47 protein-coding genes and 1 tRNA gene (2 of these 48 running past the window's edge) are annotated in these 57,671 nt (G+C 70.8%); 21 read left to right on the top strand and 27 right to left on the bottom strand.

Annotation, left to right across the window (positions count from 1 at the left end; translation table 11 throughout):
- From BMZ18_RS03950 to prfB, 8 genes are all read right to left on the bottom strand, one after another.
- On the bottom strand, positions 1-1,353 hold the 5' portion of the coding sequence (locus tag BMZ18_RS03950; RefSeq protein ID WP_068365627.1) for an SDR family oxidoreductase. It extends 165 nt beyond the left edge of the window; the window shows 1,353 of its 1,518 coding nt (coding positions 1-1,353); it begins with the start codon at positions 1,351-1,353; its stop codon lies off the left edge, out of view.
- Positions 1,354-1,403: 50 nt separating this feature from the next.
- Complete coding sequence (locus BMZ18_RS03945) at positions 1,404-2,273, bottom strand: EamA family transporter (protein ID WP_074921783.1); 870 nt, start codon at positions 2,271-2,273, stop codon at positions 1,404-1,406.
- Between the two features lie 25 nt (positions 2,274-2,298).
- Entirely contained in the window at positions 2,299-2,772 is a 474-nt protein-coding gene (smpB, locus tag BMZ18_RS03940) for an SsrA-binding protein SmpB (protein ID WP_068101782.1), read from the bottom strand.
- Positions 2,773-2,902: 130 nt separating this feature from the next.
- Positions 2,903-3,808 (bottom strand): permease-like cell division protein FtsX, encoded by a 906-nt coding sequence (gene ftsX / locus BMZ18_RS03935; protein WP_068365617.1) that lies wholly within the window; start codon positions 3,806-3,808, stop codon positions 2,903-2,905.
- A 51-nt stretch (positions 3,809-3,859) separates the two neighbouring features.
- The gene (gene ftsE, locus BMZ18_RS03930; protein WP_068365618.1) at positions 3,860-4,549 is read right to left on the bottom strand and encodes a cell division ATP-binding protein FtsE; all 690 of its coding nucleotides are present in this window, start codon (positions 4,547-4,549) and stop codon (positions 3,860-3,862) included.
- Between the two features lie 87 nt (positions 4,550-4,636).
- Positions 4,637-5,152 carry a hypothetical protein gene (locus tag BMZ18_RS19595; protein ID WP_068365619.1) on the bottom strand — a complete coding sequence of 172 codons (516 nt, stop codon included), beginning with the start codon at positions 5,150-5,152 and terminating at the stop codon, positions 4,637-4,639.
- On the bottom strand, positions 5,149-6,036 hold the full coding sequence (locus BMZ18_RS03920) for a mechanosensitive ion channel family protein (protein WP_068101793.1): 888 nt from the start codon (positions 6,034-6,036) through the stop codon (positions 5,149-5,151). The genes BMZ18_RS19595 and BMZ18_RS03920 overlap by 4 nt, the downstream gene beginning before the upstream one ends.
- Positions 6,037-6,039: 3 nt before the next feature.
- Positions 6,040-7,155 carry a peptide chain release factor 2 gene (prfB, locus tag BMZ18_RS03915; RefSeq protein WP_068101796.1) on the bottom strand — a complete coding sequence of 372 codons (1,116 nt, stop codon included), beginning with the start codon at positions 7,153-7,155 and terminating at the stop codon, positions 6,040-6,042.
- A gap of 39 nt (positions 7,156-7,194) precedes the next feature.
- Between prfB and BMZ18_RS03910 the strand changes: the two genes are divergently transcribed.
- From BMZ18_RS03910 to BMZ18_RS03890, 5 genes are all read left to right on the top strand, one after another.
- The gene (locus BMZ18_RS03910; protein ID WP_068365620.1) at positions 7,195-8,019 is read left to right on the top strand and encodes an inositol monophosphatase family protein; all 825 of its coding nucleotides are present in this window, start codon (positions 7,195-7,197) and stop codon (positions 8,017-8,019) included.
- Positions 8,020-8,112: 93 nt separating this feature from the next.
- The gene (locus BMZ18_RS03905) at positions 8,113-9,522 is read left to right on the top strand and encodes an acyl-CoA dehydrogenase family protein (RefSeq protein ID WP_139203822.1); all 1,410 of its coding nucleotides are present in this window, start codon (positions 8,113-8,115) and stop codon (positions 9,520-9,522) included.
- Positions 9,523-9,550: 28 nt separating this feature from the next.
- Complete coding sequence (locus BMZ18_RS03900) at positions 9,551-10,765, top strand: acyl-CoA dehydrogenase family protein (RefSeq protein WP_068101805.1); 1,215 nt, start codon at positions 9,551-9,553, stop codon at positions 10,763-10,765.
- A gap of 146 nt (positions 10,766-10,911) precedes the next feature.
- The gene (locus BMZ18_RS03895) at positions 10,912-11,142 is read left to right on the top strand and encodes a hypothetical protein (protein WP_068365622.1); all 231 of its coding nucleotides are present in this window, start codon (positions 10,912-10,914) and stop codon (positions 11,140-11,142) included.
- A gap of 166 nt (positions 11,143-11,308) precedes the next feature.
- Positions 11,309-12,226, top strand: a complete 918-nt coding sequence (locus tag BMZ18_RS03890; RefSeq protein ID WP_074921781.1) for a glycoside hydrolase family protein — start codon at positions 11,309-11,311, stop codon at positions 12,224-12,226.
- A gap of 191 nt (positions 12,227-12,417) precedes the next feature.
- On the opposite strand, the gene BMZ18_RS03885 is transcribed toward BMZ18_RS03890, so the two are convergent.
- A tRNA-Met gene (locus BMZ18_RS03885) sits at positions 12,418-12,494 on the bottom strand.
- 491 nt (positions 12,495-12,985) lie between these two features.
- On the opposite strand from BMZ18_RS03885, the gene BMZ18_RS03880 reads away from it, so the two are divergent.
- The gene (locus BMZ18_RS03880; RefSeq protein ID WP_068365624.1) at positions 12,986-13,516 is read left to right on the top strand and encodes a transglycosylase family protein; all 531 of its coding nucleotides are present in this window, start codon (positions 12,986-12,988) and stop codon (positions 13,514-13,516) included.
- A gap of 86 nt (positions 13,517-13,602) precedes the next feature.
- Here the strand turns inward: BMZ18_RS03880 and BMZ18_RS03875 are convergent, their stop codons facing one another.
- A complete protein-coding gene (locus tag BMZ18_RS03875; protein ID WP_170851438.1) occupies positions 13,603-16,614 on the bottom strand; it encodes a UPF0182 family protein in 3,012 nt (1,003 codons plus the stop codon).
- Positions 16,615-16,821: 207 nt separating this feature from the next.
- Between BMZ18_RS03875 and BMZ18_RS03870 the strand changes: the two genes are divergently transcribed.
- Positions 16,822-17,430 (top strand): PPA1309 family protein, encoded by a 609-nt coding sequence (locus BMZ18_RS03870; RefSeq protein ID WP_068101816.1) that lies wholly within the window; start codon positions 16,822-16,824, stop codon positions 17,428-17,430.
- Between the two features lie 30 nt (positions 17,431-17,460).
- Here the strand turns inward: BMZ18_RS03870 and BMZ18_RS03865 are convergent, their stop codons facing one another.
- Positions 17,461-18,495, bottom strand: a complete 1,035-nt coding sequence (locus BMZ18_RS03865; RefSeq protein ID WP_068365628.1) for a YlbL family protein — start codon at positions 18,493-18,495, stop codon at positions 17,461-17,463.
- Positions 18,496-18,593: 98 nt separating this feature from the next.
- Between BMZ18_RS03865 and BMZ18_RS03860 the strand changes: the two genes are divergently transcribed.
- The 3 genes from BMZ18_RS03860 (at position 18,594) to BMZ18_RS03850 (ending at position 22,291) form a co-directional block, all read left to right on the top strand.
- Entirely contained in the window at positions 18,594-20,012 is a 1,419-nt protein-coding gene (locus BMZ18_RS03860; RefSeq protein WP_068365626.1) for a zinc-dependent metalloprotease, read from the top strand.
- 362 nt (positions 20,013-20,374) lie between these two features.
- The gene (locus BMZ18_RS19095; RefSeq protein ID WP_139203818.1) at positions 20,375-20,962 is read left to right on the top strand and encodes a TOMM precursor leader peptide-binding protein; all 588 of its coding nucleotides are present in this window, start codon (positions 20,375-20,377) and stop codon (positions 20,960-20,962) included.
- 18 nt (positions 20,963-20,980) lie between these two features.
- A complete protein-coding gene (locus BMZ18_RS03850) occupies positions 20,981-22,291 on the top strand; it encodes an ABC1 kinase family protein (RefSeq protein ID WP_068360222.1) in 1,311 nt (436 codons plus the stop codon).
- 3 nt (positions 22,292-22,294) lie between these two features.
- Here the strand turns inward: BMZ18_RS03850 and BMZ18_RS03845 are convergent, their stop codons facing one another.
- From BMZ18_RS03845 to BMZ18_RS03835, 3 genes are all read right to left on the bottom strand, one after another.
- Positions 22,295-22,612, bottom strand: a complete 318-nt coding sequence (locus tag BMZ18_RS03845) for a WhiB family transcriptional regulator (protein ID WP_068101822.1) — start codon at positions 22,610-22,612, stop codon at positions 22,295-22,297.
- 127 nt (positions 22,613-22,739) lie between these two features.
- Positions 22,740-22,943 carry a hypothetical protein gene (locus BMZ18_RS03840; protein ID WP_139203815.1) on the bottom strand — a complete coding sequence of 68 codons (204 nt, stop codon included), beginning with the start codon at positions 22,941-22,943 and terminating at the stop codon, positions 22,740-22,742.
- 165 nt (positions 22,944-23,108) lie between these two features.
- Positions 23,109-25,208 carry an ATP-dependent DNA helicase UvrD2 gene (locus tag BMZ18_RS03835; RefSeq protein WP_068360225.1) on the bottom strand — a complete coding sequence of 700 codons (2,100 nt, stop codon included), beginning with the start codon at positions 25,206-25,208 and terminating at the stop codon, positions 23,109-23,111.
- A 165-nt stretch (positions 25,209-25,373) separates the two neighbouring features.
- On the opposite strand from BMZ18_RS03835, the gene BMZ18_RS03830 reads away from it, so the two are divergent.
- Complete coding sequence (locus tag BMZ18_RS03830) at positions 25,374-25,601, top strand: mycoredoxin (protein WP_068101829.1); 228 nt, start codon at positions 25,374-25,376, stop codon at positions 25,599-25,601.
- A gap of 34 nt (positions 25,602-25,635) precedes the next feature.
- Here the strand turns inward: BMZ18_RS03830 and nudC are convergent, their stop codons facing one another.
- Complete coding sequence (gene nudC / locus BMZ18_RS03825; protein WP_068360229.1) at positions 25,636-26,508, bottom strand: NAD(+) diphosphatase; 873 nt, start codon at positions 26,506-26,508, stop codon at positions 25,636-25,638.
- 88 nt (positions 26,509-26,596) lie between these two features.
- Positions 26,597-27,667, bottom strand: a complete 1,071-nt coding sequence (locus BMZ18_RS03820) for a potassium channel family protein (RefSeq protein WP_068101834.1) — start codon at positions 27,665-27,667, stop codon at positions 26,597-26,599.
- Positions 27,668-27,801: 134 nt separating this feature from the next.
- Between BMZ18_RS03820 and BMZ18_RS03815 the strand changes: the two genes are divergently transcribed.
- Positions 27,802-28,233 (top strand): DoxX family protein, encoded by a 432-nt coding sequence (locus BMZ18_RS03815; RefSeq protein ID WP_068360232.1) that lies wholly within the window; start codon positions 27,802-27,804, stop codon positions 28,231-28,233.
- On the opposite strand, the gene BMZ18_RS03810 is transcribed toward BMZ18_RS03815, so the two are convergent.
- Complete coding sequence (locus BMZ18_RS03810; protein ID WP_074921779.1) at positions 28,193-31,597, bottom strand: ATP-dependent helicase; 3,405 nt, start codon at positions 31,595-31,597, stop codon at positions 28,193-28,195. The genes BMZ18_RS03815 and BMZ18_RS03810 overlap by 41 nt on opposite strands.
- 49 nt (positions 31,598-31,646) lie before the next feature.
- Entirely contained in the window at positions 31,647-35,168 is a 3,522-nt protein-coding gene (locus BMZ18_RS03805) for an ATP-dependent helicase (protein WP_068360197.1), read from the bottom strand.
- Between the two features lie 51 nt (positions 35,169-35,219).
- On the opposite strand from BMZ18_RS03805, the gene BMZ18_RS03800 reads away from it, so the two are divergent.
- Entirely contained in the window at positions 35,220-36,017 is a 798-nt protein-coding gene (locus BMZ18_RS03800) for an alpha/beta fold hydrolase (RefSeq protein WP_068101843.1), read from the top strand.
- 42 nt (positions 36,018-36,059) lie between these two features.
- Here BMZ18_RS03800 and BMZ18_RS03795 read toward each other — a convergent pair whose 3' ends face one another.
- Positions 36,060-37,535, bottom strand: a complete 1,476-nt coding sequence (locus BMZ18_RS03795) for an aminotransferase-like domain-containing protein (RefSeq protein WP_068105804.1) — start codon at positions 37,533-37,535, stop codon at positions 36,060-36,062.
- Between BMZ18_RS03795 and BMZ18_RS19300 the strand changes: the two genes are divergently transcribed.
- Together BMZ18_RS19300 and BMZ18_RS03790 are read left to right on the top strand one after the other, a co-directional pair.
- On the top strand, positions 37,534-37,746 hold the full coding sequence (locus BMZ18_RS19300) for a hypothetical protein (protein ID WP_068360200.1): 213 nt from the start codon (positions 37,534-37,536) through the stop codon (positions 37,744-37,746). The two genes, BMZ18_RS03795 and BMZ18_RS19300, sit on opposite strands and share 2 nt — an antisense overlap.
- Before the next feature lie 9 nt (positions 37,747-37,755).
- Positions 37,756-39,546 carry an NTP transferase domain-containing protein gene (locus BMZ18_RS03790; RefSeq protein WP_068360202.1) on the top strand — a complete coding sequence of 597 codons (1,791 nt, stop codon included), beginning with the start codon at positions 37,756-37,758 and terminating at the stop codon, positions 39,544-39,546.
- Here BMZ18_RS03790 and BMZ18_RS03785 read toward each other — a convergent pair.
- The 8 genes from BMZ18_RS03785 to BMZ18_RS03745 all read right to left on the bottom strand — a co-directional run bounded on the left by BMZ18_RS03785 (position 39,488) and on the right by BMZ18_RS03745 (position 51,874).
- The gene (locus tag BMZ18_RS03785; protein ID WP_068360204.1) at positions 39,488-40,246 is read right to left on the bottom strand and encodes a sirohydrochlorin chelatase; all 759 of its coding nucleotides are present in this window, start codon (positions 40,244-40,246) and stop codon (positions 39,488-39,490) included. The two genes, BMZ18_RS03790 and BMZ18_RS03785, sit on opposite strands and share 59 nt — an antisense overlap.
- Positions 40,243-41,451, bottom strand: coding sequence for a uroporphyrinogen-III synthase (locus BMZ18_RS03780; protein WP_082894858.1), 1,209 nt, complete (start codon positions 41,449-41,451; stop codon positions 40,243-40,245). The genes BMZ18_RS03785 and BMZ18_RS03780 overlap by 4 nt, the downstream gene beginning before the upstream one ends.
- A complete protein-coding gene (nirD, locus tag BMZ18_RS03775) occupies positions 41,448-41,849 on the bottom strand; it encodes a nitrite reductase small subunit NirD (RefSeq protein ID WP_068360219.1) in 402 nt (133 codons plus the stop codon). The genes BMZ18_RS03780 and nirD overlap by 4 nt, the downstream gene beginning before the upstream one ends.
- 101 nt (positions 41,850-41,950) lie before the next feature.
- Positions 41,951-44,446 (bottom strand): nitrite reductase large subunit NirB, encoded by a 2,496-nt coding sequence (gene nirB / locus BMZ18_RS03770; RefSeq protein WP_068101857.1) that lies wholly within the window; start codon positions 44,444-44,446, stop codon positions 41,951-41,953.
- Positions 44,443-46,020 carry an FAD-dependent oxidoreductase gene (locus tag BMZ18_RS03765; RefSeq protein ID WP_074921777.1) on the bottom strand — a complete coding sequence of 526 codons (1,578 nt, stop codon included), beginning with the start codon at positions 46,018-46,020 and terminating at the stop codon, positions 44,443-44,445. Before BMZ18_RS03765 ends, nirB begins: the two co-directional genes overlap by 4 nt.
- Entirely contained in the window at positions 46,017-48,155 is a 2,139-nt protein-coding gene (locus BMZ18_RS03760) for a molybdopterin oxidoreductase family protein (protein WP_068362381.1), read from the bottom strand. Before BMZ18_RS03760 ends, BMZ18_RS03765 begins: the two co-directional genes overlap by 4 nt.
- Entirely contained in the window at positions 48,152-49,549 is a 1,398-nt protein-coding gene (locus BMZ18_RS03755) for a nitrate/nitrite transporter (protein ID WP_139203835.1), read from the bottom strand. Before BMZ18_RS03755 ends, BMZ18_RS03760 begins: the two co-directional genes overlap by 4 nt.
- Positions 49,550-50,605: 1,056 nt before the next feature.
- Complete coding sequence (locus BMZ18_RS03745) at positions 50,606-51,874, bottom strand: CynX/NimT family MFS transporter (protein WP_068362383.1); 1,269 nt, start codon at positions 51,872-51,874, stop codon at positions 50,606-50,608.
- Positions 51,875-51,964: 90 nt separating this feature from the next.
- On the opposite strand from BMZ18_RS03745, the gene BMZ18_RS03740 reads away from it, so the two are divergent.
- The 6 genes from BMZ18_RS03740 to urtE form a co-directional block, all read left to right on the top strand.
- Complete coding sequence (locus BMZ18_RS03740) at positions 51,965-52,627, top strand: FadR/GntR family transcriptional regulator (protein ID WP_068362387.1); 663 nt, start codon at positions 51,965-51,967, stop codon at positions 52,625-52,627.
- Positions 52,628-52,989: 362 nt separating this feature from the next.
- On the top strand, positions 52,990-54,264 hold the full coding sequence (gene urtA / locus BMZ18_RS03735) for an urea ABC transporter substrate-binding protein (RefSeq protein WP_068101865.1): 1,275 nt from the start codon (positions 52,990-52,992) through the stop codon (positions 54,262-54,264).
- 47 nt (positions 54,265-54,311) lie between these two features.
- The gene (gene urtB / locus BMZ18_RS03730) at positions 54,312-55,196 is read left to right on the top strand and encodes an urea ABC transporter permease subunit UrtB (RefSeq protein ID WP_068101867.1); all 885 of its coding nucleotides are present in this window, start codon (positions 54,312-54,314) and stop codon (positions 55,194-55,196) included.
- Complete coding sequence (urtC, locus tag BMZ18_RS03725; RefSeq protein ID WP_082894982.1) at positions 55,193-56,362, top strand: urea ABC transporter permease subunit UrtC; 1,170 nt, start codon at positions 55,193-55,195, stop codon at positions 56,360-56,362. The genes urtB and urtC overlap by 4 nt, the downstream gene beginning before the upstream one ends.
- On the top strand, positions 56,359-57,294 hold the full coding sequence (gene urtD, locus BMZ18_RS03720) for an urea ABC transporter ATP-binding protein UrtD (RefSeq protein ID WP_083400148.1): 936 nt from the start codon (positions 56,359-56,361) through the stop codon (positions 57,292-57,294). Before urtC ends, urtD begins: the two co-directional genes overlap by 4 nt.
- Positions 57,278-57,671 carry the 5' portion of an urea ABC transporter ATP-binding subunit UrtE gene (gene urtE / locus BMZ18_RS03715; RefSeq protein ID WP_068362389.1) on the top strand. Its footprint extends 299 nt past the window's final position, so 394 of the gene's 693 nt are visible here — the first part of the coding sequence; it begins with the start codon at positions 57,278-57,280; the stop codon falls past the right edge of the window. The genes urtD and urtE overlap by 17 nt, the downstream gene beginning before the upstream one ends.

Raw genomic sequence — 57,671 nt, 5'->3', positions numbered from 1 at the left:
CTCGTAGCGGGACGTACGTCCGCCGTCCCGCGGGATCACTCGCAGTTCGAGCCACGCTCCGCCCGGGGCCTTCATCTCGGCACGCAGGCGCAGGAGCGATCCCCGGTCGATCTCCTCGACCCGCCACCAGTCGAGCGCCTCCCCGGTGTGCAGTCGGCGGGGGTCGCGGCGTCCGCGCTTGAGCCCGACCCCGCCGACGATCTTGTCCATCCAGCCGCGGATGACCCACGCGACCGGGAAGGAGTACCACCCGTTCTCGCCGCCGATGCCCTCGACGACGTCCCACAGCAGTTCCGGCGGTGCCTCGCAGTCTCGCGCTCGCTCGTCCAGATAAACGACCTCACCGGCCCAGTCGGGGTCGGACGGCAGCGGATCGGAGGGCGCGCCGGCGTCCGTGGCGTTGGACCAGGTGGTCTCGACCTCGCCGTCCTCGATACGCCGCAGCGCGAGGCGCACCGACTCCGCGTACCGCGTCAGGCCACCGTCCGGCGGCGGGATCACCCGGTCGATGTCCCGCTCGTGCGCGATGGCGTCGTACTGAAGGGACTCGATGAGCGGCATGGCCAGTCCCCGCGGGATCGGCGTCACCAGGCCGATCCAGTGACCGGCCAGGCGCGGTGTCAGGACGGGCAGCACCAGCATGCGTCTCTTCCGGAGACCCGCGACGGACGCGTAGGTGTTCATCATCTCGCCGTACTGCATGACGTCGGGACCGCCGATGTCCCAGGTGCGTGACGTCTCGAACGGCGCCTTGGCCGACTCGATCAGGTAGTGCAGGACGTCGCGCACCGCGATCGGCTGGATCTGGTTGTGCACCCACTTCGGCGTCGTCATGACCGGCAGGCGGTTGGTGAGATGCCGAATCATCTCGAACGAGGCGGACCCGGACCCGATCACCACGCCCGCCTGCAGCACCACGGTGAACACCCCGGACTCGACCAGGATGCGGCCGACCTCGGCGCGCGACTTCAGGTGCGGCGAAAGGTCGCCCGTCTCGGGATGGAGCCCGCCGAGGTAGACGATGCGCCGGACCCCGGCCCCCTTCGCGGCCTCGGCGACGTTTTCCGCACTCTGCCGCTCGGCCTCGGCGAAGTGGTCGGACCCGCCCATGGAATGCACGAGGTAGTAGACGACGTCGACGTCCCGGAACGCGTCGTCGAGCGACTCGCGATCGGACAGGTCGCCCTGGACCACCTCGACGCCGTCGGCCCACGGCACGTCGCGCAGTTTCTGCGGGGACCGCGCGAGGACGCGCACGCGGTACCCCGCCTCCTGCAACCGCGGAGCGAGTCGGCCCCCGATGTAGCCGGTGGCCCCGGTGACCAGGACGCGCGTTCCCGCAGAATCGTTCATGCACTCCATTCGTAGCAGAGGTGCGCCGCCAACGAGGTCGAGCGAACCGCTCAGCCCGTTCCCGCGATCAGCGCGACGGCCCCCAGCGCGACCACCATGCCCACCTTCTGCACGGTGCCCACCCGCTCGCCGAGCATCACCATCGCCAGGAGCACCGTCGCCGCCGGGTACAGGGACGCGATGACGCTGGTCAGTGAGAGCAACCCGTCCTGGAAGGCGAAGAGCAACGCGGCGTTGGCGACGACGTCGAGCACCGCGATACCGGCCGCGAGGTGCAACACGCTGCCGCGCGGCGCCGAGAACGCGCGCGTCGACAGCGCCACGATCCAGACCAGAGCGGTCGCGGCGAGCCGGCTGGCCAGGAGAGGCCAGAGTCCGGTGTCGTCACCTCCGGCCTGATCGAGGCAGACGAAGGTCGCCGCGAACGCCACCCCGGATGCCACCGTGAGCAGAGCGATGCGCGGCGTGAACCGCAGGACCCGACCGCCCGCGACCTCGCCGGCCGCCTCGTCCGGTGACTCCCGACTGACCAGCACCACCGCGACGAGAGCGGCGACGATGCCGACGTAGGCGAGTGCGCTCGGTCGCTCGCCCACCGCGAGACCGATCACCACGGGAACCCCGGCCACGAGCACGGCGGTGACGGGTGAGACGACGGCCATCGGCCCGCCCGCCAGCGCCAGGTAGAACCACCAGACCGCGACGCCGCCGGCGACACCCGACAATGCGCCCCACACCAGGGACGACGGCGTCGGCGATCCCCCGACGAGCGGCACGGCCACGGCGACGACGACAACCGAGACGGGATACGACACGATCACCACGCGCAGTGCGGCGACCCGGCGCGAGGCGACTCCGCCCACGAAATCGCTGACGCCGTAACCGACGGCCGCGACCAGGGCGAGGAGAACGGCGGTCAGCGCATTCCCCCGACGACGGAGGTCGTCATCTCATACCCTTGATTCTGCGACCGAGTTCGCGGGTCACCTCGCGCTCGGCGGTACGTCGGGCGAGGTCCTGCCGCTTGTCGTAGTCCTGCTTGCCCTTCGCGAGGGCGAGTTCGACCTTGACCTTGCCCTCGTTGAAGTACATCGACAGGGGCACCAGGGTGATGTTGCCTTCGCGCGTCTTCCCCACGAGGTGCTCGATCTCGCGCTTGTGCAGCAGCAGCTTGCGGTTCCGCCGCGGGGCGTGGTTGGTCCAGCTTCCCTGCGTGTACTCGGGGATGTGCAGTCCGCGCAGCCAGACCTCGCCGTCGTCGACGGTGGCGAACGCGTCCGCCAGCGACGCCTTGCCGTCGCGCAGGCTCTTCACCTCGGTACCGACGAGCGCGACGCCGGCCTCGTAGACGTCCAGGATGGTGTAGTTGTGGCGGGCCTTGCGATTGGTCGCAATGGCCTTGCGACCCTTCTCCTTCACAGCGTGCATCCCCTTCGTCGGGTCGAGAGTGATCGGGCGGAACCGCGGTGATCGAACACGGAACCGCCCGAACCAAGAATAAGGACGGCGTCCAGCCGTTTGTTCCCCGGCGAGCGCCTCGTGCGGTTCTCTAGTGCCGCACGTAGAGACGCAACGTCACGTAGGACGTCACGGTCGCCATCCCGACGCCGACCACCAGGAGGACCGGCGAGACCAGCAGCACGTCGCTCGTGGTGATCCGCGCGAGGATGTTCGCCTGGTAGAGGTCACCGAGGACGGAGTCGACGAAGCCGACCTTCGCGGTGAACAACCCGGCGATCGCCAACGCCGCGCCGATCAAGGACGCCACCACCGCCTCGAGCAGGAACGGCAGCTGGGTGTACCAGCGGGTGGCACCGACGAGGCGCATGATCCCCACCTCCGTGCGGCGGGTGAACGCGGCGATCTGCACCATGTTGGCGATGAGCAGCACGGCCGCGATCGCCTGCACCACGGCCACGGCGAAGGCCGCGTTGCGCACTCCCGCCAGCACACTGAACAGGCGGTCGACCAGGTCCCGCTGGTTGAGCACGCTCTGCACGCCCGGCCGCAGCCCGAACTGGTCCTCGATCACCCCGAACCGCTCCGGATCGCTCAACTTCACCTTGAACGACGCCGGGAAGCTGTCGGGTGAGACCAACGACGCGACCTCCGGCTGATCGCGGAACACCCGCTCCGTCGCGTCCGCGACGGCGTCGTCCCGGTTGAGGTACTGCACCGACACGACCGAGGGAGCGGACTCGAGGTCGGACCGCAGGCTCGCGCAAATGTCCGAGGTGCACTGCGGGTCCGACGTGGAGATGTCGTCGGTCAGGAAGATCTGCACCTCGACACGATCGAGGAAGATCTGCTGGGTCTTGTTGGCCATCTGCACGACCAGAAGGCCGCCGCCGAACAGGCCGAGCGAGATCGCCGTCGTCAGGATCATCGCGATGGTCATGGTGATGTTCCGGCGAAGGCCGGTGAGGACCTCGCCGAACAGGAAGCTTGCGCGCACTGGTCGTCTTTCGTCTGCGGTCTGTGGTGTCTGCCGGTGTGCGGGGCGGGGTCAGCGGCCGACGCCGTAGACGCCGCGCGCCTCGTCGCGCACCACGCGTCCGTTGTCGAGTTCGACCACGCGGCGGCGCATCGAGTCGACGATGTGGTTGTCGTGCGTGGCCATCAGCACCGTCGTCCCGGTGCGGTTGATGCGCTCGAGCAGCAGCATGATGTCCTGGCTCGTGTCGGGATCGAGGTTGCCGGTGGGCTCGTCGGCGAGCAGGACCAGCGGCCGGTTGACGAACGCGCGGGCCACCGCGACCCGCTGCTGCTCACCGCCGGAGAGTTCGCTGGGCAACCGGTCGGCCTTGCCGGACAAACCGACGAGGTCCAGGACCTCGGGCACCGTGCGCTCGATCATCGCGCGCTGCTTGCCGATCACCTCGAGGGCGAACGCGACGTTCTCGGACACCGTCTTGTTCTGCAGGAGGCGGAAATCCTGGAACACGCAGCCGATGGACTGACGCAGCTTCGGCACGCGCCGACCGGCCAACTTGGTGACGTGGAAGTCCGCGACGCGGATGTCGCCCGAGGTGGGCACCTCCTCGCGGAGGAGCAGCCGCATGAACGTGGACTTCCCCGATCCCGACGGACCGATGAGGAAGACGAACTCCCCCTTGTCGATGGTCACGGAGACCTTGTCCAACGCGGGGCGTGTCGACGACTTGTAGGACTTCGAGACGATCTCCACGCTGATCACGGGTCGCCAGTGTAGCCACCGCGCCCCGGAGTCACGGCGCTGCGACGCGCGGGGACGGCGGCGGTCGCGACGGCCGCGGGGCGGACGTCAGGGCGCCGTGGTGGTCGTCGCCGGTGGGCCGAAGCCCGGAATGATCGGCAACTGCAGCCCCGGTGCCCGGGTGGTGGTGGTCGGCGCCGTGGTCCCGGTGACCGAGGTACCGGGATTCGCGCCGTCGGCGTCCGGGTCCTGCGTCGGCGTGACGGCGGTGGTGGTCGGCGTGGCCGAGGTGACCGTCGGCGCGACCGTCGAGCTCGGCACAGGGGCCGGTGACGTCGTCTCGACGGGCGTCGGTGGGACGTAGACCGGCGAGTTCTCGTTCAGCGTCGGGTCGAAGCGCACCGCGTTCCACAACAGCAGCACCAGGAGGAACGCGACGACCATCGCGACGGTCGTCGTCCGGAACCCGCCGGGAAGGTGGCTGGGGACGCGGGAGAGCCAACCCATGCCGGGTCGCGTCGGAGTCCGTTCCCCGTGTCCGACGGGCACCTGCTCGGGGCGGTCGCGATCGGGGTCCGGCCGTTCGGGGGTCGGCCCGTCGGGGGTCTGCTGGTCGGGTGTCACTGCGCACTCCCCACCGGACGGTCGGCCGACAGCTCCGGCGAGACGGTGATGCCGTTGCGCCGCAAGGTGATGGCGATACGTGCGCGCAGTTCACGTCCGACCTCGAACTGCTTGCCGGGCAGGGTGCGCGCGACCAGCCGGAGATTCACCTGGTCGACCTCGATGCTCTCGACACCCATCACGGTCGGCTCGTCGAGCAGGAGTTCGGCGAGTCGGCGGTCCCGGTGCGCCTCCTGACCGACGGTGCGTAGCAGCTCGGTGACCGCGGAGAGGTCGGCCGTCGGCGGCACCGGGACGTCGATGACGGCGCGGGCCCAGTCCTTGGACAGGTTCACTGCCTTGACGATCTGGCCGTTCGGGACGGTGATCACCTCGCCCTCGGCCGACCGGACCCGGGTCACGCGGAGCGTGACGTCCTCGACGGTGCCGACGGCGTCACCGGCCGTGCCGGTGATGGCGAGCTGAACGACGTCGCCGTAGCCGTACTGCCGCTCGGTGATGATGAAGAAGCCCGACAGAATGTCCTGCACGATGCGCTGAGCGCCGAAGCCCAGCGCGGCACCGAGCACCGTCGCGGGCGCGACGAGGCTGGTGATGGGAAATCCGAGACGCTGCAGCACCCGGATGGCGACCAGGACGTAGATCAGCGCGATGACGACCCAGGTCACCACCTGGGCCACCGAGTGCCGATGCTTGGCGGTCTCGGTGCGGATCAGCGCATCGGTCTGCTGGTACGTGCGGTCGATGCGCCCCGTGATCTTCGCTCCGGCCCAGTTCACCGCGCGCGCGGCCAACATGCCGCCGAGAATCCACAGGACGATCTCGAGGAAGTTGTTCTGGAGCCAGAAGACGAAGTCCGGAGGAAGGGGCCAGACAGCGCTCACCGCTTACTCCCCGTCGGCACGCATCCGCCACCGGATGCCGGACTCGATGAACCCGTCGATGTCACCGTCCAGCACCGCCGACGGATTGTTGACCTCGTGCTCCGTCCGCAGGTCCTTGACCATCTGGTACGGATGCAGCACGTACGACCGCATCTGATTTCCCCACGAGCTACCCCCGTCGCCCTTGAGCGCGTCCATCTCGGCGCGTTCTTCCTTGCGTTTGACCTCGAGCAGCTTGGCCTGGAGCACGCGCATGGCGGACACCTTGTTCTGCAGCTGCGACTTCTCGTTCTGACAGGTCACCACGATGCCCGTCGGGATGTGCGTCAGACGCACCGCCGAGTCCGTGGTGTTGACCGACTGGCCGCCGGGTCCCGACGACCGGTAGACGTCCACGCGGACGTCGTTCTCCGGGATGTCGATGTGGTCGGTGGTCTCCACCACGGGAAGGACCTCGACCTCGGCGAACGACGTCTGCCGTCGGCCCTGGTTGTCGAACGGGCTGATCCGTACCAGCCGGTGCGTGCCCTGCTCGATGGACAGCGTGCCGTAGCTGTAGGGCGCCTTGACCGCGAACGTCGCGCTCTTGATCCCCGCCTCCTCGGCGTAGGAGGTGTCGTAGACCTCGACGCCGTACCCGTGCTTCTCCGCCCAGCGGATGTACATCCGCATGAGCATCTCGGCCCAGTCCGCCGCGTCGATGCCGCCCGCCCCCGAGCGGATGTTGACCAGGGCGTCGCGCTTGTCGTACTCGCCCGAGAGCAGGGTCCGCACCTCGAGCTGCTCGATGTCCCCGTGGAGGGACAGCCGCTCCGCGTCCGCGTCCGCCGTCGCCTCGGCGGCGGCCGCACCCTCCTCGGCCTCGGCGAGTTCGTAGAGCACGGGCAGATCGTCGAGCCGCTGCCGCAGCTCCTCCACGCGGCGCAGTTCCGCCTGGGCGTGGCTGAGCGTGCTGGTGACCTGCTGCGCGTGCTCCTGGTCGTTCCAGAGCTCCGGGTCCGCCGCCTGGTGCTCGAGCTCGTCGATCCGGCGGCGCAGTTCCTCGACGTCGAGGACCGATTCCACCGTCTTGAGGGTCGTGTCGAGTTCGGCGATGTCAGCGGCTACGTCGGGATGCACGCAGACGAGGTTACCGCCAGCGCAGTAGCGTCCTGACCCGTGACTCCGTCCTCCCCCGAGACCACGCCCGACGATCTCCTCCTGGCACGGCAGCTCGCCGACGTCGCCGACGCCATCACCGCCGAGCGCTTCCTGGCCGTGGATCTGCGGGTCGACGACAAGCCCGATCTCACGCCCGTGTCGGACGCCGACCTCGCCGCCGAAACCGCCCTGCGCGAGGTGCTGTCGACCGAGCGGCCCGGCGACGACGTACTCGGCGAGGAGTTCGGCGGGCGCGCGTCGTTCTCCGGGCGACAGTGGGTGCTCGACCCGATCGACGGAACCAAGAGCTTCGTGCGCGGCGTGCCGATCTGGGCGTCCCTGATCGCGCTGTTGGTCGACGGCGTCCCGGTGGTCGGCGTGGTGAGTGCGCCGGCACTACGGCGGCGATGGTGGGCCGCGAGCGGCCTCGGCGCCTTCGCCTCGGTGGACGGCGGCGAGCCGCGCCGGCTGTCCGTCTCGACGGTCCGGTCGCCCGGGTCGGCCAGCCTGGGCTTCTCGTCGCTGTCCGGATGGAAGGACGCCGGACTACGGGAGTCCTTCCTCGATCTCACCGACGAGGTCTGGCGCGTGCGGGGGTACGGCGACTTCCTCTCCTATTGCTTCGTGGCGGAGGGCGCCGTCGACATCGCCGTCGAACCCGAGGTGTCGCTGTGGGACCTGGCCCCGCTCGACATCCTGGTGCGGGAGGCCGGGGGCCGCTTCGGCGGGCTCGACGGCACGCCGGGTCCGCACGCGGGCAGCGCGGTCGCCACCAACGGGCTACTGCACGATCACGTGCTGGGCGCGCTGCGACCGGCTCGGGGCACACAACGCCCGTTGTGACTCGCGGTAACTTACCGCGTGGTAGACAACCCAACTTACCGCCGAGTAAGATCGGGGCGTCCCCGACCGAACACCGAGAAACAGCTGGTGATCATGACGAAGAACGGCACCGCCCCTACCGCCGGCACGGGAGCCAAGCGCCCGGTGCGCGACACGTCCGCCCCCGGCCTGAATCCGATCAAGCGTGATGCCATCGGCACCGCGATGCGGGTCCTCACCAAGCTGACCGGGTCCGAGCTGGCCGAGAAGTACAACCTGCGCCAGACCGTCGACCGCGTGACGTACGAGAGCACCAAGACCGGATTCAAGACCCTCGGCGCCGCCACGCGCGCCTTCGGCAAGGTCTCCGGCGGCAGCGATCCCGCGCGACTGAGCGACTCGAGCACCAAGGGCTCGGACTACTTCGACCTCACGCCGGACGACGAGCAGAAGATGATCGTCGAGACCGTCCTCGAGTTCGCCGAGGAGATCATGCGCCCCGCCGCGCACGACGCGGACGAGGCCGCCGCATCGCCCGATGATCTGGTGGCCCGCGCCGCCGAGCTCGGCGTCACCATGATCAACGTTCCCGAGTCGCTCGACGGTGTGGCCACCGAGCGCAGCGCCGTCACCAATGCGCTGGTCGCGGAGGCCCTCGGGTACGGCGACATGGGCCTGGCCCTGCCGATCCTCGCGCCCAGCGGTGTCGCGGTCGCGCTCACCCAGTACGGGTCGGACGCGCAGCAGAAGACCTACCTGCCCGCGTTCAGCGGCGAGAAGGTTCCGGGCGCCGCCCTCGTGGTGACCGAGCCGCGCGCGCTGTTCGATCCGTTCGCGTTGCAGACCAAGGCCGTGCGCTCCCCCAGCGGCTACAAGCTCACGGGCATCAAGAGCCTCGTGCCTGCGGCCGCCTCGGCCGAGTTGTTCGTCGTGGCGGCCGAGCTCGACGGCAAGCCCGCCCTGTTCATCGTCGAGTCCGACAGCCAGGGCCTCGTGGTCGAGGCCGATCCGAGCATGGGTCTGCGCGCCGCCGGCCTCGGTCGGTTGCACCTCGACGACGTCGCCGTGCCGGAGGGCAACCTCCTCGGCGAGGCCGACGCCGCCACCCGCGTCGCCGACTACACCGACGCGATCCGGCTGTCCCGCCTCGGGTGGGCCGCACTCGCCGCCGGCACCTCGAAGGCCGTGCTGGACTACGTGGTGCCCTACGTCAACGACCGCACCGCGTTCGGCGAGCCGATCAGCCACCGCCAGGCGGTCGCCTTCATGGTCGCCAACATCGCGATCGAGCTCGACGGGCTGCGCCTGATCGTTCAGCGCGGTGCCTCTCGCGCCGAGCAGGGCCTCTCCTTCGCCCGCGAGGCCGCCCTCGCCCGCCGCTTCGCCACCGAGAAGGGCATGCAGATCGGTCTCGACGGTGTCCAGCTCCTCGGCGGCCACGGTTTCACCAAGGAGCACCCGGTCGAGCGGTGGTACCGCGACCTGCGTGCCGTCGGTGTCGCCGAGGGCGTCGTCCTGATCTGATTCCCCACCCACTTCCGAAGGAACTCTCATGATCAATCTCGAACTCCCTCGCAAGCTCCGGGCGGGGGCCAACCAGGCTCACCAGGTCGCGGCCGAGATCATGCGTCCGGTCTCGCGCAAGTACGACCTCGCCGAGCACGCCTACCCGGTCGAACTCGACACCATGGCCGCGATGATCGAGGGCATGTCCGACGCCGGCAACGAGGTCGGCGGCGCCAAGGGCGGCCGTGAATCCGGCGAGCCCAAGCCCAGCAAGACCGCCAACGCCAACGGCGGCAACATGGCCGCGCTGGTCAACGTCATCGAAACCTGCTGGGGCGACGTCGGTCTCACGCTGTCGGTGCCCTACCAGGGCCTCGGCAACTCGGCCATCGCCGCGGTCGCCACCGACGAGCAGCTCGAGCGCTTCGGCAAGGTGTGGGCCTCGATGGCCATCACCGAGCCCAGCTTCGGGTCCGACTCCGCGGCCGTCAGCACCACCGCCGTTCTCGACGGCGACGAGTGGGTGCTCAACGGCGAGAAGATTTACGTCACCGCCGGTGAGCGCTCCACCCACATCGTCGTGTGGGCCACCGTGGACAAGAGCAAGGGCCGCGCGGCCATCAAGTCGTTCGTCGTCCCGCGGGACGCACCGGGCCTCTCGGTCGCCCGTCTCGAGCACAAGCTCGGCATCAAGGCGTCCGACACCGCTGCGCTCCTGCTCGACAATTGCCGCATCCCCAAGGACAACCTGCTGGGATCGCCGGACGTCGACACCGACAAGGGTTTCGCGGGCGTCATGCAGACGTTCGACAACACTCGCCCCCTGGTGGCCGGCATGGCCATCGGCGTCGCCCGCGCCGCGCTCGAGGAGCTGCGCAGCATCCTCACCGAGGCCGGTGTCGAAATCGACTACGACGCACCGACGTACAGCCTGTCGGCTCCGGCGGCCGAGTACATCCGCCTCGAATCCGATTGGGAGGCGGCGTATCTGCTCGCCCTGCGCGCAGCGTGGATGGCGGACAACAAGGAGCCCAACAGTCTTCAGGCCTCCATGTCCAAGGCCAAGGCCGGACGCAGCGCCTCCGACATCACGCTCAAGGCCGTCGAGCTCGCCGGTACCCTCGGCTACTCGCAGCATCTCCTGCTCGAGAAGTGGGCGCGTGACTCCAAGATTCTCGACATCTTCGAGGGCACCCAGCAGATCCAGCAGCTGATCGTGGCGCGCCGCGTCCTGGGATTGAGTTCCGCACAGCTCAAGTGACGTCTCGCTGACACAGCACCGAACGGGCCCGACACTCCGGTGTCGGGCCCGTTCGGCGTGCGAGGGTGATTCGCATCGGTAGCGACGGCGCGGTTCGGGGTACTCACGGCTCGACAGAGCGACGAACACGCGCGAGGAGGCACCCGATGGCCGAGTGGGCGAAGAAGATCGAAGAGAAGACGAAGGAGTTCGTCGCCGAGGCCGAGGTCAACCTGGCGCACCTCGAAGGAGCGGACGCGGTCGATCTGGACGAGGCCGAGGACGGCGACTCGGCGGATCGAACTGCAGCCGCTCGGACCGCGACAGGTGGCGAGGTGACCGAGAACGACGCTCCCACCACCGGGTCGGTCTCCGAGGACCCCGATCTGCGGGACTGACCACACTGCTCCCGCCGGGTGCGTCGGGTGAGGGCCGGTCGACACACCCCACTCCTGTCACAACCCGGTATCGGTACCGCCGGTGACCGCCGACGAGGTTCCGCGGTCTGTCAGAGTTCGAGTTGTGACTCCCCGCCCGCGTCGTCGCGCTGCCGCCGCTGCCCTGATGGTCGCCGCGTGCACGATCGCCTCGCCCACGACGGCCTCGGCGCAGCCGGAAACCTGGCGGTACACCATGGTGGCGTTCAGCAACGCCAGTGACCGCGACCTGGACGTCTACGAGTCGTCGGACGGAACGTCGTTCACCGCTGCGCGCACATCGGCCTACCGTCCGCCGTCCGGCGTGGTGCGAGACCCGAGCATCATCCGACACACCGACGGCCTCTACCACCTCACCTACACGACGGTCGACGGCGCGACCATCGGGTTCGCCACCAGTCCGGACCGACTGACGTGGACATTCGGTGGGAATCACGCTCTGCCGTTGTGCTGCGCCTTCCTGCCCGGTACCGGTGATGGGCGTGGAGTCGTCGACCTCCCGTTGTTCGGATCGGCGGGCTCCTCCGACGGGCCGTCGCTGTCCCCGTACACCACCAAGGCCTGGGCGCCCGAATGGTTCGTCGACGGTGATGCGGTCCACGTCATCGTGTCGTTGTCCACCGGTGGAGGATTCGTCCCGCATCTGCTGACAGCGCAGAACGAGTCCCTGACGTCCTGGAGCGCCCCGCTGCCGATGGCGGGTCTGGGCGCCGATCGGATCGACACCACCGTCGTGAAGGTAGGTTCCGAGTACCACGCGTTCACCAAGAACGAGACGAAGAAAACCATCGAGCATCTGGCCTCACCCACCTTGGTCGGCCCGTATCGTCCACTGCCGCCGGGTGATTGGGGCGCCCTGCGCGAGGGGCCCGCCGTCGTCCAGCTGCCCGACGGCGCGTGGCGACTCTATCTGGACGCCTACACCGAGGGGCGCTACCTGTACTCGGACAGCGGCGACGGGCTGCGGACGTGGACCGAACCCCGGGAGCTCCCCGGGGTGTCCGGCACCGTCCGTCACATCGGCGTTCTGCGCGAGCCGGCCTGAGACCGGCTCCCGCCGGCGGGTCGGTAGACCGTTCCCGCTGACGCTGCACGCGTTCACGGACAGTGCACCGTCCGCGAACGCGTGGAGTAGCAGCGGGAATAGGTTCACAGAGTCCGCTGAAAGAAGAGCCCGCCACACCGACCCCGGGAACGACGAAAGCCGGCACCCTTTCGGATGCCGGCTTTCGCACGTGGTAGCGGGGACAGGATTTGAACCTGCGACCTCTGGGTTATGAGCCCAGCGAGCTACCGAGCTGCTCCACCCCGCGTCGACGTCGGGAACCTCTCGGCTCCGTCTGCGGCTGCAAGCGGTACTGCGTTCTTGCTGAACACGAAGTTACCGGACGGCATCGCCGGATTGCAAATCGCCTGCCCGACCGCCGAAAGTGCCTGGCCGGCGGCCGAAATCGTTGCTCCCCGAGGGTGATCCACGTCTCGCCGAGGCGGTGATCCCGCTCACGGAACGCCGTGCCCGTTCCGGCGGCGCAGACCCGGCGATCGCCCCGATCACCTGCACGGACGTCGCATCGACGCCGATCGGACCTCGGCGCGGGGTGCCACCCGGATGGGTCACGCCGACGTGACGACCCCGTGATCACTCCGTTACCGTCGCTCGCGGCCCACAACGAGGGCCAGGCCGACCCGCCGCTGGATTTCCCACTGCCCCGCGGGTCGGAGACCCGATATGCCACGGGGGCAGGGACCCGAGACACCGTCACGGTTCTCGCGTGTCCGACAGCGCCGAGAGGATTCACCCCGTATGACCACTGCACGAAACTTCACCACCCGCGCCCTCGGATACGCCGCAGTCGCCGGCGCCACCGTCGCGATCCCGCTCGGACTCGCCACCGGAACCGCAGGCGCCGCACCGACCCACAACTGGGACGGCGTCGCACAGTGCGAGAGCGGTGGCAACTGGGCGATCAACACCGGCAACGGCTACTACGGCGGCCTGCAGTTCTCCCAGAGCACCTGGGAGGCCAACGGTGGCTCGGGCATCGCGTCCAACGCGTCGAAGGCCGAGCAGATCCGCGTCGCCGAGAACGTGCTGGCCACCCAGGGCGTCGGCGCCTGGCCGGTCTGCGGTCAGTACCTGACCCAGGGCTCGTCCGCGCCGTCCGAGGTGCCCGCCGAGGCGCCCGCTCCGGCTCCGGCTCCCGCCGCCGCACCCGCGCCGGCTCAGCAGTACATCGACCAGGGCGCTGCCGTGGCCGACCAGTACGGCGTCGGCCAGCAGTACCGCGACTTCGTCGCCGCCAACGCCGAGGTGCTCGCCGGACTGGGTCGCTGACACCCGGTTCACGACGCTCGCAACAGCAGAACGGCCGTACCCCCTCGGGGTGCGGCCGTTCTGTTGCGTGGACACGAGGGCCGGTGTCAGCCGCCCACGCGGTTGTACTCGTCGATCGCTCGCTGGAGGTTGTCGAACGCCTGACCCAACTGGGCAAAGTCACCCGACTGCTGCGCCGTCCGCACGGCCGCGAGCGCCGAGTTCAGATTGCTCACCGCCGCGTTCCGGTCGGCCGGTGCCGGTGTGGACGGCGCCGGCGTGGACGGAGCCGGGGTGGCCTCACCCTCGGCCGGCGTGGCCGTACCCGGCGTTCCCGTGCTCGGCGTGTTCGCTTCCTCCTCGGCCTGCGGGGTGGCGGCGTCGCCGCCCGGTGCCGTGGCCACGTTGCCGGTTCCGGCCCCGAAGACCTGGTCCAGCGCCTCGGCCAACGTCGCGGCATACCCGACGCGCACGCCTCCCCCCGCACCCGGCTCGCGGTAGCTCACCAGCACACGCGACAGCTGCGGGAAGGTGGCCGCGTTCGCCGTGTTGCGTTCGGTGTAGAGCGGCTCGACGTAGAGAATGCCGCCCTGCGCGATCGGCAGCGTCAACAGGTTGCCGTACTGGATACGGTTGGACTGCTGGAGCAGTGTCCGGTCCGACGCCACACGGGTGTCCGACGTCATGGAGTTCTGCGCCTGCTGCGGACCCTGGGTCTGCGTGTCCGTCGGCAACTGCAACACCGTGAACTTGCCGTAGTTCTCCGGGTCCGACCGCACCGAGATGTACGCGGACAGCAACTCACGGTTGAAGCCCACCATCGCACTCGTCAGGCGGAACGACGGCTGCCCGGTGTCCGGGTCGCCGATCAGGACGTAGTACGGCGGCTGGTTCAGGTTGGTGCCGCCCTCGACCGTCGGGTCGCTCGGCACCGACCAGAAGGCGTTGTTGGTGAAGAACTCGCCGGGATCGTTCACGTGGTACTTCGCGAGCATCTCGCGCTGCACCTTGAACAGGTCCTCCGGGTACCGGAAGTGCTGGCGCAGTTCGTCGGTGATGTTCTCCTCCGGCTGCACCGCTCCCGGGAACGCGGCCATCCAGGCCTTCAACACCGGATCGTTCTGGTCGACCTGGTACAGGTTCACCGACCCGTCGTAGGCGTCGACGGTGGCCTTGACCGAGTTGCGGATGTAGGACACCTCCTCGCGCGGCAGCAGGCGACCGGTGTTGGCGTCGATGCTGTCCTGCACCAGACCCTCGAGCGAGCTGCGCTGCGCGTAGGGGTACTGGTCCAGCGTGGTGTACGCGTCGACGATCCAGACGATCTTGCCGCCGACCACGGCCGGGTAGGAGTTGCCGTCGGCAGTCAGCCACGGGGCGACCTTCTGCACGCGCTCACGCGGGTCGCGGTTGAAGATGATCTTCGACTCGTCGCCGATGGCGCTGGAGAACAAGATGTTGCGCTCGGTGTACTTGGCGGCGAACGCCAACCGATTGAACCAGTTGCCGATGTCGACGCCGCCCGACCCGGTGTAGGTGTAGCGCGAGGTGTCGGTGTCGTACTCGCGAGCCTCGCCCTCGTTCGCCCCGACGATGGCGTAGTCGGGGTTCGACGACGCGATGACCTCGCCGTAGTAGATGCGCGGCTGCTCGACCGGGATGACCTGATCGCCCGCGGCCTGCGACGCGAGGTCGCTGACCGTGTAGATCGGGTAACCCGAGTTGGAATTGGACTCGGCGTTGGTCGCGTCCTGCACCGCCGCGTTGACGCGGTTGGCCGGGGCCGCGACGAAGCCGTTGCCGTGGGTGTAGACCGTGTGCCGGTTGATCCAGTCGGTCTGGTTGCCGGTGAGGCTGCTCGGGGAGAGCTCACGGGCGGCCACGATGTAGTCCTGCAGCTGACCGTCGATCTCGTACCGGTCGACGTCCAGCGTGGACGGGAACCCGTAGAAGTTCTTGAGCTGCTGCTGCTGGGTGAAGGTGCGGGAGAGCACGTTCGGGTCCAGCAGGCGGGTGTTGGCGATGGTGGTCTGATCCGCCGGGACGTCACGCGGGGACGCGGTGCCGACGCCCGGGTAGTCCTCGTAGGTCACCGTGTCGTCGGTGATGCCGTAGGCGTCTCGTGTGGCGGTGATGTTCCGCTCGATGTACGAGCGCTCCTTGTCCGCGGCGTTGGGTCGCACGGAGAACTGCTCGACGACCAGGGGCCACACGGCGCCGACCAGGATCGAGGACAGCACGAGCAGCGCGGTGGCGAGCGCGGGGATCCGCAGGTCGCGCAGGAAGATGGCCGCGAAGAACGCCCCCGCACAGATGACGGCGATCGCCAGCAGGATCAGCTTGGCCGGCAGCACGGCGTTGATGTCGGTGAAGCCCGGACCGGTGAACGTCGGTTCCTTGCGGCTGCTCGACAGCAGCGCGTAGCGGTCGAACCAGTACGCCACGGCCTTCAGCACGACGAACGTGCCGGCCAGCACGGCCAGCTGCACGCGTGCGGACGAGGTGAGCGCACCCTCGCGGCCGCTGAGGCGCAGGCCGCCGAAGATGTAGTGCGTGACCAGTGCCGCGAAGAACGCCAGCACGACGGCGACGAAGAGCCAGTTGAGAATCGAGCGATAGAACGGAAGATCGAAGGCGTAGAAGCCGACGTCCAGATCGAACTGCGGATCGCGAACCCCGAAGGAACCGCCGTGCAGGAACATCTGCACCGTGATCCAGTTGCCCTGCGCCACCAGGCCGCTCAGCACACCGATGATCACCGGAACGCCGACACCGAACAGGCGAAGTCGCCCCATGACGGTCGTGCGATAGCGGGCGATCGGGTCGTTCGGACCCGCGGTGGGAACGAACACCGGACGGGACCGGTACGCGAAAGCCAACGCGCCGAACACGATTCCGCCGACGAGGACCGCGACCACGAGGAACGTGATCAGGCGGGTCAGCAACACCGTCGTGAAGACGTTGCGGAAGCCCACCTCGCCGAACCACAGCCAGTCCGTGTACGTGTCCACCAACCGGGGACCGACGAGCAACAGCACGGCCACCACGACCGCGACGACGAGCAGGGTACGACCGCGTCTCGACAGAGACGGCATGCCGGTTGGGGGCCTCATGCCCACGTGTCACACTCCAAGGTCTTTCGCGAGCACAGGTCGTGACACCACCGAGCGTGACACCACCGAGCGACACCGCATGTCCGTTTCGGACCACTGTACGGACAGCGTGCCTTCGCCGGGTGGGGGGCTCGGCCGACACCCGGTCGGTGCGAGAATGACGGCCGTGACGCGCAGGACGACCGGCAGAGCGACCAGCGAGAGGCAGACATCGTGACCGACTTCGGGGACGTGACCGGTGAGGCCGCGCTCGCACGCGCCGTGCGCGAGATGGTGGCGTTCGTCGAGGCCTCCGGCTGGGACCAGGGGCCGCAACTCTTCGCGTTGGTCCCCACGGAGGATCTGGTGGCCGCCGAACCGGGCCTGCTCGCCGAACTCGAGGACGGCGCGGTGCTGACCCCGATCGCGCAGGACCGACTGCCGGCGGACGTCGCGGGTGGGTCACGTGCTCTCGACGAGTTCCTGGGCACCACCAGCTGGCCGTCGTCGGTCGCCGGCTGCGCGCTGGTGGAGGAGATCGTCGTCCTGCCGCCCGACGCGGAGGCCGACCTCGACAGCGCCCTCGCTCCCCTGCTGTCGGATCGCGACGCCGCCGACCACGCGGCCCGCGTCGCGGCCGAGGAACATCCCGGCCGACGCGACGCGCGGCTGATCGTCGGGGTCCTGCGCGACGGTCCGTCGCTGGCGCTGCTGCAGCTTCGCCCCGAGGACGAGGACGACGACGGCTTCGGATCCGACGGTGACCTGTTGACGTACGACGACCTCGCGCCGAACGTCGTGGCGGCCCTCTACGCCACCCTCGACGCCGAACCCGAGGACTGACCCGAAGACCGACCAGACCAGCGCAGGCGACTAGCAGCTCGGTGCGTCGCCGCCCGCGGCGAGACTGTCGAGCGCGTCGACCGCGCCGCCCACGTCCGTCACCCGCACGAGGCGCAGTCCGTCCGGCGCGTTCGCGGCGGCCTCGGCACAGTTGTCCGTCGGCACCAGGAACGTCGTGGCGCCCGCCTCGCGGGCGGCGACCAGCTTGTACGGGATGCCGCCGATGGGTCCGACGGTGCCGTCCGGGTCGATGGTCCCGGTGCCGGCGACGAACGCCCCGCCGCTCAGGTCACCCGGAGACAGTTTGTCGATCACCGCGAGGGTGAACATCAGACCGGCCGACGGTCCCCCGACGTCGGCCAGGTTGAACCGAACCTCGAACGGCACGTCGGGCTCCTCGGCGAGCGTCACGCCGAGATAGCCGCGCTCTCCGTCGTCCGGCCGCGGACCGACGGTGACCGTGCGTGTGAACGGAGCGTCTTCACGGACCCCGTCGATGGTCACCTCGTCGCCCGGCGCGAGGGCACCGACGGCGTTGCGCACGTCCTCGGGGGTCTCGACGGCCGTGCCGTTCACCGCGGTCACGAGGTCCCCGTCGCGCAACACGCTCGCCGCCGGCACGTCCTCGCCGACCTCGGCGATCGTCAACTCGGTCGGTAAATCGAGGTAGCGCAGCGCGGCCAGTTCGGCGCTGTTCTCGGACTGCGCGAAGTCCGCCTGATTGGCCTGCTCGACCTCCTCGCGGCTGCGGTCCGGCGGGTAGACCTGATCGCGCGGAACCAACCCCTGCCGTCCGGTGAGCCACAGGCCGAGGGCGTCGAAGACGGTGAGGCCGTCGCGCACCGCCACGGTGGTCATGTTGAGGTGCCCGCTCGGCCGGTCGATCTCCGTCGCACCCGTGGGATCCTCGACGTCGACCACCGGTGTGCCGTCGACGTCCCCGAGGGTGTCGAACGTCGGACCGGGACCCAGCGCGGCGAACGGGACGACGACCGTCGACCCGAGCACTCCGAGCACCACCACGGGCAGCAGTGCGACCAGCAGCGTCGCGATCCGTCGATTCACGGGAACCACCCTAGAGAACTCGACGGACGAGGCGGTGTTCGCGCTCGGCGCACGCCGAGGCCGGGTCCGCAGCGAGGTCGAGCCAGTACCGTTGGGGCATGGCGAACACTCCCTTCGGATTCTCGAACTCCGACGACGACGGCGACGACGCCGCCCGCCGCGACCCCTCGCGCGGCTCGGGAGGTGGGGAGAATCCGTTCGCGGCGTTCGGCGGGGGCGCGCAGGGCTTCGACCCCGCCGCTCTCGGGCAGATGTTCACGCAGATGGGTCAGATGCTCAGCGGGATGGGCCAGGGCGGGTCGCAGAGCGGACCGGTGAACTACGACCTCGCCGCCAAGCTCGCGCGTCAGCAGATGGGCACGACGGCGCCGGTGCGCGAAGGCTCGCGCACGGCGATCCGCGATTCCGCCCATCTCGCCGAACAATGGCTGAACGAGGCCACGATCCTCCCGGCCGGTGCCGCGCGGACCGAGGCGTGGACGCCGCAGGAGTGGCTCGATCGCACCCTGGACACCTGGAAGCGCCTGTGCGACCCGGTGGCGGAGCAGATCTCGGGGATGTGGACGTCGGCACTGCCGCCCGAGGCCCAGCAGATGATGGGCCCGATGATCGGAATGCTGGGCTCGATGGGCGGCATGGCCTTCGGTTCGCAGCTGGGCCAGGCTCTCGGTCAGCTCTCGAAGGAGGTGCTCACCAGCACCGACATCGGACTTCCGCTCGGACCGGCGGACACCGCCGCCCTTCTGCCCGAGGCGGTGGCCGCGTTCGCCGAGGGCACCGAGCTGCCCGAGCGCGAGGTCCTCGTCTTCCTCGCCGCCCGCGAGGCGGCACACCATCGCCTCTACTCGCACGTGCCGTGGTTGCGTCAGCGAGTACTCGCCACCGTGGAGGAGTACGCCCGCGGTATCCGCATGGACTTCGGTGCCATCGAGGAGGCTGCTCGCGGTATCGACCCCTCCGCCCTGACCGACCCCTCCCAGCTCGAGAAGATCCTGCAGCAGGGCACGTTCGAACCGCAGACGACGCCGGAACAGAAGGCAGCCCTCGAACGCCTCGAGGTGCTCCTGGCCCTCGTCGAGGGGTGGGTGGACACGGTGGTGGCGGCCGCGCTGGGCGAACGTATCCCCGGTGCGATGGCCCTCGCCGAGACCATGCGTCGTCGTCGTGCGTCGGGCGGCCCGGCCGAGCAGACCTTCGCCACCCTCGTCGGGCTCGAGCTGCGACCGCGCAAGGTGCGCGAAGCGGCCGAGCTCTGGCGGCGCCTGACCGATGGCGCCGGCATCGAGGGACGGGACGGCGTGTGGGCCCACCCGGATCTGCTTCCGTCCGCCGCCGATCTGGACGACGACGCTGCCTTCGTCGACCGCATCGTCGGCGGGGACACCGGCACGTTCGACGATCCCATCGCCCAGCTCGAGGAGTTCGAGCGTCGGCGCGCGAAAGAGACTGCGCCGGAGCAGGATTCGGACGACGACGATCGTCGCGACGGTCCGGAGAGCGGCCCCGCGCCGGTGTGAGGTCGCCTGTGGACAACCGGCCGCCGACGACGGCACGGCCGGCTGTCCGTGTGCAACAGTGCCCGCCATGGTCGAGACGATCGTCGCGGGGCATCCGCGCCTGACACCGCATCTGGTTCTGCTCGCGCGGCGCGACGAGCGCGTGCAGATCGGGTGGTCGCCCGACACCCGAATGATCCTCGCCCCGCCGCCGGGACTGGACGCGGCCACGATGATCGGCGCACTGAGGCTGCTCGACGGGCAGCGGTCTCTGCCCGAGGTGCTGTGGCGGGCCGCCGAACGCGGAGTCGACTCGGCGGCCATGTCCGCCGTGGTGCGAGTGCTGGACGAGGCCGGGTTCCTGCACCGGCAGCCCCCACCGGGTGCCGACCCCCCCGCCCCCCGCAGTGCTGGTGGTCGGTCGCGGCCCCCTCGCCGACGCCGTGTGCGCGAGCCTGCGCCGCGGCGCCGCCGTCGATCACCGGATTGCTTACCCCCGTCCGCTGCCGACGGACCTCGCCGCCGTCGTGCTCACCGACTCGGTGGTGACACCGCCCGACGTGGTCCGGCACCTGATGCACGACGGCATCCCTCATCTCCCGGTGCGCTGCCGCGACGGCGTCGGCGTGGTGGGACCGTTCGTCGTCCCCGGCCGTACCGCGTGCCTGCACTGCGTGGAACTGACCCGGTGCGACCTCGACCGCGAGTGGCCGTTCCTCGCAGCCCAACTGGGCGGCCACGCCGCCTCCGCCTCGCCGACGACGCTCACGGCGACGGCCGCGTTCGCCGTGGGGCGAGTTCACGATTTTCTCGGCGACCGCCTGCCGTTCTCGCAGCGGACGACGCACACCCGACCCTCGCCGCTCGAGATGGGTCACAGTCAGGAGATCGACACCGCCGCCGGTACGGTGCGTCGACGACGCTGGCGGCGGCACCCGGTCTGCCCCTGCTCCGGGCACGCCCCCGCCTGATCCGGAATGATGGATCGTATGCCCGACATTCCGCGCAGCAGCTCCGCCCGAACCGCCAAGCTCGCCAGCATTCCGCTCGGCATGGCCGGCCGCGCCGCCCTCGGCTTCGGACGCAAGCTCGCCGGAGGCAACCGTGCGGAGATCGATGCCGAGTTGACGGCCAAGGCCGCCGAGCAGATGTTCGCCGTGCTCGGCGAACTCAAGGGCGGCGCCATGAAACTGGGCCAGGCGCTCAGCGTCATGGAGGCGGCGGTTCCGGAGGAGATGGCCGGTCCGTACCGGGAAGCGCTGACCAAGCTGCAGGCGGAAGCCCCGCCCATGCCGGCCAAGACGGTGCATCGCGTGCTGGATCAGCAGTTGGGCACCGCGTGGCGATCCCGCGTCACCGAGTTCGACGACGAGCCGGTGGCGTCGGCCAGTATCGGTCAGGTGCACCGGGCCACCTGGTCGGACGGCCGGGCAGTCGCGGTGAAGATTCAGTATCCCGGTGCCGACGACGCCCTGCGCGCCGACCTCAAGACCCTGTCGCGTTTCGTCGGCCTGCTCGGCACGCTCGCCCCCGGAACCGACGTGCGGGCGGTGCTCGACGAGATGTCGGCCCGTACCGAGGAGGAACTCGACTACCGCATCGAAGGCGAGAATCAGCGCGCCTTCGCCGCCACCTACGACGGCGATCCTCGCTTCGCCGTTCCTCGGGTCGTCGCCAGTGCTCCCAAAGCCGTGATCACCGAGTGGATGGACGGCACCGCTCTGTCCAGGGTCGTCGCCTCCGGAACCACCGAACAGCGCAACACCGCCGGGGAGAACCTGGCGCGCTTTCACTTCGAATCGGCGCAGCGGGTGCGTCGGCTGCACGGCGATCCCCACCCCGGCAACTTCAAGCTCCTCGACGACGGCCGTCTCGGCATCATCGACTTCGGCGCCTGCCTGTCCCTGCCGAACGGCCTCCCGCCCGAACTCGGACGGATGGTGCGACTGTCCCGTGACGAGGAGTTCGACGAGTTGAACGCGCTCATGCGCGACACCGGATTCGTCCTGCCCGGCCACACCGTGACCGACCAGGAGATCGCTGACTACCTCCGTCCGTTCACCGATCCGATCAAGACCGACTCCTTCCACTTCACCCGGAAGTGGATGCAGGAGACGGCGGGCCGCGCGGCGGACTTCAACGGTCCTCAGTTCCGCACGGCCCGCTCTCTGAACCTTCCTCCGCAGTACGCGGTGATCTTCCGCGTCCTGATGGGCTCGGTGGGCATCTGCGCCCAGCTCGATGCCTCCGCCCCGTACATGGCCATCCTCACCGAGTGGATGCCCGGGTTCGCGGACTGACGCTCACGCGCCGGTTGCCACCGGGTTCTTGCGGGGCCGGCCCCGACCGCGCTTCCGTGCGATGACGGCGCCCTGCTCGAAGATTTCACCGCCCCAGACGCCCCACGGCTCGGCGCGCTCGAGAGCGGCCTCGAGACACCAGGCGCGCACCGGGCAGTCGGCGCACAAGGCCTTGGCGCGCTCGAGCGCCGCCGGAGATTCGGCGAACCACAGGTCGGGATCGCCGCGATGGCACGGTAAAGCGCGGCCGCCGGTGGCCGCGGGCCCGGCATCGACCTCGTACGCATGGTCGGCGCGGGTCGTGTCGAGTGCGAGAGTCACGTCGTTCTCCTGTTCGGACGTCCGTCACGAGATGAGGGATGATCCGCGACGGCGCCGAGACAGGCTCGAACGACGAAGGCCACGGATCGTGGGTACGAATCCGTGGCCGGCAGGCAGGGCGGGTGTCCTAGGCGGACGACTCCCGCAGGGGTCCTGTCATCACGGATTCCGGAGCTACCCGGCGCTCACGAGCGCCACGCGGCAGCAGTGCCACGGGTGCGACGCGAGACACCACGGGTGCGACGGCGGTGTTCCCGCCGCGGTAGGCAGCGGCAGCGGTGTTCCCGCCGCGACGCGTCGCGGTGATGGCGAATGCGGTGCGAATCTCCACCGGGAACACCTCCCTCGAGGACGACTGAACGACCGGCCGGAGCCGAGTCACGACCGGATGCGATCGGGACGAGAACGACAGTAAACGGGCCGGCGGAACCGCACAACTCTTTTTCGACCTGCGCAAACGACGGTCAGCGGGTCGCCCGCTCCCCGACCGCACCGATCAGCGGGTCGCCCGCTCCCCGACGATCGCGAGGACGTCGGCCCCGAACCGCTCCAACTTCTTCGCGCCGATGCCCGGGATGGCCACGAGGGATCGGTCGTCGCGCGGACGCTGCTCGGCGATGGCCGTCAGGGTGTTGTCACTGAACACGACGTACGCGGGCACCTTCAACGTCTTCGACGTGGCCGACCGCCACTCCCGTAGCGCTTCGAGCAGGGGAACGTCCACGTCCGACGGACACTTCTCGCACCGACCCAGCATGGTGGCCACGGTCCCGATCACCGGCGAGCCGCAGACCCGACAGACCGGCCGCTTACGGGTGGGCGCCGGCGCGGCGATGCGGGAGGCCGGCGACGACTCGGGCACCAGGTCGACCAGGAAGCGCGACCGGCGACGGGACTTGCGCCCACCCTCGTTGCGTGCGAGAGCCCACGACAGCTCCATATGGACACGGGCCCGGGTCACCCCGACGTACAGCAGACGCCGCTCCTCCTCGACCGCGGCCTCGTCCGGCGCCGACGAGCTGTCCCCGAGAGCGTGACTGATCGGCAAGGTCCCGTCGACCAACCCCACCAGGAAGACGGCGTCCCACTCGAGCCCCTTCGCCGCGTGCAGCGACGCCAGGGTCACGCCCTCCACGGTCGGTGGGTGCCGCGCCTCGGCCCGCGTGCGCAGCTCGGCGAGCAAGCCGTCGAGGTCCAACTCCGGCACCTGCTCGAGAAGATCGGTCGTCAACGAGACGAGCGCCCGCAGCGCCGCCCACTTCTCGCGCGCCTGCGCGCCGGTGGGCTCGGTGGCCGTCAGCCCCTGCGGGGCCAGCACGGCCTCGACGAAGCGCACCATGCCCGGCCCCCGACGCGCGTCCTCCGGAAGGTCGTCACGCGCCGCCGCGGACCGAATGGCCGTCACGGCCGAGCGCACGTCCGCACGCTGGAAGAAGCTCTCACCTCCCCGCACCTGGTACGGGATCTCGAGATCGGTCAACGCCTGCTCGTGCGCCTCGGACTGGGCGTTGATGCGATAGAGCACCGCGATCTCGGACGGCCGCACACCGTCACGAATCAAGCGCTGCACGGTCCGCGCGACACCGGCGGCCTCCGACACCTCGTCGTCGTATTCGACGAACGTCGGCGCCGGCCCCGTCGGACGCTGACCCACCAGTTGCAGGCGGGTGCCGGCGATACGGCCACGCGCGGCCCCGATGACCTGATTGGCCAGTTCGACAACCTGGGGCGTGGAGCGGTAGTCCCGCTCGAGCCGGACCACGGTGGCCTCCGGGAAGCGACGGGAGAAGTCCAGGAGGTACTTCGGGGTGGCCCCGGTGAAGGAGTAGATGGTCTGGTTCGCGTCACCGACCACCGTGAGATCGTCCCGCTCGCCCACCCATGCATCGAGCACGCGCTGCTGCAGCGGCGTGACGTCCTGGTATTCGTCGACCACGAAGCAGCGGTAGCGCTCGCGGAACTCCTGTGCCACCGCCGGGCTGGTCTCGAGCGCGGCCGCGGTGTGCAGCAGGAGATCGTCGAAATCGAGCAGAACGGCGTCGGGATCCCGGTTCTTGAGCTGCTCGTACCCCTCGTACACCGCGGCCACCCGGTCCGCGTCCGTCGGCGTGTCCCGGCGCAACCGCGCCACCGTGGCGGCGTAGTCCTGCGGGGCGACCAGGGAGGCCTTGGCCCACTCGATCTCCCCGGCGAGGTCCCGGATGCTGTCCGTCGAGGTCGAGGCTCCGGCGGCCGACGCCGCCTGGCCGACCACGCCGAACTTGCGGTCGAGCAACCGCCACTCCGTGGTGCCCACGACCTGCGGCCAGAAGTACTTGAGCTGACGCATGGCCGCAGCGTGGAACGTCCGCGCCTGCACCTGGCCGCCGTCGTTCGCGATGCCCAGCAGACGCAGGCGCTCACGCATCTCCCCGGCCGCGCGGGCGGTGAACGTGACCGCCAGCACCTGGCTCGGTTTGACGTGGCCACCCGACACCAGATGGGCGATCCGGCGGGTGATGGTCCGAGTCTTGCCCGTTCCGGCGCCGGCGAGCACGCACACGGGGCCGCGGGGGGCCAGTACGGCAGCCGACTGCTCGGGGTCGAGTCCTTCCACGGCGTCGGTTGCGGTCACCCGGCCATCATGTCAGCCCCCTCCGACAGGAACCCGGGCACCGTCGGAGCTCGGGACACCGGTCACGCAGGACGGAACAATCCGGGCACGGCCGCGCGTTGACCGAACGTGACCACAGCAGACACTTCGCACGCACCGGCTCTGACCATGTACTCGACGTCGTGGTGCGGCTACTGCCGCCGGCTCAAGACCCAGCTCGACGAGAACGGCATCGCCTACACCGAGATCGACATCGAAGCCGATCCGGCATCGGCGGAGTTCGTCGGCAGTGTGAACGGCGGCAACCACGTCGTGCCGACGGTGAAGTACGCGGACGGCACGACGGCCACCAACCCGTCCCTGGCACAGGTGCGGAAGGCACTCGGCATCGCCTGAGGTCCAGGCCGCCGGCTCGCCCTGCCCGGAAGCATCAGTGGCGGGCGACCCACGATTCCAGCATCGCGCGCGCGATGGAGATCGATCCGGGCAGGAGCAAGGGCGCCGACGTCGAGGCCGCCCAGTCACCGGCGGCCAGCGCGGACTCGACCTCGCTGCGGTGGAACCACCGTGCCTCGGCGATTTCGCCGTCGGTGAAGGCGAGCGACGCGTCCGGATCCGCTCGCGCCGCGAAACCGATCATGATGGACCGCGGAAACGGCCAGGGCTGACTTCCGAGGTAGTCGATGTCGGTGACGCCCAGACCGACCTCTTCGCGCACCTCGCGCACCACGCACGTCTCGAGCGACTCCCCCGCTTCGACGAACCCGGCGAGAACGGACATCCGTCGCTCGGGCCACGTCGGCTGTCGCGCGAGCAGTACCCGATCGGCGCCGTCGTGGACCAGCACGATGATCGCGGGATCCGACCTCGGCCACTCCTCGTGCCCGGTGGCCTCCGACACTCGGGACCACCCGGCGGCCGACAGTCTCGTCGGCGAGCCGTCCCGCGCACTGAAGCGGGCGCTGCGATGCCAGTTCAGCAGGGCGACCGCCGTGACGACGACACCGGCGGAGGACTCGGTCAGCACGTCTCCGAAGGACCGCAGGTCGGTGGTCTCGCCCCCGAGCGACTCGACCGGAACCGCCCACAGATGCCGACCCTCGGCCCTGCCGAGGAACACGGCGTCGGTCGGCGGTGCGTCGGCGACGTCCGTCGCCGGGATCATGGCCACGGCCCCGTCGGCGACGGGGACCCGGCCGACCGGGTCGACGCGCAGCACCGACGCCGTCGGCCATCCCGCCGTCAACGCGTCGGAGTCCTTGCGGAGTTCTTCCGCCCGATCGAGCGGGGACCGCGACAGCATGGGCTCGGTGACGAGTGCGAAGGACACCTCACGACCCTAGCGAGCCGTCACCCGGCCGCCCGCCGCGCCGCCCCGAGCGAGGCGCCGATCAGGCGCTCACACGGCGGATGTACAGCAGGCGATCGTCGGCTTCGATGGCGTCGACCTCGGGCGCACCCACCCGGACCAGGCGACCGTCCCGCACCACGCCCAGGACGATGTCGGACAGATGGCGCGGTGATCCGCCCACCTCGTCGCGTTCGACCTCGCGCTCGGCGATCGCGAACCCGGCCTCCGGCGTCAGGAGGTCCTCCATCATCTCCACCACCGACGGAGTGGTGGTCGCGATGCCGAGCAGGCGTCCCGCCGTCTCCGACGACACGACCACCGAATCGGCACCCGACTGACGCAGCAGATGGACGTTCTCCGCCTCGCGCACCGCCGCGACGATCTTCGCCTTGGGCGCGATCTCCCGTGCGGTCAAGGTGACGAGCACGGCGGTGTCGTCGCGGTTGGTCGCGACGATGATCGACGCCGCGTACTGCGCGCCGGTCAGGCGCAGGACGTCGCTGCGGGTGGCGGAGCCGTACACCGTGACCAGACCGACGTTGGCCGCCGCGTCCAACGCCGTCTGATCGGTGTCGACGACGACGATTTCGGACGCCGAGATCCCGTCGCCCAGCATGGCGTCGACGGCGGTCCGCCCCTTCGTTCCGTAGCCCACGACCACCGTGTGGTTGCGCACGTTTCGCCTCCATCGCTGAATCTTGAACGCCTGCCGCGAACGCTCGGTGAGAACTGCCAGGGTGGTGCCGACCAGCAGGATGAGGAAGAACACGCGCAGCGGCGTGATCACGAGGATGTTGACCAGGCGCGCGGACGGGGTGATCGGGGCGATGTCGCCGTATCCCGTGGTCGAGAGCGACACCGTCGTGTAGTAGAACGCGTCGAGGAACGACAGGTCGTCGCCCTGATTGTCGGCGTATCCGTCGCGGTCGACGTAGACCACCAGGGCCGCGACGAAGAGCACGATCAGGGCGATGACGATGCGGCGATAGATCGCCCGCCACGGGCTCGACTCGAATTCCGGGATGCGTAGCACGCCGACCAGCGCGAAGTCCGGCCGATCGGTGAGCGCGGCGTTGGTGTTCTGCAGCCGCCTACGCAACCGTCCCGCCATCGTCTGGTCGTCCTCGCTCCTCGGGCGTCGTCGAGCGCGCTCGCGTCGACCGATGCGACTGTAACCGAGCGCAGGGCCGGGTGACCCGAACCGACCGGAAGCCCGTCCGCTGCGCCCGTGGCAGGCTCGTCGGCATGACCCGACGCGCCCGCCCCCGACTCCGACTCGGACTCCGACGCAGTTCCTCCCGCACCGACGCCGCCGCGACGCGCCTCGCCGTTCTCCTCGGCGGCGCCGGCGTGCTGCACTTCGTCGCTCCGGCGCCGTTCGACGCCCAGGTACCCCGGGCGCTGCCGGGATCGGCCCGGACGTACACCTACGTCTCGGGAGCGGCGGAGGTCGCGTTGGCCGCCGGGCTCGCGGCGCCGCGCACCCGTCGGGTGACCGGTGCGGCCGCCGCCGCGTTCTTCGTGGCCGTGTTCCCGGCCAACGTCAACATGGCCGTGCTCTGGCTGCGGAGCACCCGCACGTCGACAGCGCAGAAAGTCGGTGTGGTGCTGCGGCTTCCGTTGCAGATCCCACTGATCACGCAGGCGTGGTCGGTGTACTCGCGGGGTCCGCGCTAGCCGCGGAGCCCACCAGTCGGGCGAGAGCGTCCGCGTCCGGGAGATCCTGCGGCGCCACCGTGGTTCCCGACCGGACGTAGTGGAACGCCGCCCGGACGCGGTCCAGGGGCACGCCGGCCAGCTCCGACCAGGCCACCCGGTAGGCCGCGAGCTGCAGTGCCACCGCCCGTTCCTCCGCCGGCGTCGGTCGGGCGCCGGTCTTCCAGTCCACCACCGTGAATCCGCCGTCGGTGTCGGCGAACACCGCGTCCATGCGGCCCCGGAGCACCACACCCCCCACCGACGTCTCGAACGGCACCTCCACCTCGATCGGACTGCGCAGCGCCCACGGCGAGGCGTCGAAGGCACGCTGGAGGCCCTCGAGATCGGCGTCCGATCCGGTCGCCCCGTCGGCGGCGCCGGGCAACTCGTCGAGGTCGAGCAGGCGGGTGGCCCCGAACCGCCGCTCCACCCACGCGTGGAACGCGGTTCCACGGCGCGCCAACGGGTTCGGCGCGAACGGCACCGGCCGTCGCAGCGTTCCGGCCAGCCGATCGGGATCGGCCACCAGGTCCACCAGTTGGCTCACCGACAGCGTGTTCGGGACCGGCACGTCGGTGATTCCCGGGGCGACGCGCTCACGCTCGGCCAACAGCAGGTCGATGTCGCGGTGCCACCCCTCGGGATCGTCCCGTTCCGCCTCGGGGCCGGTCCCGTCGGTCGGGTCGTCCGCCCGACTCGCCATCGCCTCCCGGACCGCCGCGGCGCCCGCGTCGACGGCGGCACGCCGCACCCCGAGCGGGTCGGCCGGCCACTGCGCGGAGACCACACGGTCCTCGTACGGATTCGCGGCGCCGTCGGCCGGCGCGTCGTCCCACCGGACCACGGTGCCCGCGTCGGCCCTCGCGTCGGCGAGCGCCTTCAGCTCCGACAGGAACGGGGACGGCCCCTTGGGCCGACTCGACCCCGGCGACCAGTGATGCCCCGAGACCAGGAGAACCCGTTCGGTTCGCGTCACGGCCACGTAGAACAGCCGGCGGTCCTCGTCGAGTCGACGTCCCGCGAGCGCCTTCTTGTGACGGTCGATGGCGGTCTCGAGGTCCGCGCGGTGCGCGGCATCCGACACGTCGAGCACCGGGACACCGTCCGCCGCCTCGCCCGGCTGCGCTCGGTCTCCTCGAAGGTCGGGCGGCAGCTCGGCGACGGTGGTCATCCAGGTCGGCTGACCACGGGTGGAGGGAAACACCCCGGCGCACACGCCCGGCACGGCCACGACCTCCCACTCGAGCCCCTTGGCCGCATGCACGGTGAGGATCTGCACCCGATGCGGATCGACCTCCACCTCCCCCGGCTCCAACCCGTCCTCGACGTCGTCGGCGGCGGCGAGGTAGGCCAGGAGACCGCCCAGGGTGGCGGTGCGCTGGTCGGCGAAATCGGCGACGACGTCCGCGAACGCGTCGAGGTGCTCGCGTCCCCCGGCGATACGCGCGGCACCGCCGGCCCCGGCGTAGCGCGTCCGAGCGCCGGCCTCGATGCCGAGCCCGAGCACTCGCTCGACGTCCGCCACCAGATCCGGGAGCGGCTGCCCCAGCCGGGTGCGCAGCGTCTGCAGTTCTGCACCGAGTGCGGTGACCCGCGCGTACCCGGCGGCGGAGTACTGGGACGGATCCCCCGGGTCGGCGATGGCGTCGACGAGTCCCGATTCCTCCGAGCGCTCCCCGGGGAGGACGTCGCCCAGCGCCTGCGCGAGATCGTCGACGTCGGTGACCGCGCCCGTGCGGCCGTGGCCGGCACCGGCGGCTACGGCTCGGGCTCGTCGGGACAGCGCACGCAGGTCGGCGATACCGATCTGCCATCGCGCCCCGGTGAGGATCCGCACGGCGGCGGAACCCGCGAGGGGGTCCGAGAGCATGCGCAGTACCGCGACCAGGTCCGCCACCTCGGGTGTGCGCAGCAGTCCGCCGAGCCCGACCACCTCGACCGGGAGCCCGCGGCGGCGCAGGGCCTCTGCGATCGGTTCCGCGTCGGCGTTGCGACGAATCAGCACCGCCGCGGTGGGGGGCGGATCGTCCCGACGTCGAGCGTCCTCGTACTCCCGCGAGATGACGTCGGCCACCCAGGCGCGTTCCTCGTCCGCCGTGGTGGTGAGGGCGAGGCGTACATCGCCCGCCGACGCGCCCGGCCGGGCCGTGAGTTCCTCGACGGCGACCCCTCGCTCGCGGAGCGGCGACGCCACCGCGTTGGCCAGCACCAGTGCTTCCGGCGGGTTACGCCAGCTGGTGGAAAGGAACCGTCGATCGGCGAGTACCGCGGCACCACGCCGCCGGGCGGCGGGAAAGTCGGTCACGAACCGGGGCAGGTTGGCGGCGGAGGCTCCGCGCCAGCCGTAGATCGATTGCATCGGGTCGCCGACGGCCGTCACGGACAGCGCGGTGTCCTGCGCTCGGCCGAACAACGAGGACAGCAGAACTCGCTGCGAGTGCCCGGTGTCCTGATACTCGTCGAGCAGGACGAGCCGGAAGCGCTCGCGTTCCGCGCGTCCCGCCTCGGCGTGGTCGGCGGCCAGACGCGCCGCCAGTGACATCTGCCGCCCGAAGTCCAGCCGGCCCTCTCGCCGCAGCGCCTCGTGCAGTCGCTCGACGAGGGGCAGCATCGCGATGCGATCGTCCTGGACGGACACCACCGTGGTCAGTGCCTTGGTCGGATCCCCGTCGCGCTGCGAAGGACCCGGCGGAAGGGTGGCCACGAGTATCGCGAGCGCATCGCGGACCGCCGGAAGATCGGCCGGCTCGACGAGATGCTCGGCCAGTTGACCGGACAGCGCCAGCACCTGCTGGGTGACCGTGGAGGGGATCTTGTCGGTGTCGATGTGGCCGTCCCAGTCGGACACCACCCGGAACGCGATCTGCCAGAGCTCGGTATCGGAGACCAGCGAGGTCGCCGGTTCCAGCGGCAGCACCATGCCGTATCGGTCGAGGAGCCGCCCGGCGTACGCGTGATACGTGGAGACCTCCGGCTCACCTGACACGATGTCCCGACGGAGGTCGCCGCTCGGATCCAGACGCGTGACGAGGTCGGACCCCGCGAGCCGCGACAACCGCTGTCGGATGCGCTGCGCCAACTGCTGGGCGGCCTTGCGGGTGAACGTCAGGCCCAGTACCTCGTCCGGCCGGACGAGCCGGTTGGCCACCATCCAGACCACCCGTGCGGCCATGGTCTCCGTCTTGCCCGCCCCCGCACCGGCGACCACCAGCAAAGGCCCTCGCGGCGCGGCGATCACCGCCGCCTGCTCGTCCGTGGGCGTCGGCAGACCCAGCGCACGAGCAAGGTCCGCGGGGTCGACCGTCGCGTCCACGCGCTCCTCGGATGCGGTGCCGCGCGTCATGCGTCGCCCCCCGTCATGCCCCCGTCACCCGACCTTTCACCGTCACCGGTCATCCTTCCGTCACCTGCCGCCCTCGATCCTGCGCGGGGCAGGCCGCCACCACCGGGCAGTGGCGGCACCCGTCGTTGACCCGCGCCTCGAACGTCGGCCCCCGCGTGGCCGCAGCCGCGGCAACGACGGTGTCTCGCCACTCCTCCAGCTGCTCCGTGGTGGGGGCGGGCTGTGTGCGTTCCACGGCGCCGGTGGAGCGATGGGTCTGCGCCACGTAGACGAGCCGGCCACCGCCGGGTTCGGCCGCCGGTTCGCCCTCGACGGCGCCGGCCGCGAGCGCCACCTGGTACGTCGCCAGCTGCGGATGCTCGGCGGCGGCCGTCTTGGTCACCGCGTTCTTGCCCGTCTTGACGTCGACCACCACCGGGCGGCCGTCCGGATCGTGCTCGAGGCGGTCGATCCGGCCCCGCAGCCGCACCGTGGGCTCGTCGGGCGACCGCGGCTCGAGCACCCCGTCGACAGGCACCTCGACGCCTGCTTCGGTCAACTCGCCACGGGAACGCTGCATCCAGTCGCGGAAGGTGTCGATCATGGCCGCCGTCCGCGCGAGCTCCCGTCGCGAGTACCACTCCGAGCCGAGATCCACTGCGCTCCAGGCCCGGTCGAGCTCCCGGCGAACTTCCTCCGCAGGAACACGCCCGGCGACCGCCTGCACGATGGTGTGGACGAGGTTGCCGGTGACCGCGTGGACGGTGTCGCCGTCCCGACCGCCGTGCCGCTCGAGCGCCCAGCGCAACGGGCAGGTCGACAACACCTCCACGGTCGACGGCGACAACGCGACGGCGGCCCCGCCCTCGCCGTCCTCCCCGTCCGCAACCCACAGGGCCGCCGTGGTGCTCGCCCCCCCGGTGCCGTACCAGGTGTCCGGATGCGCACCGGGAATGCCGGCCGCAGCGAGCCGAGCCAGCGCACCGACCGCCCGGGTATGTCGCCCGGGGTCCACCCGCGCCGCCGTCTCGTCGCACACGACCGCGCGCAGTTCGGCCACGATGTCGGGCAGGGCCAGCACACGGCTGTCCGCGATCCGGTCCGCACCGTCCGGCGTCCCCGTCGCACCCTCGTCCACCCGGACGCGGCCGGAGGCGATCAGCTCGTCGACGAACCGGGAGCGCAACGTCTCCTCGCCGCCGGTCACCGAGTCGACCGCGGTGACGAGCAGTGCCTCCCGCGCCCGCGAGCAGGCGGACAGGAACAGGCGACGCTCCTCGGCCAGCAGCGGTGCCGTGCGAGACAGTCGGCGGTCGACGTCGCCCGCGGCGGTGGTGACACCCGCGTCGACGTCGAGCAGGTCCTCGACACCGAGCAGCGTTCCGCGCGGACGGAGCGCCGGCCACAGCCCGTCCTGCACCCCCGCCACGACCACGACGTCCCACTCACGTCCGGCCGCCGCGTGGGCGCTCACGATTCGGACCGCGTCGGGGACGACGGTGGCGCGGCGCCCCTCGGTGGCCGGGATCTCCTGGTCGAGCACGTGATCGACGAAGCCGCCCAGGGTGCTGCGCGGAAGCGCGTCCACGTACGACGCGGCGGTGTCGAACAACGCGACCACGCTGTCGAGGTCGCGGTCGGCCTGGGCGCCGAGCGGGCCGCCCCGCGCCGACGCCGCGACCCAGCGCCGCTCCAGCGCGGTCGCCGTCCACGCGGCCCACAGCGCGTCCTCCACCCGACGCCCGTCCGGACCGACCGCCGCGGCCGCGGCGCGCACCACCTTGCGCACTCGGCGCAAGGGCGCGGCCTCGACGTCGGTCAACGTGTCGACGAGAGAGCCGACGTCGAGCGAGGTGGTGCCGGAGCTGCCGTCGCCGAGCACGGCGGTACCGGAGCTGCCGTCGCCGAGCACGGCGGTACCGGAGCTGCCGTCGCCGAGCACGGCGGTGCGGACCAGGTCCGCCGAGTCACGATCTCCGCCCCGAGCGACCTCCGCTCGGCGCAGGCCCCGGCGCAGACGGCGAAGCGACAGCGGGTCGGCCCCGCCGATGGGGCCTTCGAGCAGTGCGAACGCATCGTCGACAGTGAAGTCCGCCGCACCGGCCGGATCCGCGCTCCGGCTCGCGGCGACGGCACGCAGCACCCCGAGCAGGGACGCCGCCCCGCGTTGCCGCGACAACGGTAGGGCGGCGGCCGAAGTCACCACGGGAACGCCGGCAGCCAGCAACGCCCGCCGCAGCGGGGCCGCCGACCGGGGCACCGATCGCACGATCACGGCCATCTGGGACCAGGCGACACCGTCGCCGAGGTGCGCCCGACGCACGGTGTCCGCCACGACAGCCGCCTCCTTGGCGGCCGAGGTGGTGACGACCACCCGCGCCGGTGCGACGGCGCGGGTCCGCCTCGACGGGTCGGCCGCACCGCCGATCACCGCGTCGTCGACCGAATCGGCGGTCGGGTCAGCGGACCGGTCGACGACGACGTCGTCGCGATACCCGGATGCGCCGCGATGGTCGTGGCGACCGGGCAGGTTCCGGGCAACCTCCGCGGCCGCCGCGCCGACCGCGGCGGTGGCACGATGATTGTGCGTCAACACGATTCGCGTCTCCGGATCCTCCAGGAGGAACGCCGGGTCCGCGCCGCGGAAGGAATACACGGTCTGGTCCGGGTCCCCCACGACGAGCACCGTCCCGGCCCCGGACGCGACGGCGCGCACGATCGTGGCGGCCTGAGGATCGAGATGCTGCGCGTCGTCCACCAGGACGTGGCGGATCCGCGCGCGTTCGCGAGCGAGCAGGTCCGGATCGGTGGCGAACGCGGTGAGGGCCGAGCCGACGAGTTCCGCTGCGTCGAGGCCTGGTGACGTCGCCTCCGGCGTCTCGACCCCGACCGACCCACGCAGGACCATCGCCTGCTCGTACTGCGCGGCGAACTGTCCGACGGCGACCCAGGCCGGCCGCGCGTGCCGGCGACCCAGCTTCACCAGATCCTCCGGGCCCAGACCGCGTTCCGCGGCCCGGAGCACCAGGTTCCGCACCTCGGAGGCGAAGCCGGACAGCCCCAGCGCCGGTCGCAGGTGCTCCGGCCACCGCGTCGCGCCGTCGGCCAGTTCCCCCTGCAGCATCTCGCGCACGATCGAGTCCTGCTCCGCGCTCGTGAGCAACCGGGGCGGCGGATTGCCGTGGGCGGATGCCTGCAACCGCAGCACGGCGAAGGCATAGGAGTGCACGGTGCGCACCAGCGGCTCCCGCGTGGCCCGCCGGACGGACGCGCTCTCCCCGCGCGCCAAGAGCCCCGCGGTGATGCGTTCCCGCATGTCGACCGCCGCACGACGGGACTGGGTCAGGACGAGCACCGATTCCGGATCGACCCCCTCGTCCCGGATACGAGCCACCGCGACGTCCGCCACCAGCGACGTCTTACCCGTCCCCGGTCCGCCGAGTACCCGCCGGAACCCGGCGTCACCGGGAGCGAACAGCGAGGCACAGTCCACCGGCCACCGACGCTCGACCCGCTCCACGGGCAGCGGGCGCACCAAGCGCGCGCCCGCGACCGGCGCCCCGGCCGAGCCACCCGACGTCCTCTCCCTCATGCCGCGATTGCATCATGGGGGTCCGACACGACCGCCGCGCGAGGAGCTTCGATGACCGACCCGTCCGTTCATCTCTTCGGCCCCACCGACGGCCCGACGGTGCTCGCCGTGCACGGCATGACCGGGCACGGTCGACGCTGGCGGGCATGGAGCGAGCACCTGCCGCACGCGCGGGTGATCGCGCCGGACCTCATCGGTCACGGACACGCCCCGTACACACCGCCGTGGTCCATCGAGGCGCAGGTGGCCCGGTTGTCCGCGGTCCTCGCGGCCCATGGCGGCGGGCCCGCCGTGGTGGTCGGCCACTCCTACGGTTGCGCCCTGGCTCTGCACCTGGCCCGGACCGAGCCCGCCGCCGTCACCGGGCTCGTACTGCTCGACCCAGCGGCCGAACTACCGCCGGACAGCCTGCTCGAGGTCGCGGAATCGACCGTACGACACGACGACTACACCGACGCGGACGAGGCCCGCTCGGACAAGGTGCACGGCGCCTGGAACGACGTCCCGACCGAGCTGCTCGACGAGGAACTCGCGGAGCATCTGATCGACGCCGAGAACGGTCGGGTGCGGTGGCGCACGAGTACCGCGGCCGTGGTGGGGTCCTGGGGCGAACTGGCGCGCCCGATGGCCGTGCCGCCCGCGTCGGTCCCGACCGTGGTGGTGCGTGCGAGCCGGGTGCACCCGCCGTACCTGTCGGACGCGTGCCGGGAGCGACTGGCCGCGGAGCTCGACCACGTCACCTTCGTCGATCTCGACTGCGACCACATGGTCCCGCAGGCGAAGGGTCCGGAATCAGCGGCCATCGTCGCCGACCTGCTCACGACCACCGCGGCGGCGCCGCGTCAGTGACACCGCGGTGCTCGCGGGCGCCGATCCGCTCGTGGACCACGGTCACACCACCGCCTCGGGAACCGCGCGCGACGGGACCCGTTCCCTCGGGCCGGCGTTCGCGCCACCCATGAGCTCGGCCAACACGGCCACGGCGTCCTCGATCTCCTCGGGAGTGCGCGTGAACGGGATGCGCTGGCAGTCGTCGAACGCGTAACCGGTGCCGAATCGGGTTCCGGGGGCGAGCATCAGGCCACGCTCCCGCGCGCGATCGACGAGCTCCGTCGACCGCTCCCCCGCGGGCAGCGTGCACCAGAGCGACAGTCCGCCCGACGGCGACCGGAACGACCAGTCCGGAAGCGACCGGGTCAGCGCGGAGGTGAGCGCGTCGCGGCTCGCCCGCAGCTGATCGCATCGATGCGCGACGACGGCCTCGTAGTCGCCGAGCAGCTCGATCGCGGCGTACTGGTCGATCAGCGACACCGTCAACTGGCGCGCGCTGTAGACGGTCGCGACGGCGGCCAGGTGCGCCGCGTCGGCCCGGACCCACCCGACCCGGAGTCCGCCCCACACGGACTTGCTGAGCGACCCCACGGTCACCGCGGCGCGATCGGGCACCGGGGCGCCGAACGGTTCGGTCGGTCCGTGTCCGTCGAGGTCGAGGTCGACGGACACCTCGTCGATCACGGTCACCACACCGCGGCGATGGAGAGTCGCGGCCAGGCGACGACGCGTGTCGGTCGGCAGTACCGTGCCGGACGGGTTGGCATGATCGGGCATGAGGTAGGCGAGTACCGGATCGTGCTGCCGCGCAGCACGATCGGCGGCATCGACGAAGGCGTCCGGATCACTCGGATCGAGGGCGACGGGGATGCAGGTCGCGCCCACGGCACGGAGCGTGTCCAGCGCACCGGGGTACGTGGGGTGCTCCACCAGGACGCGGTTACCGGGCCCGACGAGCGCGGCGACCACCGCGTGGATCGCGTCGGTGGCGCCCGCGGTGATCATGATCTGGTCAGCCGTCGTCGGCAGACCCCGAGCGGTGTAGCGCCGCGCAATCGCCTCCCGCAGGCGGAAGGCCCCACCCGGCACGTACCCGGGGTGCGCCGACGTAGTCGCGATCCCGCGGGCGGCTGCCTCGTACGCGGCGCCGAGGAAAGACGACGCGGGCGGTGCGGCGTTGACGAACTCCAGGACGTCGGGCCCGTCACCGGTGACCAGCCGGCCCCAGGGACGGGTGTCCGATCGCGGAACCACGAACGTGCCGGCCCCGTGCACCGACGTGAGCACGCCCTGCTCGCGAAGCTCCCGGTAGGCGGAGGCGACCGTGACCCGCGAGACCCCGAGGACGCGGGCCAGCACGCGCTCAGACGGCATGCGCGCGTCGGCCGCGACGGCACCGTCCTCCACGAGCCGCTGCAGATCGCGCGCCAGGCTCGCGTACATCGGCCCGACGCGTCCGAGCACAGCGGTCATGTCGAGGCTCTGCGCGAGTGTGCGGGCCGTGACGGACTCCCGGAGGCGGGACGGTTCGGTCATGAGTCCACTCTCGCACAGTGGACCGCTCGCGGACACCCTCGACCGGTCCACACTCGATTCCATGATGTTCGGTGGACTGCTCTTCCTCCTCGTACTGGCCCTTCTCGCCACGGCAGCGACGGTGCGCTCCGGTGGCCGATGCGCCCCGGCCGGCCCGCCGCGTAGCCACGTCGTCGGCGGCGACGCGGTCGACGGACGACGCCTGCACTAGGCTCGGGTGATGCCGGAACGCTCTCCTGGCGTCGACGCGATCGTTCTCGCCGGAGGTCGCGGCTCTCGGATGCCGGGCACCGACAAGGTCCTCGCGACGGTCGACGGACGCACACTCCTCGGCCACGCTCTGGCGGCCACGGCGTTCTGCGATCGGGTCGTGGTCGTCGGTCCGCGCCCTCCCGACCTCGATGCCCCCGCCGCGACCGATCTCCGATTCACCCGCGAGACACCGCATTTCGGTGGTCCCGTCCGCGCACTGCGCGCCGGACTCGCGGCGATCGAGCGGGGCGAGGAGTACGTGACTCCGTCCGACGACGACGTGGTTCTCACGGTGTCCGCCGATCTGCCGTTCGTTCACGAGAACGCGCTGCGCAGCCTGGTCGGCGCCCTTCGCTCCCGGGAGGCGGACGCCGTGTTCGCCACCGACGGCGCGGGCCGCGTCCAGTACCTGGTCGGCGCCTGGCGCCGCGGCGCGTTGCAGCGCGGTGTCGCCGCCGCGCTGGACGGCGTCGACGACACCATGGAACGCGGGCCCTCGGTGCGTGCGGCGCTGCCACAGGCCACGGCGACGCTCGCCCTCGACGACGTCGAGGACGTCGACACGCCCGAGGACCTCGCGGCGGCGCGCACCCGGGCCGAGCGGCTCCCTGATCTCGACCGCGCGCGTCGGGCGATCCGCGCCCGCCTCGCTCCCCTGCCGAGTCGACCTGGCCGACCGTCCGATCATTCGGGTGGGTGCCTGGCGGACCCGATGGTGGCCGTGCGCCCGTTCCCGCACTTCGACACCTCTGCGATGGACGGGTGGGCGGTGGCCGGACCGGGACCGTGGGTGGTCGACGACCGCGTCGTCGTCACCGCCGGAGCCGGCGGGACGACCGCCGTCGCCGACGGACGGGCGGTCCGCATCGCCACCGGTGCACCGGTTCCCGTCGGGACCACCGTGATTCGCGACGAGTTCACCGTGCGCTCGGGTGCCGACCTCCGCCGACGGCCCGACGCCCCGACGCGCGACGACGCCCGACGGGTCGGCGAGGACTGGGCCGTCGGGGCGGTACTCGCCCCGGCCGGTCACCCGATCACTCCCGCCCTGGTGTCGACGGCGCTGTCCGCGGGCGTGGAGTCGGTGTTGCTCCGCGCTGCGCCGCGCGTGGACGTGGTGCTCTCCGGTGACGAACTGTCGGACCTCGTGGACCCGCCGCCGGGGGCGATTCGCGACACCGTCGGTCCCGTTCTGCCGCAGTACCTTCGGTGGTGCGGCCTGAACCCGGCGTCGACCCGCCGCTGCCGCGACACCGACGACGACTTCGACGCGGCGCTCGCCGACGGCGACGCGGACGTGGTGGTGATCGTGGGCGCCACCGGGTTCGGCGCGGCAGACCCGCTGGCCGGTGCACTGGCCCGCGCCGGTGCCCGTCCGATCGTGCGCGGACTGGCGTGCCGCCCGGGCGGCTCGACGTCGGTGTCGGTGACACCGTCCGGTCGCCTCGTGATCGGACTCCCCGGCAACCCGTTCGCGGCGGTCGCTACCGCCTGCGCGATCCTGCCGGACGTCGCGCGAGCCCTCACGGGCGGACGCGCGCCGCGACGCCAGTACGGCCTTCCGGCACAACCGATCTCGTCGTCCCCCGTCACGCGCCTCCTGCCCGCGACGACGACGGAGGACGGACGGTGGCGCGTCGCGGACTCCGTTCGCACGGCCCACCTGGCCGCGCTGGTGGACTGCGACGCGCTGGCGGCGGTCAGTCCCGGCCGGGAGCCGACCGATGCGGTCGAGATCGTGCCGCTGCCGCCGAGATGAGGTCGACCCCGGCTCGATAGCGGGCCACCACCAGCTCGGTCACACCCGGGTGCACGCCCAGCGGTTCGGTCACTCCGGCTGCTCCCGTCGCACCGAGCCGGGTGTGGAACAGCCCCGGCGCCAACAGGTACGACGCGATGACGACACGATCGCCCTCGGCATGTGCCGTCGCCACGACGTCGGCGACGCGGGGCTCCCCGGTGGCGACGTAGGCCACCTCGACCGGACGACCGACCACGGTCTCGAGCTGATCCGCGGCGGTCCGGACGTCGGCCAGCGCTCGCACGTCCGACGAGCCGGCCGCGGCCAGCACCACCCGATCCCCGGGCCGCAGACCCGTCTCCCGGAGTCGCTCGCCCAGCACCCGTGCGAGCGCGGGGTCGGGGCCGATGGCCGGCGTGACGTGCACGTGCCGATGACCGCTCTCGGTGATCTCGCGCGGCAGATCCGCGTGCACGTGATATCCGGACGCGAGGAACGCGGGGACGGCGATCACCGGCGCGTCGGCCGGGAGGTCCCGCAGGACGTCCGCGGGCGAGGGTCCGAGAACGTCCACGAACGCCACCCGCACCGACGGGCCGGGCCGGGAATCGGAATCGGACAGGACGACCGAGACGGCATCGGCCAGCCGGGCGATCGTCTCGACGCCGGCGGGGTTGCGCGTGCCGTGGGCGACGAGCAGCAGAACAGGATCGGTCACGGCACGCGCTCCTCGTGGTCGACGGTGGGGACACCGTCGTCGGGCGACGGGTCCAGGTCCAGGCGGTACCCCCGCTTCACGACGGTCGCGATGGCGCCCGGGGCGTCGAGGGCCGACCGCAGCCGGGCGACAGCGGTCTCGACCGCATGGGTGTCGTCCCCACCGCCGGGCAGTGCCGCGAGCAGGTCCTCGCGCGACACGACGGCGCCGGGGCGACGGGCCAGCGCGTCGAGGACGGCCAACCCGGCGCGGGGCACCGCACGCGGCTCCCCGTCGACGAGCACCGTGGTCGCGAGCATGCGCAGGGCGTGGCCGCCGCAGTGCACGGTGGGAACGCGGGCCGGCAGCTCGTCCGCCACGTGCCGCACCAGCGCACCGACGCGGGCACGCGCGGGAGCCGTGGTCGGAATGCCCATCGCGTCGAACGGTCCGGCCGTGACCGGTCCCACGCAGACCGGTACCACTCGGGTCCGGAACGCGTGTTGGAGCGGAGCGACCAGGCCTGTCTCCGCCGCCCGCATCATCATCGACGCGACCGCGGGGGCGCTGGTGAAGGTGACGGCGTCGAGCTCGCGGCAGACCGCCGCCTCGATCAGCCGGTCCATCGGTGCCGGGTCGTCCGGCGGCACCCACCGGTACACGGGCACCGGGACGACGGTGGCGCCGGCGTCGCGTAGCCCGTCGCAGAAGTCCGGCAGCGGTTCCCACTCGGTGGTGGCTCCGTGCAGCTGCACCGCGACGCGCAGTCCGCGGACCCCGTCGGCGAGCAGGTGCGAGAGCACCTCCGCGGAGGATTCCGATTCCGGGGACCACTCCTCGCGCAGGCCGGCGGCGCGCAACGCCCCGGTGGCCTTGGGGCCGCGGGCGATGACCCGCCCGGCCGAGAGCGCGCCGAGCAGCTCGTCCGCCATGCCCCATCCCTCCGCCGCCTCGACCCAGCCGCGGAACCCGATTCCCGTGGTGGCGACCGTCAGATCCGGCGGCGCGGCGACGATCTCGCGGGTCCGAGCCTCGAGTTCGACGTCGTCGGCCAGCGGCACGAGGCGGATGGCCGGCGCATGCAGCACCTCCGCGCCCCGCCGCGTGAGCAGCGTCGCCAGCTCGTCGGCCCGGCGCGCTGCCGTGATTCCGATCCGGAACCCGGTCAGCGGGCGGTCGGGGTCGGCCACTCCCACCGGAGAGGAGGGGTCGGACGATCGAGTCACGGCGTGGAGTACTCCGTTCCGCTCGTGCGGGGCCGGTCCGCGACGGCGATCAGACCGTCGCGCACCCGGACCTCGTAGGTGTCCAGAATGACGGTGGGCTCGTCGAGGCAACGGCCGTCCACCAGCGAGAATACCTGCTTCAACAGAGGCGAGGCGACGGTCGGCTCGCCGGCCCGGTCCCCCACCAGGCCGCGGGACATCACGGCGGCGCACCCGAAGGGGTCGATGTTGTCGACGGCGTACACGCTGTCGTCGGTCAACCGGAAGACGGCCACCTGCCGTCCGTTCGGCAGCAGGACGGCGGCGCCGCGGCCGGGAACGAGAAAGTCCAGGCGCGCGGCGGGAACCCACCGGTCGGTCGAGTGCGAAGCAACGGGACGGGAATCGATGACGGTCATGGATACCTCCTGGAGTGGTGACCCGCAGCCAGTTCTACGGGGCAGGTGTTTCTCGTCGGTTACGGCGCCGTTGCCCGTGTGTGTGGTCCTGACGGTCGGCCCTAGCGGGTGGTGCTCGGCATCCCCAGCAGCACCGGAACCTTGCGGGCCCCGGACTCGTCGAAGGCGACGGTGGGGTCCGGCTCGGCGGGGGCGTTGACGAACGAGACGAACCGCGCCAGCTTCTCCTCGTCCTCGAGAACGCCCTTCCACTCGTCGCGATAGCCCTCGACGTGCGCGGCCATCGCCGCCTCGAGGTCGGCCGCGATGCCCAGGGAGTCGTCGCAGACCACGCTCCGAAGGTGATCGAGCCCGCCCTCGAGGCTCTCGATCCACGGTGCCGTCCGCTGCAGCCGGTCCGCGGTGCGGACGTAGAACATCAGGTAGCGATCGATGTAGCGCACCAGCGTCTCGTCGTCGAGACCGGAGGCGAGCAGGACCGCGTGCTTCGGCGACTGTCCGCCGTTGCCGCCGACGTAGAGGTTCCAGCCGCTCTCGGTGGCGATGATGCCGACGTCCTTGCTGCGAGCCTCCGCGCACTCGCGCGCGCAGCCCGAGACGCCGAACTTGATCTTGTGCGGTGCCCGCAGACCCCGATAGCGGTGTTCGAGATCGACGGCCATGCCCACCGAGTCCTGCACGCCGTACCGGCACCAGGTCGAGCCGACGCAGCTCTTCACGGTGCGCAGGGACTTGCCGTAGGCCTGACCGCTCTCCATACCGGCGTCGACCAGCCGCTTCCAGATCGCGGGCAGCTGCTCCACCCGGGCTCCGAACATGTCGATGCGCTGGCCGCCGGTGACCTTGGTGTACAGACCGAAATCGCGAGCCACCTCGCCGATCACGATGAGCTGTTCCGGCGTGCACTCCCCGCCCGGCATCCGGGGCACCACGGAGTACGTGCCGTTCTTCTGGATGTTCGCGAGAAAGTGGTCGTTTGTGTCCTGCAGCGCGGCCTGCTCGCCGCCCAGGATGTGCTCCGACGACGTCGACGCCAGGATCGACGCCACGACGGGCTTGCAGATGTCGCACCCGGCGCCGCGACCGTGCGCCGCGACCAGGCCGGAGAACGTCCGGATCCCGGTGGCCGACACGATCTCGAACAGCTCGCGTCGGGACTGGGAGAAGTGCTCGCACAACGCCTTCGACATCTCGACACCCGCCGCGGCCAGCAGCTGCTTGAGCGAGGGCAGGCAGCCCCCGCACGTGGTGCCGGCGGTGGTGCATCCCTTGAGCGCGGCCAGGTCGCACGCACCGTCCGCGATCGCCGAGCAGATCGCGCCCTTGGTGACGCCGTTGCAGGAGCAGACCTCCGCGTCGTCGGGCAACGCCGAGATCCCCATCTTCTCGCCGGCCGGCGAGATCAACGACGCCGGATCGCCGGGCAGCGGGCGGCCCACCATCGGCCGCAGCGTCGCGTACGCGGACGCGTCGCCGACCAGGATGCCGCCGAGCAGGGTCGAGGCGTCGTCGGACAGGACCAGCTTGGCGTAGGTCCGCTTCGCGGCGTCGTTGAGCACCACCTCGAGCGCGCCGTCGGTGACGCCGAGTGCGTCGCCGAAGCTGGCGACGTCGACACCCATCAGCTTGAGCTTGGTGGACAGGTCCGCACCGGGGAATTCCGCTGCGCCGCCGACCAATCGGTCGGCCACGACCTCAGCGGTGGAGTATCCCGGCGCCACCAGCCCGTAGCAGCGTCCGTCGACGGCGGCGCATTCGCCGATGGCCCAGACGTGCGGATCCTCGGTACGGCAGGTCGTGTCCGTGAGGACGCCGCCGCGCTCGCCGAGGGGAAGCCCGGCCTCACGAGCCAGGGCATCGGCGGGGCGCACGCCGGCCGAGAAGACGAGCAGCGACGCGTCGATCACGGTCCCGTCCGCCAGGGTGACGTCGATACCGTGGCCGTTGTCCGCGACTGCCGACGTGCCGACGCCGGTGTGGACGACGACACCCAGTTCGGAGACCAGCCGCTTCAGCAGCGCACCGCCGCCCTCGTCGACCTGCAGCGGCATCAGTCGCGGTGCGAACTCCACGACGTGCGGCGTCATGCCCAACTGCCGCAACGCATTCGCCGCTTCGAGTCCGAGCAGACCGCCGCCGACCACCACGCCCACCGCACCCTCGCCCGCCGCGTCGGCGCAGGCGCGAATCCGGTCGAGATCGTCGACGGTGCGGTAGACGAAGCAGCGATCGAGGTCGTGGCCGGGCACCGGCGGCACGAACGGGTACGAGCCGGTGGCCAGGATCAGCGCGTCGTACGCGACGGAGTCCCCATCCGAGGTGACGACGACGCGTCGGTCGCGATCGACCGACACGGCCCGTACCCCGGTGCGCAGCGTGACGGCGTCGTCTGCGGCGTACTCGTTCCCGGCGAGCGCAAGCTCGCGGTGGTCCCAGGTGCCCACGTAGGACGACAGGCCCACCCGGTCGTACGCCGGGATCGGCTCCTCGCACAGCACGGTCACGGTCCAGTCGCCGTCGGTGTCGCGGGCACGCAGCGCTTCCACGAATCGGTGGCCGACCATGCCGTGTCCTACGACGACTGCGGTGCGGGTCATGTCGAGCTCCTCACGAGACTGGTGGGGCGGGGATCGGGCGACGAAGCGGGGGCGGGTGGATCGGCGGTGGGTGGGTCTGCGGTGGGTGGATCGGCGGTGGGTGGATCGGCGGTGGGTGGATCGGCACGGTGCAGCCACTCGCAGAGTCCGTCGACGGCCGAGACGCAGCTGCCGCAGCCGGTGGTGGCGCGGGTCGCCTGCGCCATCGCGGCGGTGGTGTGACACCCGCGTCGCCAGGCCGCCACCAGGTGCTTCTTGGTGACGGTGTTGCAGCGGCAGACCACGGCCGCGTCGGGCATGGTCGACGGCGAGGTCGTCTCGGCAGGACCGCCGGCCAGGTGCCCCAGCAGCAGGGTCATGCGGTCGCTCGGGACGGGTGTGCCGGCGTCGAAGTACTGGCCGAGCGTGCCCACCACCTCGGGGTTGCCGAGCATGACGGCGCCGATCAGGCGGTCCTTGCGGACGAGCACCTTGGCGTAACGGCCACGGGTGGGGTCGCTGAGGGTGAGGACTTCGGTCTCGTCGTCGTCGGGCGTCTCGACGCAGCCCATCGAGGCGAGGTCGATGCCGTGCGCCTTGAGGCGCGTCACCACGGCGCTGCCCTCGTAGGCGGAGCCGTCGACGCCGCACAGGTCGTCGGCGAGGACGGCTGCCATCTCCCAGGCCGGCTGCACCAGTCCGTACACCTCGCCGCGATGCTCGGCGCAGTCGCCGATCGCGCGGATGTGGGGGTCGGAGGTGCGCAGCCGGTCGTCGACCACCACGGCGCGCCCGACGGTGAGTCCGCACGCGACGGCGAGGTCGGTGTTCGGGCGGGCGCCGGCGGTGACCACGACGAGATCGGCGTCGACGCACGTGCCGTCGGTCAGGTCGACCTGCAGCGCACCGTCGACGTGTCGCACGGCGGCGGCCCGGGCGCCCAGGGCGATGTCCATGCCCAGTTCCCGCAGGACGCGGGCGAGGACGGCTCCCCCGGCCCGGTCGAGCTGCTTCTCCATGGGGTGGGTCTTGGGATGGACGACGGTGACCTGCGCGCCGCGCAGCGCGGCGCCGCGGGCGGCCTCGACGCCCAGCAGGCCGGCACCGACGACGACGACGCGGGATCCGGGCCCGGCCGACGCGGCGATGACGGCACAGTCCTCGAGCGTGCGGAAGGTGACGACGCCCGGCGCCGGCTGCCCGTCGTCGTCACGCAGACCCGGGACCGGCGGCAGCGCCGCGGACGAGCCGGTGGCGAGGACCAGCGTGTCGTAGGTGTCGGTGCGACCGTCGGATCGGGTGATCGTCCGGCGCGCGCGATCGATACCCGTCACGCTCACCCCGAGGTGCGTCCGGTCGGCGTGGTCGTCGGCCCACGACGAGGGACGCAGCCCGATGTCCTCGGGGCGCAGTCGACCCGCGACCACGGTGGAGAGCAGGATGCGGTTGTACGCGGGGTGCGGCTCGTCGCCGTACACGACCACGCGGACGCGCTCGCCGGCCGGGTCGCGGCGGAGAACCTCGTCCTGCAGCCGTGCGCCGGCCAGACCGTTGCCGACCACGACGACGCGGTGCGGTGCGGTGGAATCGGTCATGACGCGCGCTCCAATCGCACGGCGGCGACCTTGAATTCGGGCATGCGGCTGGTGGGATCGAGAGCGTCGTTGGTCACCAGGTTGGCGCGCTCGGCCCCGGCGAAGTGGAACGGGAGGAAGACGGTGTCGAGCCGCATCGTCGCCTCGGTCTTCACCCGGGCGCGGGTGGTTCCGCGACGTGAGACGACGGACGCGGCGTCTCCGTCGGCGAGGCCGGCTCGCTCCGCGGTGTCCGGGTGGACCTCGACGAACATCGGTCCCGTCGCGTCGACCAGCTCGGCGACGCGGCGGGTCTGAGCGCCCGACTGGTAGTGCGCGAGGACCCGGCCCGTCGTGGCGAGCAGGGGGAAGTCCTCGTCGACGGTCTCCGCGGGTCCGACGTGATCGACCACGGTGAATCGTGCACGCCCACTGGGGGTTCGGAACCGGTCGAGGAAGAGTCGCGGTGTCCCCGGGTGATCGACGGCGGGGACCGGCCAGTGCAGCGCCTCGCCGGCGTCGAGCCGCGCGTAGGTCACTCCGGAGTAGTCGGCCGGGCCACCGGCCGAGGCACGGCGGAGTTCCTCGAACGCCGTGGCCGCGTCACGCGGGAAGCGGTCCGCGGGCTGGCCGAGCCGCTCCGCCAGGTCCGCAAGAATGTCCAGCTCACCGCGAGCGCCGTCCGGAGCGCGAAGTGCCCGGCGGCGACGCAGGATTCGCCCTTCCAGGGACGTCATGGTGCCCTCCTCCTCCGCCCACTGGAGCGTCGGCAGCACCACGTCGGCGCGAGCAGCGGTCTCGGACAGGACGAAATCCGTCACCACCAACAGCTCGAGGGCGTCGAGGCGGTCGACGACGTGCGCGGCACGGGGTGCGGAGACGGCGAGGTTGGACCCGTGCACCAGCAGCGCGCGCGGGCCGTCGGCACGGCCGAGGGAATCGAGCAGTTCGTACGCACTCCGGCCCGGACCTGGTAGGTCGGCCGGGTCGATACCCCACACGCCCGCGACGTGCTCTCGCGCGGCGGGATCGGAGATCGATCGGTAGCCGGGCAGCTGGTCCGCCTTCTGCCCGTGCTCGCGTCCGCCCTGACCGTTGCCCTGCCCGGTGATAGCCCCGTAACCGGTCCCCCGGTTGCCGGGCAGACCGAGAACCAGCGCCAGGGCGATGACGGCGGAGACCGTGTCGGTCCCGGACGCGTGCTGTTCGGCGCCGCGTGCGGTGAGAACGTAGGCACCGGTCCCGGCGTCGCGGGACTCCGCGAGGGCGCGGACGGTCTCGCGCATCCGCGAGACCGGAACCCCGGTGACCCGCTCGGCCCGCTCGGGCCACCACTGCGCGGCCGTCGCCCAGTAGGCGTCGAACCCCTCGGTGCGCTCGTCGAGGTAGTCGCGATCGGCGTAGCCCTCGACGACGGCGAGGTGCGTCATACCCAGGGCGAGAGCGAGATCCGTTCCCGGCGAGAGCTGGAGATGCACACCGCCGGCCGCGAGCGCCCGGTCGACCGTCGGGGTGCGTCGTGGATCCGCGACGATCAGCCCCCCGGCCGCCGCGGCGGTGGCGAGGTGCGCGGTGAAGGGCGGCATGGTCTCCGCGACGTTCCCGCCGAGGATCAGCACGGCGCGGGCGGATCCGATGTCCGACACCGGGAACGGCAGGCCCCGGTCGAGTCCGAACGCCCGGTTACCCGCGGCCGCGGCCGACGACATGCAGAAGCGACCGTTGTAGTCGATGTTGGAGGTGCCCAACGCGACGCGCGCGAATTTGCCCAGCAGGTAGGACTTCTCGTTGGTCAGGCCCCCCGCCCCGAACACGCCCACCGAATCCGGCCCGTGCTCGGCACGGAGCTTCCTCAGGGTGCTCGCGACCAGGTCGAGTGCGTGCTCCCAGGAGGTGGGGACCAGATCCCCGTCCACCCGGACGAGCGGAGTGGTCAGTCGATCCTGGACGCGCAGCACGTCGGCCGCCGTCCATCCCTTGCGGCACAACCCGCCCCGGTTGGTGGGGAACTGCCGTGGTTCGACCGTCGCCGTCGCGGGTCCGTCGCCGGTGACCGTCATGGCGCACTGCAGTCCGCAGTAGGGACAGTGCGTGGCGGTACCGACGGCCGCGGGCTCGCGCCGGTCGGTGACCGGACCGATCTCGACGACGGTCATACCGCCACCGTTGCGCGATTCGACCGGCGCAGGTAGACCCCGTAGGTCACCCCGGCGCAGGCGACGTAGAAGCCGAGGAAGACCCAGAACGCGTTGGTGGCGGACTTGTCCGCGCCGGTGTAGGCCGCTCGCAGGACCAGGTTGATGCCCACGCCACCCAGGGCGCCGACGGCACCGGCGATGCCGATCAGCGCGCCGGACATGGTGCGGGACCAGGCGGCCCGCTCCTCGGCGGTGGCCTCGGTCATCGCCGCGGCCTTCGCCGCGAAGATGGCGGGGATCATCTTGTAGACCGACCCGTTGCCCAGCCCGGACAGGACGAACAGGGCGATGAAGCCCACCACGTACGCGGTCATCATGGTGCCGGTCGCGGCGCCCGGTGAGGCGTCGTCGATCATGCCGGTGGCCACCAGGATGCCGGCGGAGAAGATCATCGCCACGAAGGTGTAGAGCGTGATGCGTCCGCCGCCGAGTCGGTCGGCGAGCTTGCCGCCGATCGGTCGGGACAGCGAGCCGAGAAGCGGTCCGAGGAACGCGATCTGGGCGGCGAGCAGCGAGGCGCGCGCCTGCAGAGCGGGAGTGACCGGGCCGCCGTCGGTGAGGCCGGCGAGGAAGTTGATCTGCAACACCTGCCCGAACGCGAAGCTGTAGCCGATGAACGAGCCGAATGTGCCGATGTAGAGGAACGCGATCCACCACGAGTCGGAGTGGCGGAGAACGTCGATCATGGAGCGGCCGTTGGTCTTCTGGTTGTCGAGGTTGTCCATGAACATCGCGGCGCCGACGGCGGCGATCGCGATGAGCACGAGATAGACGGCGCAGACGATCTCCGGCGCGGTGTTGCCGACGGTCGCGATCACCAGCAGGCCGAGCAGCTGAATGACCGGGACACCGATGTTGCCGCCGCCCGCGTTCAACCCCAGGGCCCAGCCCTTCTCACGCTGCGGGTAGAACGCGTTGATGTTGGTCATCGACGACGCGAAGTTGCCGCCGCCGAGGCCCGCGAACGCCGCCACGATCAGATACGTCGTGTACGAGGCGGGGTTGACCATGAACCACAGCGTCAGCACCGTGGGGACCAGCAGCACCAGCGCGCTGAACACGGTCCAGTTGCGGCCGCCGAAGGTGGCGGTGGCGAAGGTGTACGGAATACGCAAGACCGCACCCACCAGCGTGGGGACGGCCACCAGGAAGAACTTCCCGGCGGGATCGATGCCGTAGACGTCCATCGGCATGAACAGGACCATCACCGACCAGATCGACCAGATGGAGAAGCCCACGTGCTCGGCCACCACCGACCAGATCAGGTTGCGACGGGCGATCTGCTTGCCGCCGGCCTCCCAGGCCTCGACGTCCTCGGGGTCCCAGTGAGCGATGCGGTGGTTGTGCACCACCGGGGCTGCGGACGTCGGTGCTGTGGACGTCGCTGCGTTGTGGTCCGACACACTGGTCACGGACGGCCTCCTGATCTCGGGGAAGCCCAAAGATAGGAAACTCGTGTTGCGGGAACGCTTCTGGTTGTGACCGGTCGATGAATTCGACCTCACGCTCGCAGCGGGGGCGCGGTGAGGTCGGTGTTACGGGGTGCTCGGTGCGCGACTGCGCCGGGTTCGAGCTGCGCTGCGCACCCGCGGTCGGCGAGATCCGCGGCAGTTTCGGTGATGCGCGCGGGTTGCAGCTGCGTCGGATCGCTGGAACCGGCGCGGCTCGGGTTCACGCTCGGCCCGTGCCGATCCGCGCGACTTCCAGTGATCCGCGTCGGCTGCAGCTGCGGCGGATCGCTGGAACCGGCGCGGATCGGGTTCACGCTCGGCCCGTGCCGATCCGCGCGACTTCCAGTGATCCGCGCGGGTTGCAGCTGCGGCGGATCGCTGGAACCGGCGCGGATCGGGTTCACGCTCGGCCCATGCCGATCCGCGCGACTTCCAGTGATCCGCGTGGGCTGCAGTTGCGGCGGATCCCCGGAACCGGCGCGGATCGGGTTCACGCTCGGCCCATGCCGATCCGCGCGACTTCCAGTGATCCGCGTGGGCTGCAGTTGCGGCGGATCGCTGGAACCGTCGCGGATCCGACCGCCCCCTGTCGCTACTGCGCTTGGTCCGGAGTCGGCGCGGATCGGGTCCACGCACAGCCGCTTCCGATCCGCGCGACTTCCAGTGATCCGCGTGGGCTGTAGCTGCGGCGGATCACTGAAACCGGCGCGAATCCGACCGCCCTCCGGGGCCTGACCAATGCCGCCGAGTGCTGGAACCGGCGCGGATGGGGTTCATGCTCGGCCTGTGCCGATCCGCGCGACTTCCAGTAATCCGCGTGGGCTGCAGTTGCGGCGGATCCCCGGAACCGGCGCGGATCCGGTCCACGCTCGGCCCCTGCCGATCCGCGCGACTTCCAGTGATCCGCGCGGGTTGCAGCTGCAGCGGATCACTGCAACCGGCGCGGATCGGGCCCGGCTACGGGGTGTGGCGGGCGGCGAGCACGTCCTCGAGCACCCGCGGTCGGCAGGCGGCGCGCGCGGCGACCAGCAGGACGACGACTGCCCCGGTGAGGAAGGCGAAGGACCACGTCCACGCGCCCGACGCCTCGTGCAGGGCGCCGAACAGCAGCGGACCGGAGCACGCCACCAGGTATCCCACTCCCTGCGTGAACCCGGACAGCGCGGACGAGCCCTTCTCGGTGCGAGTCCGCAGGTTGATGAGTGTCAGGGCCAGGGGGAACGTCGTCGGGCCCGCGCCGACCAGCACCACCCAGAGCAGCGTCAGGTGTCCCGGCGAGAAGTACAGCCCTGCGAACCCGGCGAGGAAGAACGCCGCACAGGCAACGGCGACGGGGAACGGGTTCACCATCCGCGTCGCCAACCACGGAGCCACCAACGACGCCGCCAGTCCGAGCGCGCTGAACACACCGACGGCGACGCCACCCGCACTCTCGGACACACCCGACTCGACGAGCAACGACGGCAGCCAGGCGAACAAGGAGTAGGTGATCAGCGACGTCATGCCGAACATGAGCGCCATCCCCCACCCGAGGGACGTCCGCCACGGAGCGACCCGCGGGCCGGCGGGGGCCGGGGACTCCGACTGCGGAGCGGTCACGGGGGTCGCCGTCGTGGTGCGCGACCGTCGGTCGAACACGCCGACCGCGAACCACGGCACGGCCGCCGCGACGGCCGCGAGACCCCAGACGGCGAGGGACGCTCGCCAGCCGAGGGCATCGGCGACCGGGACGGCGGTGAGCGACGGAACGATCGTGCCGAACTGTAGGAAGCAGATGTAGACGGTGCTCATCACCGCCACGCGGTCGGAGAAGTACCGCTTCACCAGCGGCGGAATGACGACGTTGCCGACGCCCATGCCCGCCAGCGCCACCGCGGACAGCAGCACCAGGCTCACGGTCCCCGGTGCGTACGAGCGCGCGACAATCCCTACCGCCGTGACCAGCGCCGCGACGAGCGCCGTGCGTTCCAGTCCGAGGCGCACGGCGATCGCGGGTGCTGCGACGCCGAACACCGCGAACATGAGCGTCGGCACCATGCCCAGGACGCCGATGACTCCGGCCCCGAACCCGAGGTCGTCACCGATGCGCGGGAAAAGCGGTGAGATGGACGTCACCGCGGACCGCAGGGTGAACGCCGACAGCACGATCGCGGCGAACACGAGGACGCGCCCGCGGATCAGCGGCAGCGGCGCAGGGCGAGATGCGGTGGAGGTGGGCGTCGACACCGAAAAATCATAGGATGACTTCGTTCGTCGGGGCAAAGACCCGTCGTCGCAGACAAGAAAGACAGACCCGCCCCGATCGGAGGAGACCGCGTGCCGCCCGCCCGCCCCAGCCTGATCGACCGGGTCACCGACCGCCTGCGCCGCGAGATCGAGAACGGTACGTGGCCCGTCGGGACTCGCATCCCCACCGAAACCGACCTGGTCGGCCTCACCGGCGCGGGCCGCAACACGGTGCGCGAAGCGGTGGGAGCCCTCGTCCACGCCGGCATGCTGGACCGTCGTCAGGGATCCGGGACGTACGTCGTCGCCGCCTCCGACGTCCAAGCCACCGTCGGACGGTTCCTCGCCGCCTCGCGGTCTCGCGACGTGCTCGAACTCCGACAGGCACTCGACGTCACCGCCGCCACCCTGGCCGCTCGTCGACGGACCGACGACGACGTCCGGACCCTGTGCGACATCCGTGACCGACGGCAGCGGTCCTGGGACAGTGACCGCGCCGAGGCACTCGCCCTCGACACGGCGCTGCACCGCGCGATCGTCGCGGCCAGCCACAACGCGGTGTACCTCGAGTTCTACGACCTCGCCCTCCCCACCATCGAGGAATCCGTGTCCCGACACGTCGCCGAGACCCGCCGCGGGTTTCACGACGAGCACGGGGCTCTCGTCGACGCCGTGATAGCGGGAGACCCCGACGCCGCCGCCGCGGCCGCACGACAACTCTTCGCCGAGGTGTCGGCCCACTACTCGGACTGAGTTCGCGCCGAGCCCTCGCCCGATCCGCGCCGGTTCCAGCACTCCGCCGCAACTGCAGCCCACGCGGATCACGGAAACCCCAGCGGATCCGGAGCCACCCGAACCACACCCTGTCACCACACCGACCACCACCGGTTGGCCCACGTCACGACGGGCCGGACCGCGTAACACGGCCGTCACCTCGGATACGCAAGTGTCACACCGATTCTGCGATCCGGAAACACCCGCTTCGTACCGTTCTCCTCGCATACAGCGCTGTATACGCTTCTGTACCCGCACACCTGCGCCGACCCGGAAAAGGTCGAGAACTGCTCGTGCGCACCATCATTCGTCACTGCATCGACCCGAGAGGTCCACCCGCCATGGAAGCACGCTCCCGTCGCCACCTTCGCTCTCCACTCGTCGTCACCCCGGCCCTGATCGCCGTCGTCGGCCTCACGCTCTCCGCGTGCGGTGCCCGCGCCGGAGACACTGCGGAGTCCGGTGCCGCCGGTGCACCGGCGTCCTGTGTGGACACCAGCGGAGACACCGTCAAGATCGGATCGCTGAACTCACTGTCGGGAACGATGGCGATCAGCGAAGTGACGGTGCGGGATTCGATCGCGCTCGCGGTCGAACAGATCAACGCGTCCGGAGGTGTGCTCGGCAAGCAGCTGCAGATCGTGGCCGAGGACGGCGCGTCGGAGCCGACGATCTTCGCGGAGAAGGCCGACAAGCTGATCAGCAGCGACTGTGTCGCCGCGGTGTTCGGCGGCTGGACGTCCTCGTCACGCAAGGCGATGCTGCCGGTCTTCGAGGACAACGACGCCCTGCTCTACTACCCCGTTCAGTACGAGGGCCTCGAGGCGTCGAAGAACATCTTCTACACCGGTGCGACGACCAACCAGCAGATCGTGCCCGCGCTCGACTACCTGAAGGAGAAGGGCGTCAAGTCCCTCTACCTGGTGGGCAGCGACTACGTCTTCCCGCAGACCGCCAACCGCGAGATCCGCGCCTACGCCGAGGCCAACGGCATCGAGATCCGCGGCGAGGACTACACCCCGCTGGGCTCAACGGACTTCTCCACCATCGTCAACAAGGTGCGGTCGGCCGACGCCGACGCGGTGTTCAACACCCTGAACGGAGACTCCAACGTCGCGTTCTTCCGCGAGTACACCAACGCCGGCCTCACCGCCGCCGACATGCCCGTGATCTCCGTGTCGATCGCCGAGGAGGAAGTGGCCGGCATCGGCGCCCAGAACATCGCCGGTCAGCTCACCGCCTGGAACTACTACCAGACCGTCGACAGCCCCGAGAACACGGCGTTCGTCGAGGCGTACAAGGCGAAGTTCGGCCAGAACAAGCCCACGTCGGATCCGATGGAAGCCGCCTACACCTCGGTCTACCTGTGGAAGAACACGGTCGAGAAGGCCGGCTCGTTCGCGGTGCCGGACGTCCAGGCCGCGGCCGACGGCGTCTCGTTCGACGCGCCCGAGGGCACCGTCGTCGTCGACGGCGACAACCACCACATCTCCAAGACCGCCCGCATCGGCGAGATCCGTCCCGACGGCCTCATCTACACGGTGTGGGAGTCCCCCGCGCCGATCGAGCCGGATCCGTTCCTCGAGTCCTACGACTGGGCCGGCGACCTCAACTGACTGCCCGGCCCGCGTCGCGAGCGGGCCGAGCGGAGGAAGGAGAACACATGGACGTCGTGGTCGGACAACTCTTCACGGGACTGTCGATCGGATCGATCCTCCTGCTCGCGGCGCTGGGCCTGTCCCTGACCTTCGGTCAGATGGGTGTGGTCAACATGGCGCACGGCGAGTTCATCATGGCGGGGTCCTACACCGCGTACGTGGTGCAACAGGTGACGAGCGCCGGTGGCGCGTCGCTGCTGATCTCGTTGGTGGCCGGGTTCCTCGTCGGTGGGCTCATGGGCGCACTGCTCGAGGTGACGCTCATCCGGCGGATGTACCACCGCCCGCTGGACACCCTGCTGGTCACCTTCGGTGTGGGGTTGATCCTCCAGCAACTCGCCCGCGACATCTTCGGCGCACCGGCCGTCAACGTCGTCGCACCGGACTTCCTCTCGGGCGGTGTGGATGTGCTCGGCGCCGTCGTTCCGAAGACGAGGATCTTCATTCTCGTTCTCGCCGTCGTGGCCGTGTCGGTCCTCGCCCTGGCATTGAAGACGACGCCGATGGGACGACGCATCCGGGCGGTGGTGCAGAACCGCGATCTCGCCGAGACGTCGGGCATCTCCTCGCGACGTACCGACATCTCGACGTTCTTCATCGGGTCGGGACTCGCCGGCGTCGCCGGCGTGGCCCTCACCCTGGTCGGATCGACGAGTTCCACGGTGGGACAGAGTTATCTGATCGACGCGTTCCTCGTCGTGGTGGTCGGCGGGCTGGGCCAGATCAAGGGTGCCGTCATCGCGGCCTTCGCTCTCGGCATCCTCAATTCGTTCGTCGAGTACAGCACCACGGCCTCCGTCGCCAAGGTGGTGGTCTTCGTGCTCATCGTCGCCTTCCTGCAGGCCCGACCGCAGGGCCTCTTCGCCGTCAAGACCAGGAGCCTCGTATGACCACCTCCACTATCGTGCCGGGGAAGTTCCGTGCCGCAGCGGGTTTCGCCGTCGCCGCCGTCCTGTTGTTCGCGGTGGCACCGGCGGTACTGAGCGACTTCCGGCTGAGCCTGCTGGCGAAGTTCCTCTGCTACGCGCTGGTCGCGGTCGGCATCGGCCTCGCCTGGGGACGCGGCGGGATGCTCACTCTGGGACAGGGCGTCTTCTTCGGCATCGGCGCGTACATCATGGCCATGCACCTGAAGATGGCCGACGCCACCCTGCGCGGCGACGCCGTGCCGGACTTCATGTCGATCGCCGGCATCCGTGAACTGCCCTCGTACTGGGTGCCGTTCGCCTCCCCCGTGGTCGCCGTGCTCGGCATCCTCGTCCTGCCGGGACTGCTGGCGCTGCTGCTCGGGCTCGGCGTGTTCAAGCGGCGCGTCAAGGGTGCCTACTTCGCCATCCTGTCCCAGGCGCTCGCGGCAGCGTTCGCGATTCTCCTCGTGGGCCAGCAGTCCACCGGAGGGTCCAACGGCCTCAACCGGTTCCGGACGTTCTTCGGTTTCACCCTCAGCGACCCGGCGAACCAGCGAATGTTGTTCTTCGTGGCCGCGGCCGCCGTGCTCGGCGCGGTGTACGTGGTGCGCGCCCTGATGAACTCGCGCTACGGCGAACTCCTGGTCGCCGTGCGTGATCAAGAGGAGCGCGTGCGGTTCCTCGGTTACGACCCGGCGACGATCAAGGTGGTCGCCTACGTCGTCGCCGCGTTCTTCGCCGGCCTGGCGGGCGCCCTGTTCGTGCCCATCGTCGGCATCGTCTCCCCCAACGACGTCGGCGTCGTGCCGTCGATTGCCTTCCTCATCGGTGTCGCGATCGGCGGCCGCACCACCCTGCTCGGCCCGGTCCTCGGGGCGATCGGTGTTGCCTGGGCACAGACCACGCTCTCCGAACAGTTCCCGTCCGGCTGGACGTACGCCCAGGGCCTGCTGTTCGTCGTGGTGGTCGGGTTCTTTCCGGCCGGTGCGGCCGGTCTCTTCGCGCTCCGCCGACAGCGACAGCGCATGGAGCCGGCACCGCCCGCGCCGAGACACCGGCCCGTCGAGCCCGACTCGACCACCACCCCTGCAGAGGACGCCTCGACGGTCGCGACCACCCCGACGACGGACAAGGAGCCGGTCCGATGACCCCGGTCCCCACCACCGCGGCACCCTCGGTGGGCCCGACCTACGGCGGCAACGCCGGCATGTCGAGCCAGTACCTCGAAGTCCGCGGTCTCACCGTCGAATTCGACGGCTTCAAGGCCAACACCGACGTCGACCTGACGCTGATGCAGGGCGATCTGCGCTTCCTCATCGGCCCGAACGGCGCAGGCAAGACCACCCTCATCGACGCGATCACCGGCCTGGTGCCCGCCACCGGGTCCGTCACCAAGTCGGGCGTCGAGTTGCTGGGGAAGAAGACCCACCGCATCGCCCGCCTGGGCGTCGGCCGCACGTTCCAGACCGCCAGCATCTTCGAGAACCTCACGGTGCTGCAGAACCTCGACATCGCCGCCGGTGCCGGGCGGCCCTGGCGCACCCTGCTGCGTCGTCGGCGTTCGGTGTCGACGGCCGTCGAGGACGCGCTCGAGACCATCGGTCTCACCGACCGTCGGGACACCCCGGCCGGGTCGCTGGCGCACGGGCAGAAGCAATGGCTCGAGATCGGCATGCTCCTGGTGCAGAACGCCGACGTGCTGTTCCTCGACGAGCCCGTCGCGGGCATGAGCCACGAGGAGCGCGAGGCCACGGGTCAGCTCCTGCGCCGCATCGGCGCCGACCGCACCGTCGTGGTGGTCGAGCACGACATGGAGTTCATGCGCCGCTTCGCGACGTCGGTGATGGTGCTGGCGGGCGGACGGGTCCTCGCCGAGGGCACCGTGGCCGAGGTCCAGGCGAACCCGGAGGTCCAGCGGGTGTACCTGGGCACCACCGCCGCCGTAGGCGGCTCGGCCGACACCGCCGCCGTAGGCGGCTCGGCCGACACCGCCGCCGTAGGCGGCTCGGCCGACACCGCCGCCTCAGGCGGCCCCGACGACACCACCAGCCAGGAGGACGACCATGTTGGAACTCGTTGACGTCCACGCCGGCTACGGCCGCAGTGACGTGGTGCACGGGGTGTCCCTGACCGTTCCGGACGACGCCGTGGTCGCCGTCATGGGGCACAACGGCGCCGGGAAGACCACGCTGCTGCGAGCCGCGGTCGGACTGCTGAAGACGTCGTCGGGACGCGTCGTCCTCGACGACGAGGACGTGACGTCGATGCGGCCGAGTGCACGGGTCGCCCGCGGACTGGCCTACGTTCCTCAGGGACAACAGTCGTTCGGGCAGCTCACCACGGCCGAGAACCTGCAGGTGGTCGCCGACGGGCGCAAGCGGGGTCGCGCGCTGATCGACGAGGCCCTCGACCTGTTCCCGGCCCTGAAGGATCTCCTGTCCCGCCGAGCCGGGCTGC

Source organism: Rhodococcoides kroppenstedtii, assembly GCF_900111805.1.
In the GTDB taxonomy this organism is placed as follows: Bacteria; Actinomycetota; Actinomycetes; order Mycobacteriales; family Mycobacteriaceae; genus Rhodococcoides; species Rhodococcoides kroppenstedtii.
Note: the sequence above shows the minus strand (reverse complement) of the source record. Positions and strands in the feature narration are given on the sequence as shown.

What these genes read in the sequence shown, in the direction of transcription:
- BMZ18_RS03905 (WP_139203822.1), top strand. Translation starts at nt 8,113, where the DNA reads ATGACGAAGAACGGCACCGCCCCTACCGCCGGCACGGGAGCCAAGCGC.
- BMZ18_RS03900 (WP_068101805.1), top strand. Translation starts at nt 9,551, where the DNA reads ATGATCAATCTCGAACTCCCTCGCAAGCTCCGGGCGGGGGCCAACCAG.
- BMZ18_RS03895 (WP_068365622.1), top strand. Translation starts at nt 10,912, where the DNA reads ATGGCCGAGTGGGCGAAGAAGATCGAAGAGAAGACGAAGGAGTTCGTC.
- BMZ18_RS03890 (WP_074921781.1), top strand. Translation starts at nt 11,309, where the DNA reads ATGGTCGCCGCGTGCACGATCGCCTCGCCCACGACGGCCTCGGCGCAG.
- BMZ18_RS03880 (WP_068365624.1), top strand. Translation starts at nt 12,986, where the DNA reads ATGACCACTGCACGAAACTTCACCACCCGCGCCCTCGGATACGCCGCA.
- BMZ18_RS03860 (WP_068365626.1), top strand. Translation starts at nt 18,594, where the DNA reads ATGGCGAACACTCCCTTCGGATTCTCGAACTCCGACGACGACGGCGAC.
- BMZ18_RS03850 (WP_068360222.1), top strand. Translation starts at nt 20,981, where the DNA reads ATGCCCGACATTCCGCGCAGCAGCTCCGCCCGAACCGCCAAGCTCGCC.
- BMZ18_RS03830 (WP_068101829.1), top strand. Translation starts at nt 25,374, where the DNA reads ATGTACTCGACGTCGTGGTGCGGCTACTGCCGCCGGCTCAAGACCCAG.
- nudC (WP_068360229.1), bottom strand. Translation starts at nt 26,508, where the DNA reads ATGCTGTCGCGGTCCCCGCTCGATCGGGCGGAAGAACTCCGCAAGGAC.
- BMZ18_RS03820 (WP_068101834.1), bottom strand. Translation starts at nt 27,667, where the DNA reads ATGGCGGGACGGTTGCGTAGGCGGCTGCAGAACACCAACGCCGCGCTC.
- BMZ18_RS03815 (WP_068360232.1), top strand. Translation starts at nt 27,802, where the DNA reads ATGACCCGACGCGCCCGCCCCCGACTCCGACTCGGACTCCGACGCAGT.
- BMZ18_RS03810 (WP_074921779.1), bottom strand. Translation starts at nt 31,597, where the DNA reads ATGACGCGCGGCACCGCATCCGAGGAGCGCGTGGACGCGACGGTCGAC.
- BMZ18_RS03805 (WP_068360197.1), bottom strand. Translation starts at nt 35,168, where the DNA reads ATGAGGGAGAGGACGTCGGGTGGCTCGGCCGGGGCGCCGGTCGCGGGC.
- BMZ18_RS03800 (WP_068101843.1), top strand. Translation starts at nt 35,220, where the DNA reads ATGACCGACCCGTCCGTTCATCTCTTCGGCCCCACCGACGGCCCGACG.
- BMZ18_RS19300 (WP_068360200.1), top strand. Translation starts at nt 37,534, where the DNA reads ATGAGTCCACTCTCGCACAGTGGACCGCTCGCGGACACCCTCGACCGG.
- BMZ18_RS03795 (WP_068105804.1), bottom strand. Translation starts at nt 37,535, where the DNA reads ATGACCGAACCGTCCCGCCTCCGGGAGTCCGTCACGGCCCGCACACTC.
- BMZ18_RS03790 (WP_068360202.1), top strand. Translation starts at nt 37,756, where the DNA reads ATGCCGGAACGCTCTCCTGGCGTCGACGCGATCGTTCTCGCCGGAGGT.
- nirD (WP_068360219.1), bottom strand. Translation starts at nt 41,849, where the DNA reads ATGACCGTCATCGATTCCCGTCCCGTTGCTTCGCACTCGACCGACCGG.
- nirB (WP_068101857.1), bottom strand. Translation starts at nt 44,446, where the DNA reads ATGACCCGCACCGCAGTCGTCGTAGGACACGGCATGGTCGGCCACCGA.
- BMZ18_RS03765 (WP_074921777.1), bottom strand. Translation starts at nt 46,020, where the DNA reads ATGACCGATTCCACCGCACCGCACCGCGTCGTCGTGGTCGGCAACGGT.
- BMZ18_RS03760 (WP_068362381.1), bottom strand. Translation starts at nt 48,155, where the DNA reads ATGACCGTCGTCGAGATCGGTCCGGTCACCGACCGGCGCGAGCCCGCG.
- urtA (WP_068101865.1), top strand. Translation starts at nt 52,990, where the DNA reads ATGGAAGCACGCTCCCGTCGCCACCTTCGCTCTCCACTCGTCGTCACC.
- urtB (WP_068101867.1), top strand. Translation starts at nt 54,312, where the DNA reads ATGGACGTCGTGGTCGGACAACTCTTCACGGGACTGTCGATCGGATCG.
- urtC (WP_082894982.1), top strand. Translation starts at nt 55,193, where the DNA reads ATGACCACCTCCACTATCGTGCCGGGGAAGTTCCGTGCCGCAGCGGGT.
- urtD (WP_083400148.1), top strand. Translation starts at nt 56,359, where the DNA reads ATGACCCCGGTCCCCACCACCGCGGCACCCTCGGTGGGCCCGACCTAC.